52 protein-coding genes and 1 riboswitch (1 of these 53 running past the window's edge) are annotated in these 57,671 nt (G+C 65.7%); of the genes, 23 read left to right on the top strand and 29 right to left on the bottom strand.

The window, feature by feature from the left end:
- The 11 genes from E3T31_RS05975 to E3T31_RS05925 all read right to left on the bottom strand — a co-directional run.
- A protein-coding gene (locus tag E3T31_RS05975) for a putative Ig domain-containing protein (RefSeq protein WP_134467933.1) crosses the window boundary here: on the bottom strand, positions 1-391 show its beginning. It extends 1,067 nt beyond the left edge of the window; 391 of the gene's 1,458 nt are visible here — the first part of the coding sequence; it begins with the start codon at positions 389-391; its stop codon lies off the left edge, out of view.
- 471 nt (positions 392-862) lie between these two features.
- On the bottom strand, positions 863-1,849 hold the full coding sequence (locus E3T31_RS05970) for an aldo/keto reductase (protein WP_134467932.1): 987 nt from the start codon (positions 1,847-1,849) through the stop codon (positions 863-865).
- A gap of 58 nt (positions 1,850-1,907) precedes the next feature.
- Entirely contained in the window at positions 1,908-2,621 is a 714-nt protein-coding gene (locus E3T31_RS05965; protein ID WP_134467931.1) for a DUF559 domain-containing protein, read from the bottom strand.
- A 619-nt stretch (positions 2,622-3,240) separates the two neighbouring features.
- Positions 3,241-4,545 carry a thymidine phosphorylase gene (locus E3T31_RS05960; protein ID WP_134467930.1) on the bottom strand — a complete coding sequence of 435 codons (1,305 nt, stop codon included), beginning with the start codon at positions 4,543-4,545 and terminating at the stop codon, positions 3,241-3,243.
- Positions 4,546-4,612: 67 nt separating this feature from the next.
- Entirely contained in the window at positions 4,613-5,026 is a 414-nt protein-coding gene (locus E3T31_RS05955) for a cytidine deaminase (RefSeq protein ID WP_092448981.1), read from the bottom strand.
- A gap of 5 nt (positions 5,027-5,031) precedes the next feature.
- Entirely contained in the window at positions 5,032-6,324 is a 1,293-nt protein-coding gene (locus E3T31_RS05950) for an ABC transporter permease (RefSeq protein ID WP_134467929.1), read from the bottom strand.
- Positions 6,321-7,592, bottom strand: coding sequence for an ABC transporter permease (locus E3T31_RS05945; RefSeq protein ID WP_241977691.1), 1,272 nt, complete (start codon positions 7,590-7,592; stop codon positions 6,321-6,323). The genes E3T31_RS05950 and E3T31_RS05945 overlap by 4 nt, the downstream gene beginning before the upstream one ends.
- Positions 7,589-9,109, bottom strand: a complete 1,521-nt coding sequence (locus E3T31_RS05940) for an ABC transporter ATP-binding protein (protein WP_134467928.1) — start codon at positions 9,107-9,109, stop codon at positions 7,589-7,591. The genes E3T31_RS05945 and E3T31_RS05940 overlap by 4 nt, the downstream gene beginning before the upstream one ends.
- Before the next feature lie 98 nt (positions 9,110-9,207).
- On the bottom strand, positions 9,208-10,314 hold the full coding sequence (locus tag E3T31_RS05935; RefSeq protein WP_134467927.1) for a BMP family protein: 1,107 nt from the start codon (positions 10,312-10,314) through the stop codon (positions 9,208-9,210).
- 141 nt (positions 10,315-10,455) lie between these two features.
- The gene (locus tag E3T31_RS05930) at positions 10,456-11,517 is read right to left on the bottom strand and encodes a BMP family protein (protein WP_134467926.1); all 1,062 of its coding nucleotides are present in this window, start codon (positions 11,515-11,517) and stop codon (positions 10,456-10,458) included.
- 44 nt (positions 11,518-11,561) lie between these two features.
- A complete protein-coding gene (locus E3T31_RS05925) occupies positions 11,562-12,683 on the bottom strand; it encodes a mannose-1-phosphate guanylyltransferase (RefSeq protein WP_134467925.1) in 1,122 nt (373 codons plus the stop codon).
- 82 nt (positions 12,684-12,765) lie between these two features.
- Between E3T31_RS05925 and E3T31_RS05920 the strand changes: the two genes are divergently transcribed.
- From E3T31_RS05920 to E3T31_RS05875, 10 genes are all read left to right on the top strand, one after another.
- Entirely contained in the window at positions 12,766-13,938 is a 1,173-nt protein-coding gene (locus tag E3T31_RS05920; protein ID WP_134467924.1) for a glycosyltransferase family 1 protein, read from the top strand.
- A gap of 110 nt (positions 13,939-14,048) precedes the next feature.
- On the top strand, positions 14,049-14,462 hold the full coding sequence (gene sdhC / locus E3T31_RS05915) for a succinate dehydrogenase, cytochrome b556 subunit (RefSeq protein ID WP_134467923.1): 414 nt from the start codon (positions 14,049-14,051) through the stop codon (positions 14,460-14,462).
- 12 nt (positions 14,463-14,474) lie between these two features.
- Complete coding sequence (locus tag E3T31_RS05910) at positions 14,475-14,927, top strand: succinate dehydrogenase hydrophobic membrane anchor subunit (protein WP_134467922.1); 453 nt, start codon at positions 14,475-14,477, stop codon at positions 14,925-14,927.
- 17 nt (positions 14,928-14,944) lie between these two features.
- A complete protein-coding gene (gene sdhA, locus E3T31_RS05905) occupies positions 14,945-16,765 on the top strand; it encodes a succinate dehydrogenase flavoprotein subunit (protein ID WP_134467921.1) in 1,821 nt (606 codons plus the stop codon).
- Positions 16,765-17,526, top strand: coding sequence for a succinate dehydrogenase iron-sulfur subunit (locus E3T31_RS05900; RefSeq protein ID WP_092448923.1), 762 nt, complete (start codon positions 16,765-16,767; stop codon positions 17,524-17,526). Before sdhA ends, E3T31_RS05900 begins: the two co-directional genes overlap by 1 nt.
- Positions 17,527-17,591: 65 nt before the next feature.
- The gene (locus E3T31_RS05895; RefSeq protein WP_134467920.1) at positions 17,592-18,665 is read left to right on the top strand and encodes a YihY/virulence factor BrkB family protein; all 1,074 of its coding nucleotides are present in this window, start codon (positions 17,592-17,594) and stop codon (positions 18,663-18,665) included.
- Between the two features lie 9 nt (positions 18,666-18,674).
- Positions 18,675-19,532 (top strand): exodeoxyribonuclease III, encoded by an 858-nt coding sequence (locus E3T31_RS05890; RefSeq protein WP_134467919.1) that lies wholly within the window; start codon positions 18,675-18,677, stop codon positions 19,530-19,532.
- Positions 19,529-20,533 carry a tryptophan--tRNA ligase gene (trpS, locus tag E3T31_RS05885; protein WP_134467918.1) on the top strand — a complete coding sequence of 335 codons (1,005 nt, stop codon included), beginning with the start codon at positions 19,529-19,531 and terminating at the stop codon, positions 20,531-20,533. Before E3T31_RS05890 ends, trpS begins: the two co-directional genes overlap by 4 nt.
- A 32-nt stretch (positions 20,534-20,565) precedes the next feature.
- Positions 20,566-21,138 carry a GNAT family N-acetyltransferase gene (locus tag E3T31_RS05880; protein ID WP_166788398.1) on the top strand — a complete coding sequence of 191 codons (573 nt, stop codon included), beginning with the start codon at positions 20,566-20,568 and terminating at the stop codon, positions 21,136-21,138.
- Positions 21,135-21,986, top strand: coding sequence for an HAD family hydrolase (locus E3T31_RS05875; protein ID WP_241977689.1), 852 nt, complete (start codon positions 21,135-21,137; stop codon positions 21,984-21,986). The genes E3T31_RS05880 and E3T31_RS05875 overlap by 4 nt, the downstream gene beginning before the upstream one ends.
- Before the next feature lie 61 nt (positions 21,987-22,047).
- Here E3T31_RS05875 and E3T31_RS18645 read toward each other — a convergent pair whose 3' ends face one another.
- From E3T31_RS18645 to E3T31_RS05855, 4 genes are all read right to left on the bottom strand, one after another.
- Positions 22,048-22,917 carry an endonuclease domain-containing protein gene (locus E3T31_RS18645; protein ID WP_370304348.1) on the bottom strand — a complete coding sequence of 290 codons (870 nt, stop codon included), beginning with the start codon at positions 22,915-22,917 and terminating at the stop codon, positions 22,048-22,050.
- A 613-nt stretch (positions 22,918-23,530) separates the two neighbouring features.
- Positions 23,531-25,045 carry a glycerol kinase GlpK gene (gene glpK / locus E3T31_RS05865; RefSeq protein ID WP_134467915.1) on the bottom strand — a complete coding sequence of 505 codons (1,515 nt, stop codon included), beginning with the start codon at positions 25,043-25,045 and terminating at the stop codon, positions 23,531-23,533.
- Between the two features lie 71 nt (positions 25,046-25,116).
- The gene (locus E3T31_RS05860; protein ID WP_134468075.1) at positions 25,117-25,851 is read right to left on the bottom strand and encodes an MIP/aquaporin family protein; all 735 of its coding nucleotides are present in this window, start codon (positions 25,849-25,851) and stop codon (positions 25,117-25,119) included.
- A 188-nt stretch (positions 25,852-26,039) separates the two neighbouring features.
- Positions 26,040-27,782 carry a glycerol-3-phosphate dehydrogenase/oxidase gene (locus E3T31_RS05855; protein ID WP_134467914.1) on the bottom strand — a complete coding sequence of 581 codons (1,743 nt, stop codon included), beginning with the start codon at positions 27,780-27,782 and terminating at the stop codon, positions 26,040-26,042.
- A gap of 111 nt (positions 27,783-27,893) precedes the next feature.
- Here E3T31_RS05855 and E3T31_RS05850 point away from each other — a divergent pair, with 111 nt between their 5' ends.
- The 7 genes from E3T31_RS05850 (at position 27,894) to E3T31_RS05820 (ending at position 34,528) form a co-directional block, all read left to right on the top strand.
- A complete protein-coding gene (locus tag E3T31_RS05850) occupies positions 27,894-28,868 on the top strand; it encodes a sugar-binding transcriptional regulator (RefSeq protein ID WP_370304320.1) in 975 nt (324 codons plus the stop codon).
- Between the two features lie 75 nt (positions 28,869-28,943).
- A riboswitch (FMN riboswitch) is annotated at positions 28,944-29,081 on the top strand.
- Positions 29,082-29,167: 86 nt separating this feature from the next.
- Positions 29,168-30,199 (top strand): bifunctional diaminohydroxyphosphoribosylaminopyrimidine deaminase/5-amino-6-(5-phosphoribosylamino)uracil reductase RibD, encoded by a 1,032-nt coding sequence (gene ribD / locus E3T31_RS05845; RefSeq protein WP_241977685.1) that lies wholly within the window; start codon positions 29,168-29,170, stop codon positions 30,197-30,199.
- Positions 30,200-30,206: 7 nt separating this feature from the next.
- The gene (locus E3T31_RS05840; RefSeq protein WP_092448930.1) at positions 30,207-30,857 is read left to right on the top strand and encodes a riboflavin synthase; all 651 of its coding nucleotides are present in this window, start codon (positions 30,207-30,209) and stop codon (positions 30,855-30,857) included.
- Positions 30,854-32,113, top strand: coding sequence for a GTP cyclohydrolase II (gene ribA, locus E3T31_RS05835; RefSeq protein WP_134467913.1), 1,260 nt, complete (start codon positions 30,854-30,856; stop codon positions 32,111-32,113). Before E3T31_RS05840 ends, ribA begins: the two co-directional genes overlap by 4 nt.
- Positions 32,113-32,580, top strand: a complete 468-nt coding sequence (gene ribH / locus E3T31_RS05830) for a 6,7-dimethyl-8-ribityllumazine synthase (RefSeq protein WP_092448932.1) — start codon at positions 32,113-32,115, stop codon at positions 32,578-32,580. Before ribA ends, ribH begins: the two co-directional genes overlap by 1 nt.
- Positions 32,581-32,614: 34 nt before the next feature.
- On the top strand, positions 32,615-32,971 hold the full coding sequence (locus E3T31_RS05825) for a hypothetical protein (RefSeq protein ID WP_134467912.1): 357 nt from the start codon (positions 32,615-32,617) through the stop codon (positions 32,969-32,971).
- 204 nt (positions 32,972-33,175) lie between these two features.
- Positions 33,176-34,528: an MFS transporter gene (locus tag E3T31_RS05820; RefSeq protein WP_134467911.1), complete on the top strand. Its 1,353-nt coding sequence runs from the start codon at positions 33,176-33,178 to the stop codon at positions 34,526-34,528.
- Positions 34,529-34,582: 54 nt separating this feature from the next.
- On the opposite strand, the gene E3T31_RS05815 is transcribed toward E3T31_RS05820, so the two are convergent.
- From E3T31_RS05815 to E3T31_RS05805, 3 genes are read right to left on the bottom strand one after another with little or no spacing between them, the layout of a single operon-like run.
- Positions 34,583-35,425, bottom strand: coding sequence for an ABC transporter permease (locus E3T31_RS05815; protein WP_134467910.1), 843 nt, complete (start codon positions 35,423-35,425; stop codon positions 34,583-34,585).
- Positions 35,422-36,306, bottom strand: a complete 885-nt coding sequence (locus E3T31_RS05810; protein WP_134467909.1) for an ABC transporter permease — start codon at positions 36,304-36,306, stop codon at positions 35,422-35,424. Before E3T31_RS05810 ends, E3T31_RS05815 begins: the two co-directional genes overlap by 4 nt.
- The gene (locus E3T31_RS05805) at positions 36,303-37,259 is read right to left on the bottom strand and encodes an ABC transporter ATP-binding protein (protein WP_134467908.1); all 957 of its coding nucleotides are present in this window, start codon (positions 37,257-37,259) and stop codon (positions 36,303-36,305) included. Before E3T31_RS05805 ends, E3T31_RS05810 begins: the two co-directional genes overlap by 4 nt.
- Positions 37,260-37,327: 68 nt before the next feature.
- Between E3T31_RS05805 and E3T31_RS05800 the strand changes: the two genes are divergently transcribed.
- Positions 37,328-39,283, top strand: coding sequence for an ABC transporter ATP-binding protein (locus E3T31_RS05800; protein WP_134467907.1), 1,956 nt, complete (start codon positions 37,328-37,330; stop codon positions 39,281-39,283).
- 67 nt (positions 39,284-39,350) lie between these two features.
- Here the strand turns inward: E3T31_RS05800 and E3T31_RS18220 are convergent, their stop codons facing one another.
- Complete coding sequence (locus tag E3T31_RS18220) at positions 39,351-42,767, bottom strand: glycoside hydrolase family 38 C-terminal domain-containing protein (RefSeq protein WP_241977683.1); 3,417 nt, start codon at positions 42,765-42,767, stop codon at positions 39,351-39,353.
- 219 nt (positions 42,768-42,986) lie between these two features.
- A complete protein-coding gene (locus E3T31_RS05785; RefSeq protein ID WP_134467906.1) occupies positions 42,987-44,837 on the bottom strand; it encodes a phosphoenolpyruvate carboxykinase (GTP) in 1,851 nt (616 codons plus the stop codon).
- A 189-nt stretch (positions 44,838-45,026) separates the two neighbouring features.
- Between E3T31_RS05785 and E3T31_RS05780 the strand changes: the two genes are divergently transcribed.
- The 3 genes from E3T31_RS05780 to E3T31_RS05770 are packed head-to-tail and all read left to right on the top strand — an operon-like array spanning position 45,027 to position 48,527.
- A complete protein-coding gene (locus E3T31_RS05780; protein ID WP_134467905.1) occupies positions 45,027-46,469 on the top strand; it encodes an XRE family transcriptional regulator in 1,443 nt (480 codons plus the stop codon).
- 55 nt (positions 46,470-46,524) lie between these two features.
- Positions 46,525-47,496 (top strand): nitrilase-related carbon-nitrogen hydrolase, encoded by a 972-nt coding sequence (locus tag E3T31_RS05775; RefSeq protein WP_134467904.1) that lies wholly within the window; start codon positions 46,525-46,527, stop codon positions 47,494-47,496.
- Positions 47,493-48,527, top strand: a complete 1,035-nt coding sequence (locus E3T31_RS05770) for an agmatine/peptidylarginine deiminase (RefSeq protein WP_134467903.1) — start codon at positions 47,493-47,495, stop codon at positions 48,525-48,527. Before E3T31_RS05775 ends, E3T31_RS05770 begins: the two co-directional genes overlap by 4 nt.
- A gap of 7 nt (positions 48,528-48,534) precedes the next feature.
- Here the strand turns inward: E3T31_RS05770 and E3T31_RS05765 are convergent, their stop codons facing one another.
- Entirely contained in the window at positions 48,535-48,834 is a 300-nt protein-coding gene (locus E3T31_RS05765; protein ID WP_134467902.1) for a hypothetical protein, read from the bottom strand.
- A 144-nt stretch (positions 48,835-48,978) separates the two neighbouring features.
- Between E3T31_RS05765 and E3T31_RS05760 the strand changes: the two genes are divergently transcribed.
- Positions 48,979-49,827, top strand: coding sequence for a hypothetical protein (locus E3T31_RS05760; RefSeq protein WP_134467901.1), 849 nt, complete (start codon positions 48,979-48,981; stop codon positions 49,825-49,827).
- Positions 49,824-50,150 carry a transcriptional regulator gene (locus E3T31_RS05755; protein WP_134467900.1) on the top strand — a complete coding sequence of 109 codons (327 nt, stop codon included), beginning with the start codon at positions 49,824-49,826 and terminating at the stop codon, positions 50,148-50,150. Before E3T31_RS05760 ends, E3T31_RS05755 begins: the two co-directional genes overlap by 4 nt.
- Here E3T31_RS05755 and E3T31_RS05750 read toward each other — a convergent pair.
- The 8 genes from E3T31_RS05750 to E3T31_RS05715 all read right to left on the bottom strand — a co-directional run bounded on the left by E3T31_RS05750 (position 50,128) and on the right by E3T31_RS05715 (position 57,584).
- Positions 50,128-50,910, bottom strand: a complete 783-nt coding sequence (locus E3T31_RS05750) for an SDR family NAD(P)-dependent oxidoreductase (protein WP_134467899.1) — start codon at positions 50,908-50,910, stop codon at positions 50,128-50,130. The genes E3T31_RS05755 and E3T31_RS05750 overlap by 23 nt on opposite strands.
- Entirely contained in the window at positions 50,910-52,094 is a 1,185-nt protein-coding gene (locus E3T31_RS05745; protein ID WP_134467898.1) for a thiolase family protein, read from the bottom strand. The genes E3T31_RS05750 and E3T31_RS05745 overlap by 1 nt, the downstream gene beginning before the upstream one ends.
- A gap of 41 nt (positions 52,095-52,135) precedes the next feature.
- Positions 52,136-52,942 (bottom strand): RNA methyltransferase, encoded by an 807-nt coding sequence (locus tag E3T31_RS05740; protein WP_134467897.1) that lies wholly within the window; start codon positions 52,940-52,942, stop codon positions 52,136-52,138.
- A gap of 143 nt (positions 52,943-53,085) precedes the next feature.
- On the bottom strand, positions 53,086-54,396 hold the full coding sequence (locus E3T31_RS18215; protein ID WP_241977681.1) for a DUF4397 domain-containing protein: 1,311 nt from the start codon (positions 54,394-54,396) through the stop codon (positions 53,086-53,088).
- A gap of 109 nt (positions 54,397-54,505) precedes the next feature.
- Positions 54,506-55,066, bottom strand: coding sequence for an anti-sigma factor domain-containing protein (locus E3T31_RS05730; RefSeq protein WP_166788397.1), 561 nt, complete (start codon positions 55,064-55,066; stop codon positions 54,506-54,508).
- 24 nt (positions 55,067-55,090) lie between these two features.
- Positions 55,091-55,306 carry a hypothetical protein gene (locus E3T31_RS05725; protein WP_134467895.1) on the bottom strand — a complete coding sequence of 72 codons (216 nt, stop codon included), beginning with the start codon at positions 55,304-55,306 and terminating at the stop codon, positions 55,091-55,093.
- Complete coding sequence (locus tag E3T31_RS05720; RefSeq protein WP_241977679.1) at positions 55,293-55,847, bottom strand: RNA polymerase sigma factor; 555 nt, start codon at positions 55,845-55,847, stop codon at positions 55,293-55,295. The genes E3T31_RS05725 and E3T31_RS05720 overlap by 14 nt, the downstream gene beginning before the upstream one ends.
- A 255-nt stretch (positions 55,848-56,102) precedes the next feature.
- Complete coding sequence (locus E3T31_RS05715) at positions 56,103-57,584, bottom strand: NAD-dependent succinate-semialdehyde dehydrogenase (RefSeq protein WP_134467893.1); 1,482 nt, start codon at positions 57,582-57,584, stop codon at positions 56,103-56,105.
- Between the last annotated feature and the right edge of the window lie 87 nt (positions 57,585-57,671).

Genomic DNA, 57,671 nt, shown 5'->3' with positions numbered 1-57,671 from the left:
CCGTAGCGCCGGAGAGTGCTGCGGTGAAGTTGGTAGGCGTGCTGGGAACGGTGGTGTCCGACGTCGGCGGCTGCGTCACGACGCACCCAGACAGAGTCCTGGTGGTCACTGCCGTTGAACCGTCCCGCATGTCTACCGTGCAGTCTGCGGGCGCTGCATACGGGTCGCGCTCGATGCGGAACGTACCCGAACTGTCGCTGCGGCCCATCACTACGTTATCCACACTGATGTCGCGGGAGGCAATGGCGGTCCCCTCGATCCGCAGAGCTGAACCACTGACCTCCGCCCTAGAAACGGATACGACAGCTGCCGCTGGCGTTGCGATAATCAAGCCGGGCAGTACGGCAGCCAGCAGAATAGGCGCGAAAACCAAATATTTTCTGTTGAGCATGATCCTGTCCTCATTCCGAGGTTCCGAGGTTCCGAGGTTCCGAGGTTCCGAGGTTCCGAGGTTCCGATGGAGGATGCCGTTCCGTGTCGCGTCTTCCTAGCGGCGGCATCCCCTGATTCCAGAGACCAATCCATACCTCAACCGGTATCGAACCTGCGACGGAGTTCCCGGTCTGGCCAACGGGCTCAAGACGAACGAGACACGCATTGAAACAAAACCCGTACGGGAAAATGTACTCCGTTCATATTGAATTGCAAGGTTTGGTCATCACGGATTGTGGTACTTCCGCGGCTCTGCCGAATCACGTCATTCGCGGTGACAGCGGCCATAATCCTGATAGCCAACTAGGTGACTCCGAGGCTTGCGAGCTGCGTGCCCGCAGTCGCGATCGGCGCGAAGCCGGCACGTCCGCGGCTGTCGACAGTGGCGAGATCCTGATGATTTGGAGTCCTCGGCCGGGGCCCGTCAGGTTTACCAGCGCGGGTGGATCTGCTCCCGCAGGAGCCGGTCATAGATGTCCTGAACGCCCTCGTTGAAGGCGAGGTCAAGCGGTTCGGCTACACCGGCAGTCGCGTTTCCCTGCGCCTGGGCGACCGAGCGGGCTCCCGGAATGACGGCGCTCACCCCGTCGATCTGGGCTACCCAGGCCAGGGCTGCCTGGGCCGGCGTGAGGCCGACCGGGGCGAGGGCGGCAAACTCGGTCGCGGCCTGCAGGCCGACCTCGAAGTCGACGCCGGAGAAGGTCTCACCGACGTCGAAGTGGCTGCCGTCCCGGTTGAAGTTGCGGTGGTCACTCTCGGCGAAGATCGTGTCGGCGGTGTATTTGCCGGTCAGCAGCCCGCTGGCCAGCGGAACCCGGGCGATGACGCCCACCCCGGCGGCGCGTGCGGCCGGCAGCACCTCGTCGAGCGGCTTGAGGCGAAAAGCGTTCAGGATGATCTGCACCGTGGCGACGCCGGGGTGGCTGATCGCGGCGAGGGCCTGGTCGCAGGTCTCCACGCTCACCCCGTAATTGGCGATGACGCCCTCGTCGACGAGGGTGTCGAGCGCGTCGTAGACCTCGCCGGAGTCGAAGACAGCGCTCGGCGGGCAGTGCAACTGCACCAGGTCGAGAGTGTCCATGCCGAGGTTCGTGCGGGAGCGGTCGGTCCAGGCGCGAAAATTGGCGAGCACGAAATTCTCGGCCAGCTGTTCGACTCGGCGGCCCATCTTGGTGGCCACCGTGATTTCCGCGCCGAGGGCCTCATTGGCGAGAAATTGGCCAATCAGCCGCTCGCTGCGGCCGTCGCCGTAGACATCCGCTGTGTCAAAGAAGGTGACACCGGCATCAGCGGATGCGGCGAGCACGCCGGTCGCGTCGGCGTCGGACACCGCTCCCCAGTCCGCTCCGAGTTGCCAGGTACCCAGGCCGATCACGGAAACAGTGCGGCCGGTACGTCCGAGGGTGCGTTTTTGCATATCCCTAGCTTAGGCACCCGCCGCACATCGCTGCCGCACCATTTGGCCGCCGGCCCGGCTACGGGCGCCACCCCCGCGACCGGAGCGCAGCATCGACGGCGCCCTGCACCCACTCCTTCGTCGAGCCCTCGCGCACGGTGATGACCAGCCACCCGGCCTCGCGCAGGTCATGCAGGCGTTCGGCATCGCGGTTGAATTGCGCCGTATCAGTGCGGTGCTGCTCGCCGTCGTACTCCACGAGCACTTTGTAGCGAAAATAGACCAGGTCGCCGCGAACGCGTCGTTTGCCGCGCGGCAGGGGAATGTCCCGGTTCGTTTCGGGTTCAGGAAAGCCGCACACGACGAGGAACAGACGCAGGAACGTTTCCCTTCGGGATTCCACCCGCGGCCGAATCATCGCCTCGGCCGCCCGCAGACGCAGAGCGCCACGATTCCCCGCATACTGCACCACCCGCGCGGCAATCTCGGGGGCGGTCGCCAGTCCAAGCTCCGGTCGCAGCAGGTGATCTCCGGCCGCTACCAAATCATTCAATTCCAGAACGGATGCCAGTTGGCACCACGCCGAAATCGGCTCGAGCACCGGCAGCCCCGCCACGCTGCGCACTCCCGGGGACGTCGCCACACGATGTCCGTTGACCCCGGCAAGTCGCAGAGTCAGATCCGGGTCGATCACCGATACGTGAAGAAGCGGGTCGGCCTCCAGGTCGGCCGGCAGGGGCATGCCGTGCAGGCGGGCAGCTGTGGCGTGGCTGAAGAAGGCACCCGCAGGCATCCGTTTGTGAAGTGCCCGACAGCGGTCATTCAGGTTGTGAACGGTGCCAGCGGCAACACACACACCCCAAAACGGATGCTCTACATCGCGTGACCGCAGGCGCTTGGCCGAGACACCTGCCGCCCGGGCCGCTCCAAAGGTGAACGCGCCGGAATCGAAGCCGGGAGGAAGAGGAGTTTGGATGTGCATGGCCTGAGAGTGCCACGAACGGTGACCCACCCGACGGTTATCCACAGGGTGCAATGGGTCGGGCGCCACTCCACAGGGTCGCCCGGGGAAGCGCGCCACTCCACAGGTCAATCTCGGCCGAGCACACGCGAGGTGCCACCTTTTGCCCCCTGACCACGGCCCAGCACACCCGAGGTGCCACCTTTTGCCCCATCAACGCTCGCCATGGGGTAAAAGTTGGCGCCTCACGAGAACCATGGGGCAGAAGTTGGCACCTCGAATCCGCATTGACGGCGAGAGCGCGCACTCCAGAGTTGGCGCTCCTACTCAGGGTAACAACCACGGCCACTCAACCAGGAGAACTGCGAAATGGCCGCCCACGATGACCCAGACGAATGTGCGCCCGGGAATCGCGTCGAGAGCAGCCCGCACGTTGTGGCGGGCCTCGCTGCTAGCGACTCCCGATCCGCTCCGCGATCAGCGGACCGCCATCCTGCACGGGCTCCCCCACATCGCCGATGCGCCAGGCACCCTCAACGACTTCGAGCGCACGGGCGAACCGGGCCGGCTCGTCGGCGCTCAGCGTGAACAGCGGCTGGCCCTTCACCACGGTGTCGCCGGGCTTGGCGTGCAGGTCGATTCCGGCTGCATGCTGCACCGGATCCTGCTTGCGGGCGCGCCCGGCACCGAGTCGCCAGGCACCGATACCAAAAGGCAGCGCCTGCTGTTCCACCAGCACGCCGCTCCGCTCCGCGAGCACAACGTGAGTCTCGCGCGCGACCGGCAACGCGGCATCCGGGTCGCCACCCTGCGCGCGAATCACGGCCCGCCATTTGTCCATGGCTCGGCCATCCTTCAGAGCCGCGCCCACATCGACACCGGTGATTCCGGCGAGCGAGAGCATCTCCTCGGCCAGGGCCACGGTGAGTTCAACCACGTCGGCGGGCCCGCCGCCGGCGAGCACCTCCACCGACTCGCGCACCTCGTTGGCATTGCCGATGGCAAACCCGAGCGGAACGTTCATATTGGTCAGCAAAGCGGATGTCGCCACCCCGGCATCCTCGCCCAGCTCGACCATCGTGCGGGCCAACTCCCGCGACCGCTCGATGTCCTGGAGAAAGGCGCCGGAGCCGAACTTCACATCGAGCACTAGGGCCTGAGTGCCCTCGGCGATCTTCTTCGACATGATCGATGACGCGATCAGCGGGATCGCCTCGACCGTTCCGGTGATGTCACGCAGTGCGTAGAGCTTACCGTCGGCCGGGGCCAGGCCGCTGCCGGCCGCACAGACCACACCCCCGAGCTCCTGCAGCTGCTTGAGCATCTCGGCGTTACTCAGGTTGGCGCGCCAGCCCGGAATCGACTCGAGCTTGTCGAGCGTTCCGCCCGTGTGACCGAGGCCACGGCCGGACAACTGCGGCACGGCCGCGCCGAAGACGGCGACGAGCGGCATCAGCGGCAGCGTGATCTTGTCGCCGACGCCTCCGGTGGAGTGCTTGTCGGTGGTCGGCTTGCCGAGCCCGTCGAAGCTCATCCGCTCACCGCTCGCGAGCATTGCCATGGTCAGAGCCCGAATCTCGCTGCGGCTCATGCCGTTCAGAAAGATCGCCATGGTCATGGCGGCCATCTGCTCATCGCCGACGTAGCCACGGGTGTACGCGTCGATCAGCCAGTCAATTTGCGGTGTGGTCAGCTCGCCGCGGTCGCGCTTGGTGTGAATTAGGTCGACGGCGTCAAACGCTTCGATGGTGCTCATGGTGCGCTCCTTCAGAGCCGATTACACAATGGAAAATCCTCACGACCGGGCTGAACGAGCCCAACGGCTAAGACGAAGCTGCGCTGGCGCGATAGTCGGCGAGTTGGCGCGGCCCGAAGGCATCCGGCAGCACCTCGTCGATGGTTTTGACGCCGGAGACCGTTTCGAGCAGCATGCCCGGCGCGGAGTGTTCGTAGAGCAACTGGCGGCAGCGGCCGCACGGCATGAGGATGCCGCCATTTCCGTCGACACAGGTGAACGCCACGAGCTGGCCGCCACCACTGAGGTGCAGCGCGGAGACCAGGCCGCACTCCGCGCAGAGGGTGAGGCCGTAGGAGGCATTCTCCACGTTGCATCCGCTGATCACTCGCCCGTCATCGACGAGCGCCGCGACGCCGACCGGAAACTTCGAGTACGGCACATAAGCTGTGGCCATAGCGGCGAGGGCTTGCGCGCGCAGCAGCGGCCAGTCGATGCTCACACCACTCACTTGATGTACGGCTTTCCGTCAGCGGCGGGTGCCCTTGAGCGGCCGACGAACCCGGCAACGGCGAAGATCGTCACGACGTAGGGCAGCATGAGCATGAATTCGCTCGGTACCGGTGAGCCGATGATGCCCAGTACGTTCTGCAGGTTCGTCGCGAATCCGAACAGAAGCGCTGCGAGGGTCGCCTTGATCGGATGCCACTCGCCGAAGATCACCGCGGCGAGGGCGATGAAGCCCATGCCGTTGGTCATCTCCTTGTTGAACGCACCGACCGCGCCGAGGGTGAAGTACGCCCCGCCGAAGCCCGAGATGACACCGCCGAGGGTGACGGCAACGAAGCGAGTGCGGTTGACGTTGATGCCAACCGTATCGGCGGCCTGCGGATGTTCACCCACGGCGCGCACGCGCAGGCCCCACTTGGTGCGAAACAGGGCAAAGAACACGAGCGCTACCGCAACGTACATGGCATAGACGATGATGGTCTGGCGAAACAGCACCGGGCCAATGATGGGGATTTCGCTGAGCAACGGAATATTCAGCCGGGGAAAGACGGCCGGTGAGTTGAGGGTGGCGCTGGGTGCGAGCACCTGCGAGTACAAAAAGCTGGTGAGCCCGATCACGAGAACGTTGAGCACGACACCGACGATGACCTGGTCGACGAGGTACTTGAGTGCGAACACGGCCAGCACCATGGAGACGAGCGCCCCAGCCACCATCGCCGCAAGCAGGCCGAGGTAGGGGTTCCCCGTGGCGGAGGCGACGACCGCGGAGCTGAAGGCTCCGGCCAGGAGCTGCGCCTCGATGGCCACATTGACGACGCCGGCGCGTTCGGACAGCACACCGCCGAGGGCACCGAAGATGAGTGGGGCGCTCAGGGTGACCGTTCCGATCAGCAGTCCGGGCACCGGAATGGTCGAACCCGATGCCGCCCAGGCCAGAAAGCCCACCAGGAATAGCAACGCGAACAGGATGGTCAAGACGATCGGGATCTTGGTGTGACGATAGACCAGCCAGGCCGACGCCGCAGCCATGAGCACGAGCGCGATGGCCACGAACACTCCGGTAGCCAAGGTTGGCAGGGCCACCTCTGGCAGTTGGATCAGGTCGCGCTCTTCCGAGAGGCGGAAGGTGCTCAGCTCACCGCGCTGGCCGCGTCCGAGGAACACGAACAGGATCAGCGACAGCGCGGCAAATCCGCCGAAGGTGATCGGAATCTTCCAGCTGCGAATCTGCGCCGTCAGCTTCACGATCGGGGCCGAAGCCGGAGCGGGGCTCTGTGTGATCGTGCTCATTTCGCCACCACCTCGTTGGTCTTGCGAATCCTGGGTTTCTTGGTGGTGCCCGGTGTCGGAAGGTGGAACATGGCACGCACCAGCGGCGGCGCGGCGATGAACAGCACGATCAGCGCCTGCACGACGACGACGATGTCGATTGGCACACCCTCAGCCGCCTGCATGGCGAACCCGCCGGCTTTGAACGCACCAAAGAGAATGCCGGCGGCAAAGATACCCCAGGGCTTTGAACGACCGAGCAGGGCGACGGTGATGGCGTCGAAGCCGATGCCGGCGTCGATTCCGGAACTGAAGCCCGTGGTCAGGGTCCCCAGCACCTGGTTGACGCCGGCCAGGCCGACAAGCGCTCCCGAGATGGCCATGGCGTAGAAGTAGACGTTCTTCACGTTGATGCCGGCGACCCGGGCTGCGCTGGGGTTCTGCCCGACGGCACGAAACTGAAACCCGAGGTTCGAGCGGCTGAGTAGCCACCAGACGAAGATGGTGGCCGCGATGACGGTGAGAAAACCGGCGTGCAGGTTGTAGCGCGGCCCGAACAGATCGGGGAACACCGCGGTCGCTGCCATGGCCGGTGTCTTCGGGTTGTTACTGCCAGGCGCCTGCAGCGCACCGGGGGTGCGCAGCAGGAACTGAATCAGGTACAGCGCGACGAAGTTGAGCATGATCGTGACGATCACCTCGTGGGCACCGGTACGAGCCTTGAGCAAGCCCACGATGCCGCCCCAGATAGCCCCACCAAGCAGGCCGGCCAGAACGGCGACGATCAAGTGGATGCCGGCTGGCAGGTCAACCGCGAAAGCGACCCAGCCAGCGGCCCCGGCGGCGATGAGCATCTGCCCACGACCACCGATGTTGAACATGCCCACGCGAAAAGCGAGCCCCACACCGAGCCCGGCCGCGATCAGCGGCGTCGCAAAGGTGAGTGTCTCGGTCAGAGGGCGAATCGCGGTGAGAAAGCTGTTCGCCCGGAAGTTGTAGATTGCCCCCTGGAACAGCGCGGAATAGGCGCCCGCGACGGAGTCCCAGACAGCCTGCAGCAGGTCGGTCGGTCGGGAGAAGAAATATCCGGCCGTCTCCTGCACGCGTTCGTTGGTGAACGCGATCAGAATCGCCCCAACCACGAGAGCGACGAGGACGGCCAGTACAGAGATCATGGCGCTGCCGCCGGTGATGTCGCGCAGGGTTTGGTTCCAGCGCTCGGACCCATCCTTCCTTCCCTGGCCGGACCCGGGAGCGACCGGAGCCGCCGGTGCGGTGGCGTCGCTCACAGCGCGCCCTCCATTTCCGGAGCGTGCTCGCCGGCCATCATGAGGCCGAGCGTGGCGCGGGGGGTGTTGCCTGGCACGATTCCAACGATCTCTCCTCGATACATCACCGCGATGCGATCGGCGAGAGCGACGACCTCGTCGAGCTCGGTGGATACCACGATGACCGGAATTCCGGAGTCGCGAGTTTCGATAATGCGGGTGTGCACGAATTCGATCGAACCCACGTCAAGACCGCGGGTCGGCTGGGCCGCAACGAACAAACGCAGATCACGGCTCAGTTCACGAGCGAGCACGACCTTCTGCTGGTTACCACCCGAGAGCCGTCCGGCCTCCATATCGCTGCCCTGCGATCGAATGTCGAACTCCGCAATTTTCTCGGCGGCGAACTTCGCTCTAAACCCCAGCTGCAGGTTGCCCGCCTTCACGAACGGCGCTCCGGAGCTGCGGTCGAGCATGAGGTTCTCGGCGATGCTGAAGTCGGCGATGAGGCCGTCTTCGGTGCGGTCTTCGGGAACGAAACCGACTCCGGAATCGAGGATGTGCCGCACGCTGTAGCCGCGCAACGGCTTGCCGTCGAGTTCGATCGACCCGGTGACGTGCTGCTGTAGTCCGAGCAGCGCTTCGGTGAGTTCGGTTTGGCCGTTGCCTTGGACGCCGGCGATGGCAAGTACTTCACCGGCCTGCACGTCGAAGCTCACGCTGTTGACGACGATCTGGTTGCGGGCATCGATCACCGAGAGGTTTTTCACCGACAGGGCGGTTCCACGCAACTCTGGCGCATTCTTGTGCACGGTCAGTTCAACGGCCCGCCCGACCATGAGTGAGGCCAACTCCGCGTTGGTCGCAGCCGGCGACGCCTCACCGACGACCGTTCCCAAGCGGATGACCGTGATGCGGTCCGCGACGGCGCGCACCTCCCGCAGTTTGTGCGTGATGAACACGATCGAGGTTCCGGACTCGGCGAGCTGGCGCATGATGGTCATGAGCTCATCGGTCTCCTGCGGGGTGAGCACCGCCGTCGGTTCGTCGAACACCAGTACCTTGGCGTCCTGGGACAGTGCCTTGATGATCTCGACGCGCTGCTGCACGCCGACCGGCAGGTCTTCAATGACGGCATCCGGGTCGATGTCGAAGCCGAACCGGTCAGAGATCTCCCGCACCTTGGCTCGGGCCGCACTGAGGTCGAGGCGGCCACCGAAGGTGGTCTGTTCGTGGCCGAGAACGACATTCTCAGCAACGGTGAACACCGGAACGAGCATGAAATGCTGGTGCACCATACCGATCCCGGCTTTCATGGCGTCGCCCGGCCCGGCGAATTTCTGCACCACGTTATCGAGCAGGACCTCGCCCTCTTCGGCGATGTACAGGCCATACAGCACGTTCATGAGCGTGGACTTACCAGCGCCGTTCTCGCCCAGGAGGGCATGAATTTCACCCGACTCGACGACGAGCGAAATGTTGTTGTTGGCGACCAGCGCACCAAAGCGCTTTGTGATGCCTCGAAGTTCGAGCTTCATTGATCCTGAATTCCTGGGTCGAGCGCGACGGGGGAAAAGCGCGGGGGAACTGAAATGGGGAGGCCGACAATCCGGCCTCCCCAGGTCACTACAGCGTATTACTGCTTCGGCGAGGAAGGCGATTCGACCGTGATCGAACCGTCGATGATTCCTGCTCTGATGGCGTCGAGCTCGTCGGCCAGGGTCGTGGGGACCTTGGATTCGAAGTCGTGGAACGAGGCAATGCCCACGCCGTCGTTGTCCAGAGTTCCGATGTACGGGGTGGCGTCGAAGGTGTCGTCGCCAGCGCCGGAAACGACGTCGGAGACGCTGACCTTGATCCCCTTGAGGATGCTGGTGAGGAACAGGCTCTTGTTCGTCGCGTCGGTCTCGTAGAGGTCAGCGTCAACGCCCACCATGGCGATGTCCTTGCCCGAGCTCTTGATCGCTTCAATCGCGCTCAGAAAGATCGGTCCACCAACGGGCAGTAGCACGTCGGCATTCTGGTCGATGAGGCCTTGCGCATTGGCGAGCGATTCGACGCCGGCGGCGAAGCCACCCGTGAACGAACCGGTCTGCGAGGCGACGTCCCAGCCGATGGTCTTGACGGAGGTGCCGTTCTGCTCGTTGTAGTACGCGACGCCGTCAGCGAAGCCATCCATGAAGATGGTGACGGTCGGAAATTGCATTCCGCCGTAGGTTCCAACGACGCCGGTCTTGCTGTAGCCGGCTGCCGCATAGCCGGCCATGAAGGCGGCCGGGGCGGTGTCGAAGATGATCGGCTTGATGTTCGGGGCGTCGACCTTGCCGTCGAAGTCGAGGTCGGCATCATTGTCAATGATGGCGAAGTTGACTTCGGGGTTGGCCAGGGCAGACTCAACGGTCGCCGCGGCGAGGTTGAATCCGACGGTCACGATGAGGTTGCAGCCCTGGTCGACAAGGTTCTGCACGTTGGACTGGTAGTCGGTCTCGGATGTTGACTCCACGGTTTTCGGCGTCACACTGAGTGCGGCCGCAGCCTCAGTGAGGCCCTCGAAGCCGAGCTGGTTGAACGACTTGTCGTCGAATCCACCGGCGTCGGATACCATGCAGGGCAGGAAGTCGCTCGCGGCGGCGGAGCTGGTGTCGTCGGTCGTTGCGGGCGCCTGAGCACAAGCGGCGAGCATCGCCACGGTACCGAACATTGCAAGACCGGCAAGTACGGTCTTACGGGTCGAAATTGTCAAGATGACCTCCAGGGTGCTGCCCAGCGAGATCGCACGGGCGTGGTGCGATCCACGTTACCCAATGAGACGCTGCGCAGATGAGCATTGTGCGTGCGCGACCGAGTCGTTACCAAGCCGCGACATTGGCGAAACGAATTTCCCCTATTGGGGTGTGCTGGGGCCGGTCACTGTGATGATCCCCGCTATAATCGCGGCGCGAATCTGTTCGAGTTCGTCCACCAATTCGGCTGAGACCAGGGCGGACTGATCGTGGAAATCGGCGATTTCGACGCCGCCGTTCTTGAGCGTGCCGACGAAGGCCTCGTTGTCAAAGCTGCCCTCGAGGTCAGCTCCGATCGTCTCGACGACCGCCGCTGACGTGTTTTTCAGCACGCTGGTGAGCACGACCGACTGAAACTGGGCCGGCAGGGTGATATACCCGTCGTTGTCGACCCAGATGATCGATACGCCCGGGTTCTCGATGGCAGCGGCCGCCGCGCCCTGGCCGACCTGACCGGCCACCGGCAGAATGATGTCCGCGCCCTGATCGATCAGCGTCTGGGTCAACGACTTGCCTTTGTTCACGTCCTCAAAGTCGCCGGTGAAGGAGCCGTCCTGGGCGTCCTTGTTCCAGCCGAGTACCTCAACCGTCGTCTCGTGCTTGTCGTTGTACATGGCGACACCATCGACGAAACCGTCCATGAACAGAGTGACCGGCGGCTGGTTGCCGCCGCCAAATGTTCCCACCTTGCCGGTTTTGGTGACGCCGGCCGCGAGGTACCCGGCCAGGAACGAGGCCTGGGCGGTATCGAACACGATCGGCTTCACGTTCGGCGCGTCCACGAACTCGTCGACGATCGCAAAGTGCACGTCGGGATTTTTGGTGGCTTCGGCGAGGGTCGCATCGGCGAGCTCGAAACCGACGGTGAGCACGAACTGGCATCCGGTCGCCACGGCCTGGCTCACGTTCGGTGCGAGGTCGGTCTCCGCCGTCGACACGATCGCGTCGGTGTCAATGTTGTACTTCGTCGCCGCTTCCTGCAGCCCCTCCCAGGTGGACTGATTGAAGGAGCGGTCGTCGAGACCGCCCGAGTTTGTGACCATGCGCGCGCAGTACTCCGGCTCCGTCGCATCCGGTGTCGCGGTCGGTGTCGGTGCGGGCGCGCAGCCGACCAGCAGCACAGCGGATGCCACGAGGGCAGATACGGCAATCAAGCGGCGCATAGACACTTCCTTAAGCATGAACTGGAATTCTAGTCAGGTTGGGCCTAGAGCACGTCGCTCGAACCGGACAGCTTGAGCGCGTCGACGACCGCCTTGACTTTCTGGGCATTGGCACTCGTCGTCACCAGCAGGGCGTCGGGGGTGTCGACGACGACGATGTCCTCGACGCCGATCAGCGCGATCATGCGCCCGGTGTGGCTGACCACGATGCCGCTCGACGAGTCGGCGAGCACTCGGGCACCCTCACCCAGGATGGCGAGGTTGGCTTTGCGTCCGCCGGAGTGCAGCTTGGCGATCGAGGCGAAGTCGCCCACGTCGTCCCAGTCGAACTGGCCGGGAATGACGACCAGTTTGCCGGCGGCGGCGGCGGGTTCGGCCACCGAGTAGTCGATGGCGATCTTCTTCAGGCGTGGCCAGACCTGGTCGACGACGGCGCCGCGGGCCGGTGTGTCCCAGGCCTCGGCGAGTTGCATGAGGCCGGCGTGCAGTTCCGGCTCTGCCGCTTCGATTTCCGCTAGCAACCGGTCGGCGCGGGCAATGAAGATGCCGGCGTTCCAGAGGTAGTTGCCGTCGGCGAGGTAGCCTTCGGCGATATAGGGGCTGGGCTTCTCCACGAAGGAGTCGACGGCGAGAGCGGTCGACGCACCTTCAATATCGAGCGAGGCTGCGCTCTTGATATAGCCGAAGCCGATTGCAGCCTCGGTCGGCTGAATACCGATGGTGACAATGTAACCGGCGTCCGCCGCGGCGACAGCCTCGGTCACAGCCGACCGGAACTGAGCATCGCCCTTGATGACGTGGTCGGCCGGAAACGACCCGATGATGACGCCGGGTTCGCGCAGCTGCAAAATCGCGGCCGCGAGGCCGATCGCAGCGGTCGAGTCGCGCGGTTCGCTCTCCAGCACAACATTCGGGTCGGCCAGTTCGGGCAGCTGCAGCTCGACGGCGGCGCGGTGGGCGCGCCCGGTGACGACCATGATGCGCTGCTCGGTGGAGAGCGGAACGAGGCGATCCCAGGTATCGCGCAGCAGGGTGTGACCGGAACCGGTGAGGTCATGCAGAAATTTCGGGGCATCCGCTCGTGACAGCGGCCAGAGCCGGGAACCGATGCCGCCGGCGGGAATCACGCTGTACAGGCGGTCGAGGGGCTCACTGGACGTAATCATCGCCCCAGACTATCGCTGAGGTCGCTACGACTGTTCACCCACCGGCCACCCGACGGCAACGCCCGCGGCCTACTTTCGAACCATGCGGATCGCAGTCATCAGCGAAAGTTTCCTCCCCACCGTGAGCGGGGTGACCACGAGCGTCTGCAAGGTGCTCGAGCACCTCGCGGCCACCGGGCACGAGGCCATGGTGATCGCACCCTACGGCGCCCCGGCGGAATACGCGGGCTTTCCCGTGCACACCGTTTCAGCGCTCAACTACCGCCAGTTTCCGGTCGGTATCCCCAGTCCCCAGGTGCAGAAACTGCTCGCCGATTTTCGGCCGGACGTGCTGCACGCGGCCTCCCCGTTTCTGCTCGGAGCACAGGGCATCAGCGCCGCGAATCGGCTCGACATTCCCTCGGTCGCGATTTTTCAAACGGATGTCGCCGGTTACGCCCACCGCAATCACCTCGGCCCGGCCACCGCGCTGGCCTGGCGCTTCGTGAAGTGGGTGCACGAGGGTGCCACTCGAACCCTGGTGCCGTCGTCGTCGTCGATGGCCGCCCTGCTGCGGCTCGGCGTACCACGCCTGGCGATGTGGACCCGTGGCGTTGACCTCAACGGGTTCCACCCGAACGTCAAGAATGACCCGGCCGTCGCTGCGCTGCGAGAACGCATTTCGCCAGCGCACGCCATCGGCGCACCGCGCGACGTGATCGTCGGCTACGTCGGTCGGATGGCTCCGGAGAAACAGGTCGAGCGGTTGCGCGCCCTGCGCGGGCTGCCGGGCATCCGTTTGGCGCTGGTCGGTGACGGGCCGAGCGTGGCGTCTATAGGACGAGCGCTGGCCGGCATATCCGTGACTTGGCTGGGCCGGCTCTCGGGCGCGGAGCTGGCCGTTGCCTACGCGAGCTTCGACCTGTTCGTGCACGCCGGTACCGAAGAGACCTTCGGGCAAACCATCCAGGAGGCCCACGCCACCGGGCTGCCGGTGGTCGCGCCCTACGCCGGTGGGCCGATCGACCTGGTCGCCCACGGAGAGAACGGCTACCTGTTTCGGCCGGACGACGACCGCGACCTACGGCACTGGGTATCTCAGCTGGTCGGCGACCCGGCGCTGCGGGCGCGCATGGGGGAAGCCGGGCGCCGCGCCGTGCTCGGACGCTCCTGGCCGACGGTCTGCGCGGACCTGGTCGACTACTACGAACAGGCCATTGACGAGCGTCGCGCAGTGCGGGCCGACACGCATGTACCCCCATCCATGCAGCGTTAGGTTAACCTAACCGGCACGATGTGGCGGCGCACTTGTAGACTAACGGTATGTGCTCACAGCACATTCTCGGTCTCACTAAAGAGCCATAATTCAGCCAGGGAGGGTTGTTCATGCCACAGAAGGCAGGAACCCTAGATTCTCAGCAGAAGACGACATCACGTCGCCCCGCCGGCACCCTGTATCGGGGTGACACGGGCATGTGGTCTTGGGTCTTACACCGCATCACCGGTGTCGCGATCTTCTTCTTTCTGCTCGTCCATATTCTCGACACGGCACTCGTGCGGGTCAGCCCCGAAGCGTACAACGCGGTCATCGGGCAGTACCAGACGCCGATCATGGGTCTCGGTGAGGTCGCCCTCGTCGGCGCCATCGTGTTCCACGCCTTCAACGGACTGCGCATCATTCTGATCGACTTCTGGAACGCCAAGTACCAGCGCGTACTGTTCTACGTCGTCATCGGCCTGTGGGTCGTCACCATGCTGGGCTTCGTGCCGCGCCACCTCATCAACGTGTTCAGCCACTAGGGGGCGACAGACATGACTTCAACAATCGACGCTCCCCGCAGCCCGTACACTCGCTCCACGAAAAAGAGCGGCGTCAACTGGGAAAAGTGGGGCTGGATCTACATGCGCGTCTCCGGCGTCGTGCTGGTCGTGCTCATCTTCGGCCACCTGTTCGTCAACCTCATGATCGGTGAGGGCGTCAGCGCCCTGAACTTCGCGTTCGTCGCCGGCAAGCTGACCAACCCGTTCTGGATGACCTGGGACATCATCATGCTCTGGCTCGCCCTGATTCACGGCGGCAATGGCATGCGCACCCTGGTCAATGACTACGCGACCTCGCGTATCAGCCGCGGCATCCTGAAGGTCGCGATCCTGGTCAGTGTCGTCGCCCTGATCGTGCTGGGCACCCTCGTGGTGTTCACCTTCGATCCCTGCCCCGCCGGTGCGCCTGCCGACCTCGTGGCCTCGTTCTGTAAGTCCCTATAGGAGCTGCACACAAAAAAATGACATCCCCCACAGCACCCACCGGCGCAAACCCGGAGTCCACCGTCGTAGACGGTGTGCACTACCACCAGCACGACATCGTCATTGTGGGAGCGGGTGGAGCTGGCATGCGCGCCGCCATCGAAGCCGGCCCCCATGCCAGCACGGCTGTCATCTCCAAGCTCTACCCGACGCGTTCGCACACCGGTGCAGCCCAGGGCGGCATGGCCGCGGCGCTGGCCAACGTCGAGGAAGACAACTGGGAATGGCACACCTTCGACACGATCAAGGGTGGCGATTACCTGGTTGACCAGGACGCCGCCGAGATCCTGGCCAAGGAAGCCATCGACGCGGTCATCGACCTCGAGAACATGGGCCTGCCGTTCAATCGCACGCCAGAGGGCAAGATCGACCAGCGGCGTTTCGGTGGCCACACCCGCGACCACGGCAAGAGCCCGGTTCGCCGGGCCTGCTACGCCGCGGACCGCACCGGCCACATGATTCTGCAGACGCTGTACCAGAACTGCGTCAAGCGCGGCATCAACTTCTTCAACGAGTACTACGTGCTGGACCTCGTCATGACCAACGTCGACGGCGTCGACCAGCCGTCGGCCGTGGTCGCCCTCGACCTGTCGAGCGGCGAGCTGCACGTGTTCCAGGGCAAGGCGTTCATTTTCGCCACCGGTGGTTTCGGAAAGATCTACAAAACCACCTCGAACGCCCACACCCTCACCGGTGACGGCGTCGGTATCGTCTGGCGCAAGGGCCTGCCGCTGGAGGACATGGAGTTCTTCCAGTTCCACCCGACCGGCCTGGCCGGGCTGGGCATCCTCCTTACCGAGGGCGCCCGCGGTGAGGGAGCAATCCTCCGCAACGCCTCCGGTGAACGCTTCATGGAACGCTACGCGCCGACCATCAAGGACCTCGCCCCGCGTGACATCGTCTCACGCTGCATGCTCAAGGAGGTTGCGGAGGGTCGCGGTGCCGGTCCGGAGAAGGACTACCTCTACCTGGATTGCACCCACCTCGGCAAGGAACTGCTCGAGACCAAGCTGCCCGACATCACCGAGTTCGCCCGCACGTACCTCGGCGTCGACCCGGTCACCGAGCCTGTCCCGGTCATGCCGACCGCGCACTACGCGATGGGCGGCATCCCGACCAATGTGAAGGCCGAAGTCTGGCGCAACAACGAGGTCGTCGTTCCCGGGCTGTACGCCGCCGGCGAATGCGCCTGCGTCTCGGTGCACGGCTCCAACCGCCTCGGCACCAACTCGCTGCTAGACATCAACGTGTTCGGCAAGCGCGCCGGTATCAATGCGGTCGAGTATGTGAAGACGGCGTCATTCGTTCCGCTGCCGACAGACCCGGCCGGGGAAGTGCGCGAAATGCTGGAAGGCATCCGTTCATCGACCGGAACCGAACGCATCGCCGTGCTGCGCAAGATTCTGCAGGAGGAGATGGACAAGAAGGCTCAGGTGTTCCGCACCGACGAGTCTCTGGCCGAGGTCACCGAGACCATCCACCTGCTGCGTCAGCGCTACAAGAACATCGGTGTGCAGGACAAGGGCCGCCGGTTCAACACCGACCTGCTCGAGGCCGTCGAACTCGGCTTTCTGCTCGACCTGGCCGAAGTTGTCGTCTATTCCGCCCGCAACCGCAAGGAAAGCCGCGGCGGCCACCAGCGTGAAGATTACCTCGTTCGCGATGACGAGAATTATCTGAAGCACACCATGGCGTACCTCAAGGGTGACGCGATGTCGGCGGACGCCGCCGACCACATCAAACTCGACTGGAAACCGGTTGTCATCACCCGTTACCAGCCGATGGAGAGGAAGTACTAGTGAGTACCGCCACGATCGACAACAAGCCCATCGTTCCCGAAGAGATCAAGTCGTTCACCGCCACGATCATCGTGCGTCGGTTCAACCCCGAGGTCGACGACGAACCGCACTGGCAGGACTTCGACGTGCAGCTCTACCCGACCGACCGGGTGCTCGACGCGCTGCATAAGATCAAGTGGGAGCAGGACGGTTCACTGACCTTCCGTCGTTCCTGCGCGCACGGGGTCTGCGGTTCGGATGCGATGCGCATCAACGGCCGCAACCGCCTGGCCTGCAAGACGCTCATGAAGGACCTCGACGTCACGAAGCCGATCTACGTGGAGGCAATCAAGGGCCTTCCGCTGGAGAAGGACCTCATCGTTGACATGGAGCCGTTCTTCGCGTCGTTCAAAGAGGTGCAGCCGTTCCTCATGAACAGCGTCACCCCGGTCAAGGGCAAGGAACGCATTCAAACCGTCGCCCAGCGCGCGCGCTTCGACGACACGACGAAATGTATTCTCTGCGCCGCCTGCACCTCGGCCTGCCCGGTGTTCTGGACCGACGGCCAGTACTTCGGCCCGGCCGCCATCGTGAACGCCCACCGCTTCATCTTCGATTCGCGGGACGATGGCGCCCAGGTGCGCCTCGACATCCTCAATGACAAAGAGGGCGTGTGGCGTTGCCGCACCACGTTCAACTGCACGGATGCCTGCCCCCGCGGCATCCAGGTGACCCAGGCCATCGCCGAGGTCAAGCAGGCCATTATGCGTGGCAAGGCGTAACTGATTTCTTAAAGGAAAGACACCCCCGTCACTTCGATGGGGGTGTCTTTGGTTAAGCTGACACTGTGAAAGAGCTTGTAGCGCGTATTCAGGCGTGGCGACCCGTGCGGGTGGTGAACCACTTCAACAACGTGGGTGGCAGCATCCTCGCCGCTGGAATGTCCTATCAGGCGATCTTCGCCATTTTCGCGGCTGTCTGGGTGGGCTTTTCGATTGCGGGGCTCTTTCTGACCGCGAATCAGGGCCTGCTGAACGCGCTCTACGCGATCATCAACCAGTCGATTCCGGGACTGATCGGCACCGACGGCATCATCGACCCCGAGTTGCTCGCCACCGCCGGCATTCTCACCTGGACCGGAGCAATCGCCCTGATCGGACTGCTGCTGACCGCGCTCGGCTGGCTGTCGGCGACGGCGCAGGCGGTGCGCACCGTCTTTGACATGCCGCAGCAGACGACGTTCTTTTTGCTGGTCAAGCTGCGCGAGCTCGGCCTCGGGCTGGTCTTCGGCCTGGCTCTCGTGTTGTCGGCGATCGTCTCGCTCGCGAGCACCGCGCTGCTCGGCCTGCTCTTTGGCATCTTTCAGATACCGCAGGACTCGTTCTTCTACGAAGCCTCGGCCCGAGCCATCGGCCTGGCCGTCGTGCTCGTCATCGACACTCTCACCCTGGCCGCCCTGTTCCGGGTGTTGTCGCGGGTACGCATTCCGGTACGGCGGTTGTTCGCCGGCGCGCTGCTCGGCGGGTTGGCGCTTGGCCTGCTCAAAATTCTCGGTGGTGCGCTGCTCGGCGGCGCCAGCCGCAACCCGCTGCTGGCGACCTTTGCGGTGATCATCGGGCTGCTGATCTGGTTCAACCTGGTGAGCACGGTCACGTTGATCGCGGCGTCGTGGATTGCGGTGGGGATGGACGATGCGGGGATTCCGCCCCGCACGCTCAGCGCCGATGAGGCGTCGGAAGACCAGGCGCAGCGAATGCACGATGCCCTGAGGCTGACCGCGCAGGGCGAGCTCACCGCCGCCAGAGCGGATCTCGATGCCTCGCCCTGGTATGCCCGGTGGGGTGCCCGGCGGCGGCTCAGGGCTGCCGAAGCTGTCGTCGAAGGTTTTGCCCGGGCAGATGCGGCGGACGCCCCAAACTAGACTTGACCCATGTCTGCAGCCAAACCTCTCCGCATTGCCAGCATCAACACGAACGGGGTACGAGCCGCGTACCGCAAGGGAATGGGCGACTGGCTGAATGCCCGTGACATCGACATTCTGGCCATCCAAGAGGTGCGTGCCTCCACCGAAGACCTCGAGGGGCTGCTCGGTCCGGACTGGAATATTCTGCACGACGCCGCCACCGCCAAGGGCCGCGCCGGGGTTGCCCTGGCAAGCCGCGCGGGGGCATCCATTCATCGCGTTGCCCTCGGTGCTGAGGAATTCGACAGCGCCGGCCGCTGGCTCGAAGCCGACTACGAGGTCAACGGCCAGATCATCACCGTGGTGAGCACGTATGTGCACTCCGGCGAGACGGACACTCCCAAGCAGGTGGAGAAGTACAAGTTTCTGGACGCCATGATCGCTCGGCTGCCGGAGCTGAGCATGCACAGCCCGCTCGCGCTCGTGCTCGGCGACCTCAACGTCGGGCACCGCACGCTCGACATTAAGAACTGGCGCGGCAACAAGAAGCATGCCGGTTTTCTGCCGGAGGAGCGTGAGTATTTCGACCGTATCCTCGGCGCTGAAGGCGACGATTTGTACAACGCGGGCGCCGGACTCGGCTGGGTGGACGTCGGACGCAAGTGGGCCGGCGAGGTTGAGGGTCCATACACCTGGTGGTCTCAGCGCGGCCAGGCATTCGACAACGACACCGGATGGCGGTTGGACTACCACCTGGCCAGCCCGGAGCTGGCGGCATCCGTTGTGTCGTATGCGGTCGACCGGGCCGCAGCGTACGACCAGCGTTGGAGCGACCACTCCCCCGTCGTTGTCGACTATGACCTTTCTGGAGCGTTGAACTCATGACCAAACCCCGCCTCTATTCGGGCATGCAGCCCTCCGCCGAGTCCCTGCAGATCGGCAACTACATTGGCGCGCTGCTGAACTGGAAGTCGCTGCAGCAAACCCACGACGCGTTCTTCAGCATCGTCGACCTGCACGCGATCACCGTCGCGCAAGAGCCTTTGAAGCTGCGGGAGAACACCCGCGGCACGGCGGCGCAATACATTGCGGCCGGGATCGACCCGTCGGCGTCGACGCTGTATGTGCAGTCGCATGTCGCGGCGCACGCGCAGCTGGCCTGGGTGCTGAACACCATCACCGGGTTCGGCGAGGCCAGCCGCATGACCCAGTTCAAGGACAAGTCCGCGCGCCACGGCGCCGACGCGACGACCGTGGGCCTGTTCGCCTACCCGACACTGATGGCGGCGGATATTCTGCTCTACCAGACCACGGTGGTGCCGGTCGGAGAGGACCAGCGCCAGCACGTTGAACTCACCCGCGACCTCGCGCTGCGCTTCAACTCACGGTTCGGCGACACCTTCACGATTCCCGAGGTGGCGATCGTGAAGGAGACCGCGAAGATCTACGACCTGCAGAATCCCACGTCGAAAATGTCGAAGTCGGCCGAGTCGCACGCCGGAGTGATCTGGCTGCTCGACGAGCCCGGGGTCACCAAGAAGAAGATCATGCGGGCCGTGACGGATGCCGATGGCGGCGTGGTCTTCGACCGCGAGAACAAGCCCGGCGTGGCCAACCTGCTGACCATCTACTCCGTGCTGGCTTCACAGTCGATCGAGTCGCTGGAGAACGAGTATGCCGGGCGCGGCTACGGCGATCTGAAGAAGGGACTGGTCGAGGTCGTCCTGGGTACCTTTGACCCCATTCGCGAGCGCGTAGCCGAACTACTCGGCGACCCGGCCGAACTCGACCGGGTACTCGCGTCGAACGCCGCGCGGGCCTCAGCCGTCGCGGACGAAACCCTGGCCATCGTCTACGACCGCGTGGGCTTCCTCCCCCGCCGCTGATGCGTCCGTTCACGTTGTCGTCACCCGGGGTCGTGCTCGATCAGCCGGTGCCCGGCGACGCCGATGGGGTGTTCGAGTATTGCCAAGACCCGGTCTTCGAGCGTTTTCTGACCGTCCCGTGGCCGTACCGCCGGGAGCACGCCGATGGATTCCTCAGTGAGTATGTTCCCTCCGGATGGATGTCCGATCGAGAATATACCTGGGCGCTGCGCGACGCGCCCGGGGCGGACCTGCTGGGCGTGATCGGGCTGCGCCTCACCGGTGATTCCGTCGCGGCCGACGCCTCGGTGCACCGGATGGGATCCATCGGCTTCTGGTTGGGCGCCCCGCATCGGGGCCGCGGTCTCATGCCAGAGGCCCAACGGCTCGTGGCGGATTGGGCGTTCTCATCCGGAATCGTGGATGTTCTGCACTGGGAGTGCCTGATTGGAAACGTCGCCTCGGCGCGTACGGCCTGGAAGTCGGGGTTTCGGTTCTCCGGAGTGGGGCCATCCGTTGCCCCGCACCGGGACGGAACCTCCCCCGATTCCTGGCAGGCGCACCTCGCCGCCGCAGATGACCGCACCCCGCAGCCCGACTGGCCTGCCGAAGCCTTGGCCCGGTGACCGAGCCAGCGCCGGAAGCTGGGGCCGCGAGCGCAGGAGATGTCCGATCGGCCGGGCACACCGTGCACCCTGGGCGACCGGTGACGCCGCCGCAGGTCGTCCTGTTCGACCTCGACGACACCCTGTTCGAGCACCGGGGAGCGGTCGCGGCGGGCATTCTGCTGTACCTCGACCGGATCGGCGGCGTCTTCGCCACCGGCGATCGCACCGCAGCGACCAGTCTGTGGAACGCGCTGGAGGAGGAGCACTATCACTCCTATCTTTCTGGGGCTCTGGACTTTGCCGGCCAGCGGCGCGCCCGAGCCCGTGACTTCGCGGCATCGTTCCACATTTCTCTGACCGACGACGAGGCCGACTCCTGGTTCGACGCCTACTTCTTGAGCTATCGGTCCAGTTGGCGGCTGCACGACGATGCGCTGCCCTGTCTCGACGCGCTGGCCAACGTTCTGCCCGGTGTGCGCTTTGGCCTGATCACGAACGGCGATCCGGTGTTTCAGGGCGAGAAGATTCGTCGGGTCGGCCTGACAGAACGGTGTGAGCACGTCATAACCTCCGGTGCGCTCGGCGTCGCCAAGCCCGACGCGCGCATCTTCCAGCACGCCTGCGCGCTGTTCGACGTGCCGGTGGAGGCGGCGGTGTATGTCGGCGATCGACTTCAAACGGATGCCGTGGGCGCGGCCGCTGCGGGACTGACGGGGGTCTGGCTGGATCGTGCCGGGGCATCCGCTGCCCCGGTTGCGCCAGCCGACAAAATCGATGCCTCACACCGAGGCATCCTTCGGATCGAGACACTGGCCGAGCTGCCCCGTGCGCTCAGCGGGCAGTCAGGGGGATGCCTGCCCGCATAACTCCTGCAAAATTGTCGCCGACCGATTTGAGATGCCCGAGATCACGGGCAATCCGTCACGGCTACCAGGATTTTGCAGGAGTTATGCACGAGGAAGGCCCACCGGTTACAAAGGTCAAAGCGCGTGGGCTGCCCTGGCGGCAAATATGGATGAGTTTTTGCAGAGCGAGGAGCACACCCTGCGGGTCAAACATGATGTCCTGGTAGAGCACTCGGAGCGTCAGGTAGTCGAGCGAGGCCAACAGACGGTCGCGGGTTCGATCGCGAATGTGTTCTTCCCAGGCCTTGTGGTGACTTTGACTGTCCGCCTCGACGACCACACAACCCTCGACGAGCACATCGACGCGGCCGACCCCATCGATGTACACCTGAATATCACAGCGGTACCCGGCGGAGCGGAACAGATCGCGCACGACGGATTCTTGGCCGGCATCTACTCGCGCGTCGATCCGAGCCCGCAAATCGCGGTAGATCTCGGGGACGGAGGCAAAAATCTCACCGAGGTCGGACGCTTCGATCTTGTGCTCGTGCAAGGCCGTGTCGAGCGCCGCCAGAGCGAAACGTGGTTCTTGGCACCGGATGATCTGGGCGACGGCATCGCGCGCTCCGACGCAGTATTCTGTACCGTCGCTCGCATCGATGAGTGGCCACCAGTGCAGCTCGACGCCATACCGCGGGGCCGCCGCGAGGGGAACCTGCCTACGGTGGGGACTGCGCAGACGCGATCCCTCGCGCGGAATATGCACGTGCGTGAACTGCGAATCGAAAGCGAAGAAGCCAATCTCACGTGCTGCCGAGACGCAGGCTTCGCGGCCACCCACTCGTACGGCCTCGAGTGTGTGACGGTCCGTTCCAGGAAGAGCGTAATGATCGCGGCGAACTCGGATTATCGTATTGCTGCGCACGGCTGCCGTGATGTGTTCCGGTCGCATCCCGCTGCTCAATAGATCTTGTCGGCTGACGATGCGGCACTCGCGAGTAGGAGACTTCAAAAATGGATTCATGTCCATGATCGTCGTAAATCTGCAGGCGCTGTGACCGTGCGACGACGAATCTGTGGAAAGGACTTTCAGCACGTTGCATAACTCCCCGTGCCGCATAACTCCTGCAATTTCTCACCCGCCCCAGAAACTGGACCGGAATCACGCGGGCCTGCCAAAACGAGGCAACAGATTGCAGGAGTTATGACGGATTGTGAGGTGTGCGAGTTAGGAAACTCGTATTGGGTACCGTTATTACGGCTTGACCGGTGCCGCATCCGGGTCCGACACCGGTCGCCGGTCGCCGGTCGCCGGTCGGACGGTCGGACGGTCGGACGGCACCATAACTCCTGCAAATTGCGCGGGGTGAGTTTCAGAACCTTGAAAACACGGGCCTCCGAAAGTCCGAGGCCGCAAATTGCAGGAGTTATGCGGCCAAGGCAGGTGGGGAGGGGAGAGAGCGGGCCGGGCTGCAGCAAGCCCGGCAGCGCCTCGGCGGGCGCGGGCTTGCCGAAAGCCCGGCTCCGCGTTGGCGGGGCCGGGCTTTCAACTAGACAGAGGCTAGCTAGCGCACGTCTTCGTCTACCCAGTCGAGGGTCTTCGTTACGGCCTTCTTCCAGTTGCGCAGGAGGCGGTCGGCCTCGTCCTTGTCCATGGACGGCTCCCAGCGGGAGTCTTCCTGCCAGTTGGCGCGGAGGTCGTTGAGGCCACTCCAGAAGCCGACGGCCAGGCCGGCCGCATAGGCAGCGCCCAGGGCCGTAGTCTCGGCAACGACCGGGCGCACGACCGGCACGCCGATAATGTCGGCCTGGAACTGCATGAGCAGGTCGTTGGCCGTGGCACCACCGTCGACCTTGAGTTCGGTCAGCGGAACCCCGGAGTCGGCGTTGACCGCATCGAGCACCTCCCGCGTCTGGTACGCGATGGCCTCGAGCGCGGCGCGGGCGATGTGGCCCTTGTTCACGTAGCGCGTGAGACCGACCAGGGCGCCACGGGCATCCGACCGCCAGTACGGCGCGAACAGACCCGAGAAGGCCGGCACGAAGTAGGCCCCGCCGTTGTCCTTGACCGTCTTGGCGAGGTCTTCGATCTCGGAGGCGTTCTTGATGATGCCAAGCTGGTCGCGCATCCACTGCACGAGCGAACCGGTCACGGCGATCGATCCCTCGAGCGCGTAATGCACGGGGGCATCGCCGAGCTTGTAGCCCACGGTCGTGAGCAGGCCGTTTTTGGAGTGGATGATCTCGGTGCCGGTGTTGAAGATCAGAAAGTTTCCGGTGCCGTAGGTGTTCTTGGCCTCGCCCTGGTCGAACGCGGCCTGGCCGAAGGTCGCAGCCTGCTGGTCACCCAGGATGCCCGCAATCGGCACCTCGCGCAGCAGGCTGTGCCCGCTCGCGATGCCGTAGACCTCGGACGAGCTCTTGATCTCGGGCAGCATCGACTTGGGCACGTCGAAGATTGCCAGGATCTCGTCGTCCCACTGCAGGGTTTCGAGGTCCATGAACATCGTGCGGCTGGCGTTGGTGACGTCGGTCGCGTGCACGCCACCCTCGATGCCGCCGGTCAGGTTCCACAGCACCCAGGAGTCGGTGGTGCCGAACAGGAGATCGCCGGCATCCGCTTTCGCGCGGGCGCCCTCGACGTTCTCGAGAATCCATACGATCTTAGTGCCGGAAAAATAGGTGGCCAGCGGCAAGCCGACCTTCTGCTTGAAACGCTCGACACCGCCGTCGGCCGCGAGGCGGTCGACGATTGCCTGGGTGCGGGTGTCCTGCCAGACGATGGCGTTGTAGACGGGCACGCCGGTGTTCTTGTCCCAGACGACAGCGGTTTCGCGCTGATTGGTAATGCCGACGGCCTCGATGTCGTGCCGGGTGATGTTCGCCTTGGACAGCGCCTGGCCGATGGCCTCACGGGTGTTGTCCCAGATTTCTTTCGGGTCGTGCTCGACCCAGCCGGCCTGCGGCAGAATCTGTTCGTGCTCAAGCTGACCGGTCGAAATGATCGACCCGGCCTTGTCGAAGATGATCGCGCGGGAGCTCGTGGTTCCCTGGTCGATGGCGAGAACGTACTTGGCCATTTGTAACTCCTTTGTTGTTCCAGATGGGATGAATCAGTTTAAAGCGGATGCTGCAGAATGCGTCGGCAGGCTTAGCCCAGGATGGGCAGCAGTACACCAGAGGAGGCGCCGGCGAGCACGCCGCCGATGATCGGGCCGACGACGGGTACCCAGGAATACGACCAGTCGCTTGAGCCCTTGCCCTTGATCGGCAGCAGGAAGTGCGCGATGCGGGGGCCGAGGTCACGCGCCGGGTTGATGGCGTAGCCGGTGGGCCCACCGAGCGAGGCGCCGATCGCGATCACGAGCAGGGCCACCGGCAGTGCACCGAGGGCCGCGAGCCCGCCGCCGTCGCCGTTGCGGCCGAAGCCGATGACGACGAAGACCAGCACGAAGGTGCCGATGATTTCGGTGACCAGGTTCCAACCGTAGGAGCGGATGGCCGGCCCGGTCGAGAAGACACCGAGCTTGTTGGCGCTTTCCGGCTCCTGATCGAAGTGCTGCTTGTAGGCAAGCCAGACCACGACAGCACCGAGGATCCCGCCGATCATCTGGGCGCCGATGTAGGTGACGATCGACACGAAGTTGACCGGAACGCCGGAGCCGAACGTGTCGGCGCCGCTCGCGACGAGGCCGAGCGTGACGGCCGGGTTCAGGTGGGCGCCCGAGTTGTACGCGGCGATGACACCGGCGTAGACCGCAAGGCCCCAGCCGATGGTGACCATGAGAAAGCCGCCGCCGAAGCCCTTGTTCTTGGCGAGCGCGACGTTGGCGACCACGCCACAGCCGAGGAGTACGAGGATGGCCGTTCCCACGACCTCTGACATAAAGACGACACCGAGATTGTCCACATTGACCTTTCAGATGGGGTGCTGCCGACTGACCTAATTGTCGAGTGCGACGGTCGTGCTGTTTGTTACCTGTGTAAAAACGTATCGGCGCCCGGCCCGGCGATGGTCGCTTTGAGCTGCACGTTCGTGCAGATTGTCGGCAATCGCTGGCCAGGCCGAACGCGTCAGGCGACGCGAACGGGAGTCTGGCTGACCGGGGCCAGCGTGACCCCGTGCACGTCGCTCAGGATGCTGCGGGCCAGCTCGACCTCTTCGGCCAGCCGCCCAGCATCCCACCCCAAAACCGGGGCGACGACACCGCTGAGCTCCTCGATCAGCGGCGTGGTGACGGATCCGACGAAGGCCATGCTGGTGCGACGCAGCAGCACGTCGATCAGCCGCACGACACTCTCGGTGGAGGCCAGGAACTCGATCTCGCGCCGGCTGTAGGCGGAGTTGTGTACGAGCGGGGCATCCGCTGGAGCGGTCGGGTCGGTGAGAAAGTCGATGACCTCGCTCGCGCGGGTGCCGTACCGGGCGAGCAGGGCTGCGGCGCGGTCTGCGCCCACCTCGTCACCGTGGGCGGTGACCCAGACCTGGTGGGCGGCATCCGTTGCCGGGAAGTTGCGGCCGCCGCCGATGGCCAGGCCCTCGGTGGAGACGGTGCGCGGCAGGCCGAGCAGCTTCAGGATGTCGGTGCTCAGGTGCTCGGCCAGGGCGCGGAAGGTGGTCCATTTGCCGCCGACCAGGCTGAGCAGGGTGCCGTCTTCGGCACCGGCGCGGGGCAGCGGACGCGACTCGATGCGGTAGTCGCGGGAGACGAATCCGGGGGCTTCTTCGTCGTGGCGCGGGAGCGGGCGTACGCCGGCGAAGCGGAACACGATGTGCGAACGGTCGACCTTCACGGTTGGGAAAACGTGCGCGACCAGGTCGAAGAAGTAGTCGATCTCGTCTTCGGTGCAGCGAATCGGCTTGGTCATGTCGTGTTCGAGGTCGGTCGTGCCGACCAGAACGCGGCCCTTGAGCGGGTAGATCAGCACGATGCGGCCGTCTTCGTGTTCGAAGAAGATCTCGCGGCCACCGGTCGCCGCGAGCAGCTCCGGGTTGTCGAGGACGATATGGGAGCCCTTGGTGCCGCCCATGAACGTGCTCGGCTGCCCGAGAGCGGTGTTGGTCAGGTCGGTCCAGGGCCCGCTCGTGTTGACGACGACATCCGCTGTGAAGGTGGACTCTTCGCCGGTGATGCTGTTGCGCAGCAGCACGCCGTTCTCACTCATGCCCGCGGCTTCGACGTAGTTGGCGGCGCGAGCATGCGGGCCAGCGTCGAGGCCGTCGCGCAGCACGTCGAGGGCAAGGCGCTCAGGGTCGTGCATCGCGGCGTCGTAGTACGTTGCCGTGTACTTGAGGCCGGGGTTCAGCAGCGGCAGAGCGGCCAGCGCCTGACCGCGACCCTTGAACTCGTGACGCGGCACCGAACCGCCGTCGCGAGAGAAGGCGTCGTAGATCATCATGCCGAGTTTGATCAGCAGGGCGCCACGCTCCACATGCTTGGAACCCTGCTTGTGGGTGAGGAAACGCAGCGGCGCGGCCATCACTCCGGAGAAGGTGGAGAAGATGGGGATGGTGGTCTGCAGCGGCTTGACGTAGTGCGGCGCGATCTTGAGCAGGCCGTTGCGCTCGGTCACCGACTCCTTGACCAGGCGAAACTCGCCGTTTTCGAGGTAGCGCACCCCGCCGTGGATCATGTGCGAGCTCGCCGACGAGGCACCGGAGACGAAGTCGTTCTTCTCGACGATGACCACGTCGACGCCCTGCAGGGCCAGATCGCGGAAGGTTGCGATGCCATTGATGCCGGCGCCGATAATGAGCACCTGGGCGTTGGGACGATCGTTGAGTGCTGACGAAGTCTGTGAGTTTAAGAACGACATTGTTGTCACCTCTGTCTCGGGCTTGCATTGCGGCAAACCATGTGGATAGATTCAGTCTGACAGTCCGACACAATTTCTCAACCGGATTGAACATACGTGCAAGGAGCCGTTGTGACCCTCGACATTGATCCCGTGCAGTCCGATCGCAGCCGCGACGCCCTCACCGCGGCGCACCTGTATTACATGCAGGACCTCACCATGGATGCCATCGCTCGGGAGCTGCACACCTCCCGCTCCTCCGTCTCTCGCCTGCTCAGCCATGCTCGGGAGACCGGCCTGGTCGACATCCAAATCAAGTCGCCATTGGATGCCCCGAGTCACCTCGAGCAGCAGCTCGAGGCTCGATTTCGGATCGAAGCGCACGTCGTTCCGGTGCCAGACAGCGCGAGCGACGTCGATCGCCTAGAGCGCGTAGCCCTGTCTGTTGCACGGATTCTCGGTCAATACTTCGACTCGAACATGACCATGGGCATCGCCTGGGGCTCCACCATGAACGCGATCAGCCGACACGTGACGCCCAAACAAACCCACAACTCGCAGATCGTGCAGCTCAACGGTGCCGGAAACATGCGCACGACCGGCCTCGGCTACGCGAGTGAAATTCTCGGACGCTTCGGCACGGCGTTCGGCGCACACATTCAACAGTTTCCGGTGCCGGCGTTCTTCGACGACCCGGCCACCAAGAAGGCGCTGTGGCGGGAGCGCAGCATAAGCCGCCTGATCGACATGCAAGCCACCATGGATATCGCCCTGTTCGGCCTCGGCTCTCCGTTTTCCGGTGTGATCAGCCGTGTCTACGCCGGTGGCTACCTGGAGAAAGCCGAATTCGATGCACTCAGCGCCGCCCAGGTGGTCGGCGACGTGGCCACCGTGTTTTACCGCGCCGACGGTTCGACCGACGGCATTGCTCTGAACGAGCGTTCAACCGGCCCGGACTTCACCGTGTTGCGCCGCACCCCGCGCCGCATCTGCGTCGTGGCCGGCCGCTCCAAGCTCGCGAGCCTGCGCGGGGCCCTCGCCGCCCGGCTGATCACCGACCTGTTCGTCGACGAGAGCACGGCCAGGGCCCTGGTCGAGGCCTCCTGAGCCCCTGACCGGAACAGCGGATGTCGCCGGGAATAGTACCGCGCGCAGACTGTTGCACTATAACTAGAAGTAGTACACGTGCTCCGGGGTCGGTGTAATTCCGAACCGGCGGTTAAAGTCCGCGACCCGTTAGCCCCTCGAGAGAGAGGCGAAACGGTTGAGCTGGTGAAACTCCAGCACCGACGGTCAAAGTCCGGACGGGAGGCGCACGAGTCGGTTGGCCCCTACGGTCGACCGGCGGGTTTGTGCAGGTCTGCACACCCATACCCCCGGAGCTCGTCCAACAGGATGAGGGCGGGATGACCAACAACGCGGCAGTGCACACCCTGCACAGCGCCATGCGTCGCGCGCTCGAACTTGCCGCCCAGGGCCCGTCCAACGGCGTCAACCCCCGGGTCGGCTGCGTCATTGTGAACGCTGAGGGCGACACCCTCGCCGAAGGCTGGCACCGCGGAGCCGGCAGCAAGCACGCCGAGGTCGACGCGCTGTCCCAGCTCGCCCCCGGCGCTGCGCGCGGCAGCACCGTCGTGGTCACCCTGGAACCCTGCAACCATGTCGGCCGCACGGGACCCTGCGCCGAGGCCCTGATCGAGGCCGGCGTCGCTCGCGTCGTTTACTCGGTGACCGACTCCGGCGAACGTTCCTGCGGCGGAGCCGACCGGCTGCGCGCTGCCGGAGTCGACGTGCAGGGCGGCCTGCTCGTGGCGGAGGGCGAAGAATTCCTGGGCGACTGGCTCGTTGCCGCCCGCCTCGGGCGCCCGTTCGTCACGCTCAAGTGGGCGTCGAGCCTCGACGGTCGTGCGGCAGCGGCCGACGGCTCCAGCCTTTGGATCACCGGCGGCGCAGCCCGCGTCGACGTGCACCAACGGCGTGGTACCGCCGCCGCGATCCTGGTCGGCACCGGGACCGTGCTCGCCGACGATCCGGCCCTGACCGCGCGCGACGCCGATGGCGCGCTGCTCAAGCAGCAACCGGTGCCCGTGGTGCTGGGCCGACGTGAGCTGCCGGCATCCACTGCCCTGTTCAACCACCCGCAGTCACCGCTGTTTTTCGACGGACGCGACCTTCCCGGCGTTCTCGCTGACCTGCACGGCCGAGGTCTGCGCAGCGTCTTCATCGAGGGTGGACCGACCGTGGCGAGCGCCTTCGTCGCCGCCGGGCTGGTCGACGAATACCTCATTTACCTGGCTCCGACGCTCATCGGCGGCCCCCGGCTCGCCCTCACCGACATCGGTGTGGCCGCGATCGGTGAGCAGCGCCGCCTCGCCATTCTTTCCCTCGACCGCCTCGGTGACGATGTTCTCATCGTCGCCCGACCGCAGACCAACTAAGGAACCCATGTTCACCGGAATCATCGAGGAGCTCGGCCAAATCGTGCGCATCGAGCAGACAGCGGATGCCGCCCGCCTCACCATCCGCGGCCCGCTCGTGATCGACGGCGCGCTGCGAGGCGACTCCATCGCCGTGCAGGGCGTCTGCCTCACCGTGGTCGAGCGCACCGCCGAAACCTTCACCGCCGACGTGATGGCGCAGACCCTGTCGATGTCGACACTGTCCGCGGCCCTCGTCGGCTCCCCGGTCAACCTCGAACGCGCCGCCCTCGTCGGTGGACGCCTCGGCGGCCACATCGTGCAGGGCCACATTGACGGCACCAGCACGGTGCTTAGCCTCACGCCCGGTGATGCCTGGCGAGTGCTGCGGTTCAGCCTCAGCGCCGAACTCGCGCCGCTCGTCGTCGGCAAGGGTTCGATCGCCATCGACGGCGTCTCCCTCACGGTGAGCAACATCAGCCCCGCCACCGAGACGGATCAGTGGTTTGAGGTGTCGCTCATTCCCGAGACCCTCACGGTGACCACCCTCGGCGAGCGCGCCGTCGGCGACCGAGTCAACATTGAGACGGACATTCTGGCCCGCCACGTTGAACGGATGCTCGCCCTCACGGCGACCCACAATTCCCAGCACGTCACCACCCCAAGGAGCGCATCATGAGCCTCGCCGATATTCCCTCCGCACTCGACGCCCTACGCCTCGGTCGACCGGTCATCGTCGCCGACGACGAGGGCCGCGAAAACGAGGGAGACGTCATCATCTCGGCCCAGCTCGCCACGCAGGAGTGGATCGCCTGGACCGTGCGCTACTCTTCCGGCTTCATCTGCGCCCCGATGACGAATGAGATCGCTGACCAGCTCGACCTGCCGGTGATGGTCTTGAACAACGAAGACCCGCTCGGCACCAACTACACCGTGAGCGTCGACGCGGCCGATCGGCTGTCGACCGGGATCAGCGCCGCCGACCGGGCCCACACCTTGCGAGTTCTGGCCGATCCGGCGTCGGCACCGGCCAGCCTGCACCGCCCCGGCCACATCCTGCCGCTGCGCGCCCGCGACGGCGGTGTGCGCGAGCGCAGCGGCCACACCGAAGCCGGCGTCGACCTGATGAAACTAGCCGGTCTGGTTCCGGTCGCGGCGATCGCTGAGATCGTCGCCGAAGACGGCGAGATGATGCGACTGCCCGGCCTGCTCGAACTCGGCGAGCGCGAGGGGCTGCACGTCATCACGATTAAAGACCTGATCAGCTACCTCGACGAGTTCCACCCCAACGCCGCGCTGCCGACGATCGCGCCACTGATCGAGGCGCCGCGGGTCGACTTCGAGGTGGAGACCACCGTCCCCACCCGGCACGGTCTCTTTCGGGTGCGCGCCTACCGAGACCGTTCCACCGGCGCCGACCACGTCGCCTTCGTCGCCGGCAACCCGGCCAATGGCGCCATCGTGCGGGTTCACTCCGAGTGCCTCACCGGCGAAGCGTTCGGCTCACTCAAGTGCGAGTGCGGACCACAGCTCGACGCCTCACTCGACATCATCCAGGAGGAAGGCGGCGTGGTCGTCTACCTGCGCGGCCAGGAGGGGCGCGGCATCGGCCTTATCAACAAGCTGCGCGCCTACGAGCTGCAGGAAGACGGCCTCGACACCCTCGACGCCAACGTGGCGCTGGGTCTGCCCGTCGATAGCCGCGAGTACGGCGCGGCCACCAGCATCCTGCACGAACTGGGGTTGAGTTCGGTGCGGCTGCTCACCAACAACCCCGAGAAGGTACGTCAACTCGAACTGCACGGCGTCGCTGTGACCGAGCGCGTGCCACTCGTGGTGGGGATCGGCGAATACAACGAGGAATACCTCGCCACCAAGCGCGACCGCATGGGGCACCACATCACCGACACCGAAATCATGAACGGAATCGCCTAATGGCTGGCACAGGACCCACCCTCAGCGTTGACGGCACCGGCTTGCGCGTCGTCATCGTCGCGGGTCTCTGGCACGACGTGATCACCGACGGCCTCATCGCCGGCGCAACCCGCGTGCTCGAAGCGAGCGGAGCCTCCTGGTCGCTCGTGCGTGTGCCGGGCAGCTTCGAACTGCCCGTTGCCTGCAAGGTCGCGCTCGAAAACGGGGCCGACGCGGCCGTCGCCCTCGGCGTGATCATCCGGGGCGGCACTCCACACTTCGAGTTCGTCTCCAATGCGGCAACGGATGGTCTCACTCGCGTTGCGCTCGACACCGGCAAGCCCGTGGGCTTCGGCGTGCTGACCCTCGACGACGAACAGCAGGGCCTCGACCGGGCCGGACTGCCCGGATCGAAGGAAGACAAGGGCGAGGAGGCGGCATCCGCTGCTCTGGCCACCGCAATTCTGCTGCGCGAGCTGCGCAGCTAGCTTGTAGTGCATCGGCGTCACCTAGGCTGAACGCATGGACCTTCTGCGCAATATTCTGCTCATTCTGCACTTCGTCGGCCTCGCCTCGCTACTCGGCGGCTTTCTGGTGCAGATCAAGCCGATCATTGCCGGCAAGGGCACGATCGCCGCCGCCATGTTCCACGGTGCGCTGACCCAGCTGGTCACCGGCCTGCTCCTCGTCGGCGTCATCCAGGTGGGCACCCTCGGCCACATCGACAACACCAAAATCGGCGTCAAGCTGCTCGTGCTCATCGTGATCACCGTGCTGGTCATCGTGAACCGCAAGAAGCCGAGCGTCTCATCGCTCGTGCTCTGGGCCATTGGAGCCCTCACCCTGGTCAACGTGGTCATCGCGGTACTCTGGAAATAGCTTTTTCCCCGCGAAAGTCGGCACACCAGTGCTTCACGCGTAGTAGCCGCTTTCGCGCGTTGAACCAGACCCCCGGGGGTAGGGTAATTGGTGACCTCTACACGCGGCCACACCATCATTCGTGCGTAAACGCTACCGCGGGAAGTCCGATCGACTTGCGGGTTTCGTTGGCGCTCAGCCATCACACCGGAGCGTTCCATCCCCATGTCAACAACCACAGCGTCAATTCCGGCGCCGACCACACCGCTCAATCCGAAGAGCCGCGTCATCATGGCGAGCCTCATTGGCACGACCATTGAGTTCTACGACTTCTACGTTTACGCCACCGCCGCCGTCCTCGTGTTTCCGCACCTATTCTTTCCCACCGGCAACGAGACCACCGCGTTGCTCGCCTCCTTCGCCGTGTTCGGCGCCGCCATGGTCGCCCGCCCGATCGGAGCCCTGTTCTTCGGCCACTTCGGTGACCGCAAGGGACGCAAGGCCACCCTGGTCGGTGCACTGCTCACCATGGGCATCGCGACGTTTTTGATCGGCCTACTGCCGACCTACGACATGATCGGCTGGTGGGCACCGTTCATGCTCGTCATTCTGCGCCTGGCCCAGGGCTTCGCCCTCGGCGGGGAATGGAGCGGCGCTGCGCTCGTGGCAACCGAAAACGCCCCGGTCGGCAAGCGTGCCTGGTACGGCACCTTCCCCCAGGTCGGCGCCCCGCTCGGCTTCATCATCGCCAACAGCCTGTTTCTCGGTCTCGCGCTCGCACTGCCGTCGACCGACCCGACCCGCCCGTCCGAGGCATTCCTCGAATGGGCCTGGCGCATCCCCTTCCTGTTCTCGGCCGTCATGGTCATCGTCGGACTCTGGGTGCGTCTGCGCCTGGTCGAAAGCGAAGTCTTCACGAAGGTCGTCCAGGCCAAGCGTGTCGAGAAGCTGCCGCTCGCCGCGGTATTCAAGTCGAACTGGCGCGAACTCATCCTCGGCACGTTCATCATGCTCGCCACCTACGTGCTGTTCTACCTGATGACCACGTTCACTCTCAGTTACGGCCGTGCCGCAACGGATGCCGCGCTGCCGGGGCTCGGATTCAGCTACAACACCTTCATCCTCATGATGATTCTCGGCGTGGTGTTCTTCGGAATTTTCACCCTCGCCTCCGGCCCGTGGGCCGACAAGCACGGGCGCCGCAAGACGCTCATCATCGTGACCATGTTCATCATCGTGTTCGGGTTTCTCTTCGTGCCCCTGCTCGGTGCCGGCGACCTCAGCGTCATGCTGTTCCTCATCGTCGGATTCTCACTCATGGGCATGACCTTCGGGCCGATGGGCGCGCTGCTGCCCGAGCTGTTCCCGACCAGCGTGCGCTACACCGGCTCCGCGTTCGCCTATAATATGAGCTCCATTCTCGGCGCGGCCGTCGCCCCGTTCATCGCCGTCTGGCTGTGGACAATCGGCGGGGGCAGCCCGTTCTGGGTCGGCATCTACCTCTCGATCATGGGCGCCATCACCCTGATCGCGCTGATCCTGAGCCGCGAGACGAAGGACCTCGACCTGCACCGGTAGGTCCAGCCGCACCAGCATCCGCTCCCCCTTGCCACTGGCGAGGGGGAGCGTTGTCTATGTCAGGAACAGGGCTTTCAGGCGACGGGTGGTCATGACCACGCCGATCAGGATCATGACGGCGTAGTAGAGCACGTGCCAAAGCAGGCCAGCATCCACCTGGCCGGTGGTCAGTCCGCGCACGAGCTCGACACCATGCCAGAGCGGCAGCGCCTGAATCACATACTGAACGCCCGGCGGATACACGCTCAGCGGGTAGAACGTGGCCGAGAACAAAAACATCGGTAGCAGCACGAAGGTGATCCAGTCCATCTGCTGGAACGTCTTCATATAACTGGTCACCGCCATGCCGACGGATGCGAATCCAAACGCGATCAGCAGCACCGCCGGCAGCGCGAGCAGCGCCCACCAGGACAGGTTCAGGCCGAGCACCTGCATCACGAGCAGGAATCCGGTCGCGTAGAGCAGCCCCCGCGCCAGGGCGAGCGAGATCTCGCCGAGGGCCACGTCGAGCGGGCCAAGCGAGGTGGCCAGCATCCCCTCGTAGAGTTTGGCGAATTGCATCTTGAAGAAGACGTTCCAGGTCGAATCGTAGATGGCACCGTTCATCGCGGCGACGGCGAGCAGCGCCGGGGCGATGAAAGCGGCGTACGGCACGCTCTGGCCGTCGTCGGTCTGTACCTGGCCGATCAGCGCCCCCAGGCCGAGGCCCATCGACAGCAGGTAGAAGATCGGCTCGACCATTCCGCTGAGCACAACGAGCGAGTTGGTGCTGCGCGTCGCGCGCCAGCCGCGCGCCATCACGCTGCGCGCATTACCGGCGTAATACTTACCGACACCACGGCTTCCGAACAGCCGTGGCGGGCGAGCAGCAGTGACGAGCGTCGACGAAAACCTCATTTGTTCAACCTCGCGGCCGTGAGGCGACGCGCCCAAATCCAGCCGACAGCGAGCAGGGCGGCCAGATAGAGCGCGTGCAGGACGCTCAGCCAGATCGGTTCCGGTAGGCCATAGACGAAGACGCGGGACAGTTCGGTGCCGTGCCAGAGCGGTGAGATCCAGCCGAGCCACTGCAGGTAGGTCGGCAGCACGCCGAGCGGAAAGAACGTGCCGGAGAACAGCGTCATCGGCAGAATCACGAAGCGCTGCACCATGGCGAGCTGGCCGGTGTCGTCCTTGAGGGTGGCCGTGTACGCCATCAGGAGCGCGCCGAACGAGAGGCCGGTGAGTAGCGCCACGAGCACCGCCACGGCACCGAGCGGGCCAGGAACCGCACCAAAAATGAGCATGAAGACATAGAAGATGGCGCAGGTGAGCAGCATGCGTGCCGCTACCGAGATGACGATGCCGTTGATGATCTGACCGGGTTGAATCGAACTCGCGTTCATACCGAAGAAGGTCGGGTTCCATTTGAAGCCGAGCATGATCGGGTAGCTGAACTCCTCGGAGGCGACTGCAATCGCGCTGCTCGCGAGCAGCGCCGGTGCGAGAAATTCGAGGTAGCTGACCCCGTTGACGGCGTTGTCACCGAGATTGCCGTCTACCAGGCTGGCCAGGCCAACGCCCATCGCGTAGAGGTAGACGAGCGGGCTGCCGATCGCGGTGAACAGCACCGTCTGCGCGTACGACCGCATGACCCGAAACCGGTGCTCGGCCACATACCAGGAGCCGTAGCGGCGGGTGCGGGCGGCCGAGACGACAGCCGCCGCGACTGCCTGCGAACGGATGCTGTCGCTCGCCGCGCCGGCGTCCCGAGCGTTGTCGAAATCGCTCGCGCTCATTCGATCAGGTTTCGGCCGGTGAGACGGAGGAACACGTCCTCGAGGCTGGAACGGCGTACGAGGCTCGTGATCGGGTGCAGGCCGGCCGCGGTCATCCGCTCTAATTCTCGCTCGCCGCTATCGCTGTAGACCAGAATGCGGTCGGGCAGCACGTCGACCCGTTCGCCGAAACCGCTGCCGCCGAAGCCTTGAAGGCGGTCGGCGACCTCGGCGTTCTGGGCTGAGCCGAAGCGCACCTCGAGGACCTCGCGGGAGGAATACCGGCGGATCAGGTCGGCCGGAGAACCCTCGGCCATGATGCGGCCCTTGTCGACGACGATGAGGCGGTCGCAGAGCTGCTCGGCTTCGTCCATGTAGTGGGTGGTGACGAGCAGCGTCGTGCCCTGCTCCTTGAGTCGAAACAGTCGGTCCCAGAGAATGTGACGTGCCTGCGGGTCGAGTCCGGTGGTCGGCTCGTCGAGCAGCAGGATGCGCGGGTCGTTGATGAGCGCCCGGGCGATGGTGAGGCGCCGTTTCATGCCACCGGAGAGGTCGTCGACCTTGGCTGTGGCCTTGTCCTGGAGCTGGGCGAACTCGAGCAGTTCGTCGGCCCGGCGGGCGACTCGGGCGCGCGGCAGCCCGAAGTAGCGGCCGTAGACCAGCAGATTTTCCCGCACCTTCAGCTCGAGGTCGAGGTTGTTCTCCTGCGGCACCACGCCGAGTTGGGAACGAATCTCGGGACCGTACCGGTTCGGGTCGAGGCCGAGCACCGTGAGGTCGCCACTCGTGCGGGTGGACACCGCGCCGATCATGCGCATCGTCGTGGATTTTCCGGCGCCGTTGGGGCCGAGCAACCCGAAGGACTCCCCCGGGGCCACCTCGAAACTGATCCCGTCGACGGCGACGAAGTTTTTCGAGCCGTTGACGGAATAGCTCTTGACGAGATTTCGGGTGGCAATGACAGGCTCCGGCACAGTGCCCCACTGTAGACCGATGGCGGGATTGCGGGGAGGCTCGGACGCCGAACGGTTAAGATGAATCAGTGACCACCGCAACCCGCACGCCCGATTCATCCGCTGCCCAGAAGGCCGTCAAGCCGCCGCACGGCCGACGCGGCCGGCCAGCCCCGACCGGTCCGCGCGCAAAGTTCAGCCAACTGCTGCCCTACCTGTTCGAGCACAAGAAGGTGCTCGGCGTCGTCATCGTCCTGAGCGTGCTCGGTGCGGCCGCGAGCCTGGCCCAGCCGCTGCTGGTGAGTCAGGTCATCACGATCGTGCAGGCCGGCGACCCGCTCGGTTCGCTCGTTGGAGTACTCATTGCGCTCGTGGTAATTTCGGGCCTGATCAGCGGGTACCAGCACTACCTGCTGCAGCGCACCGGTGAGGGAGTCGTGCTCTCCAGCCGCCGCAAGCTGGTCGGACGCCTGCTGCGCCTGCCGATCAGCGAGTTCGATGCGCGCCGCACCGGCGACCTCGTCTCCCGCGTCGGCAGCGATACCACCCTGCTGCGCGCGGTGCTCACGCAGGGGCTGGTCGAAGCGATCGGCGGCTCGCTCACCTTCATCGGCGCGCTCGTGGCCATGCTCATTATCGACCCGGTTCTGCTCGGGCTGACCGTGCTCGTGATCGCGGTGTCGGTGGTCACCGTCACCCTGTTGTCCCGGCGCATCCGCACCGCGAGCCAGGCCGCGCAGGCGAAGGTCGGTGACCTCGCCGCGAGCGTCGAGCGTGCCATCAGTGCCATTCGCACCGTGCGCGCCGCGAACGCGACCGAGCGTGAGACGTCCGTGATCGAAGAAGATGCCCGCGGCGCCTGGCGCATGGGTATCAAGGTCGCCAAGATCAGTGCCCTCGTCGTGCCGATCGCCGGCATCGCCATGCAGGTGTCTTTCCTGGTCGTGCTGGGCGTCGGCGGTTTCCGCGTTGCGAGCGACGCCATCACCGTGGCCAACCTGGTCGCGTTCATTCTGTTCCTGTTCATGATGATCATGCCGCTCGGCCAGTTCTTCGGCGCGATCACCTCGGTCAACTCGGCTCTCGGAGCGCTCGGCCGTATCCAGGAGATCATCGACCTGCCCGCCGAGGATCAATTCGACCGCGACATCGCGCCGCTCGCCATAACCGTCGGCGCCGCCAACGACAAAGTCAACCCTGAAGCCGCCGCGATCAGCTTCGAGAACGTGCACTTCGGCTACGCGGTGGCTCCGGCTGAGGTCGCCGCTGGTTCAGACGCTGCGCCGACAACGGATACTGCCGGCTCGGCCGAAACGGACGCTGATCTCGACGCTGATTCCGTCGGGGAGTCTTCCCTGGACTCGCGCCCGGTGCTCAAGGGAGTCTCGTTCAGCGCTCCGCGCGGGCTGCGCACCGCGCTCGTCGGGCCCAGCGGGGCTGGCAAGAGCACCATCCTCGCCCTGATCGAGCGGTTCTACGATGTCTCGGACGGCACCGTGCGGCTCGGTGGGCTGGATATTCGTTCGCTGGATCGCACCGCGCTGCGCGCGCAGATCGGCTACGTCGAGCAGGACGCCCCGGTCCTGGCCGGTTCGCTGCGCGACAATCTCACGCTCGCCACCCCCGATGCCACCGACGAGGACTGCATCAAGGTGCTGCAGGCGGTCAATCTGGGTGAAGTGCTCGACCGCGACCCAGCCGGGCTCGGCGCGGCGGTCGGCGAATCGGGCGTGAAACTCTCCGGCGGAGAACGCCAGCGGCTCGCGATCGCCCGGGCACTGCTCGCGGCGCCGCCGATTCTTCTGCTCGATGAATCTACTTCCAGCCTCGACGGCAAGAACGAGCAGATGATGCGCGAAGCCATCGACGCCGTCGCGGCTGACCGCACGCTCATCGTGATCGCGCACCGCCTCTCGACCGTGGTCGACAGCGACCAAATCGTGGTGCTCGACCACGGCGAGGTCGTGGGCGTCGGCACCCACTCCGAACTCGTCGTCTCCACCCCGCTGTACCGCGACCTGGCCAAGCACCAGCTGCTGGTCTAACACCCCGCGAGAGCGCAAAAAGTGCCCGATTGGAACTCTCAATCGGGCACTTTTTGCGCTCTCGCGTTCAATGGATGGAAGGGTAGCGCAGCGTCACGAGCTGGAAGGGGCGCAATTCCAGGGTCAGGACGGCGTCATCCGTCGCAATCACGGCGGCCGGGGGGACGCGGCGCTCGAGCAGGTCCGTCTCGTGTGCTTCGGCTGCGGCGAATGAGCGGATGACCCGTGCCCGGGGCCGGGTCCCGTGCGCCTCGTAGAGCCGCACGATCACGTCGCCACTGCCGTCTTCGGCGAGCTTGACCGCCTCGATGACCACGGCCGGGTTGTCGACCGTGAAGAGCGGCTCGACCGGCGTAGAGCCGATGCCCGCGACGGTGCGCAGCGGTAGGTTCAGCCGGTAGCCCTCATATACCGCGTCGGGAATACTCGCGCCGACGCGGAGGGCGACGCGGAATTCGTGCTCGCCCTGATCGGCGGTCGGGTCGGGATAGACGGCGGCCCGGAGCAGAGTCAGTGCAACGGCCGTGCCGATGCGGGCCGCCGCTACGGGCGGGGCCGTATCCGTCACCCGGTCGGGGCTGGCGCTGCTGCCGACGCGGACTTCTCCGTCACGGCTGGAACCCTGGCTGACGCTGGCATCTTCGCCGGGGCTGGAATACCCAGCTGCGTTCGCGTCCTGCCCGGTGCCGGGGTCACGCCGCGGAGCATCCGTTTCGCCTGGAGCAAACGCGGTGCGGATGATCGCGTGGCCATAGATGGAGTCGTTGGCAACCGCGGTGCGGATGATCGCGTGGCCATAGATGGAGTCGTTGGCAACCGCGACGCCGAAACCCGGTTCGCCGACGTGGACCCAGCGGTGGGCGACGGTTTCGAAACGGGCAGCATCCCAGGAGGTGTTCGCATGCGTCGGGCGGAATATGTGCCCGAACTGGATCTCGGAGGAGGCCCGGTCGGCCTTGACGTCGAGCGGAAAGTTCAGTCGCAGCAGCTTCTGCCGCTCATGCCAGTCGATTTTGACGTGCAGGTCGATCGCGCTTGAATCCGACGCGAGAGTCACATCTTCGACGACCGAAGACTCGCCAAATCGTCGTGTGACGCGCACGCCGACCTGACCGACCGGGAGCTGGTCGAGCTGCTCAACCGAGTCGGCATCGGTGAGTGCCTCGAACAGGCGCGCGTGCGGGGTGTCGATGTCCCAGGCATCCCACTGGGTGGGGGTGTCCCGGTGCAGGGTGAGCAGGTTGGCTCGCGCTCCGGCCGGCACGACCTGCCGGTCAACGTGCCGGTCGTACACCGAGGTGAACAGTCCGTCGTCGTCGATCGTGACGGAGACGTGCTCGTTCGTCAGGACCCAGCCGGCCGGAGTGCGTGAGATTATGGCCCCGGCGTGCGCGGCGGCAGCGTCCCCCACCGCAGTCGCGGAAGCGCGCACGGGAGCAGTCTCCCCAGCATCCCGGCCCGTACCCTCCGCGCGCGTCGCCTCGTCACCCGCAGCACCGGCGCCGAGAGTATCGGCGCCCTGAGTATCGGCGCCCCGAGTATCGGCGCCCCGAGCATCGGCGCTCGCGCTGCCGCCGAGCGCCGGCACGCCCGCCCGGGCATACGGCCCCGCGTTCAGCACGACCGCGTCGTCGCCCGGCCCAACGAGCGCACGAACGGATGCCTCGATCACCCCCTCCAGAACCCTCGCGACCCGCGCATACTCGCGCTCGGCCTGGTGGTGCACCCAGGCGATCGATGACCCCGGAAGGATGTCGTGAAATTGTTGCAGCAACACCGTCTGCCACGCGTTCTCGAGTGCCGCGCGTGGATACTGCGCCCCCACGCGCACGGCGGCCGTCGTCGCCCACAGTTCCGCCTCCCGCAGCAGGTGCTCGCAACGCCGATTCCCCTGCTTGGTGCGAGCCTGGGAGGTGAGCGTGCCGCGGTGAAACTCCAGATACAACTCGCCCGACCACACCGGCGGCGCGGCATACTCGGCCTCTGCCGCTTCAAAGAACCGCCGCGGGCTGGACAGTTCGACCGTCGGCGATCCCTCAAGCGACGCGGCACGGTGGGCGGCGGCGATCATCTCCTCGGTCGGACCGCCGCCACCGTCGCCCCAACCGAACGGTACGAGCGAGGTATTGGCCACGCCCTTCTCCGCGAACAACCGCTCGGCCCTGGCCAGTTCCAGACCGGAGAGCTGCGCGTTGTAGTCGGCAACCGGTGGAAAGTGCGTGAAGACGCGGCTGCCGTCGAGCCCTTCCCAGAGAAAGCTGTGGTGCGGAAACAGATTCGTGTCGTTCCAGGACAGCTTCTGGGTGAGAAACCAGCGACTGCCGGCGGCACGCACGATTTGAGGAAGTGCCGCGGAGTAGCCGAAGGAGTCGGGCAGCCAGACTTCGAGCGGTTCTACCCCGAACTCGCGCAGAAAGAACCCCTTGCCGGCCACGAATTGCCGGGCCAGGGCCTCGCCGCCGGGCATGTTCGTGTCGGATTCAACCCACATCCCTCCGACCGGAACGAAGTTGCCGGCCGCGACGGCTTTACGCACGCGCTCGAACAGCTCCGGGTAGAACTGCTGGAGCCAGGCATACTGCTGCGCCGACGAGGCCGCAAACACAAAATCGGGGTGACGGTCGATCAGGTCGAGCACGTTGGACCAGGTGCGTGCGACCTTGCGCACGGTCTCACGTACCGGCCAGAGCCAGGCGCTGTCGATGTGCGCGTGGCCAACCGCGTGCACCCGGTGCGCGCTGGCGTTGGCCGGGCTCGCGAGCACCTCGGCCAGGGCGGCGCGTCCGGCTTCCGCGGTGCCGCCCACATCGTCGGGGTCGAGCAGATCGAGGCAGCGTTCCAGGGCGCGCAGAATGTTCGCCCGCCGCGGCGATGTGGCCGAAAGCTCGCGGCGCAGTCCGTCGAGTGTGAACACGTCCTGGGCGAGCTGCCAGACCTGCGTATCGCGCTGGGCGACATCCGCTTGGCGCAGTGCATACAGCGGCGTGCTGCCGGCGGTGCCAAGATCGCCGAGCAGGGTGGGAGTGAAGCTGAAGTCGGCGGCGATATTAGGGTTGGCGGCGGCCTCGATATAGAGGTCAATGGTGTCGCCGACCACCGTCACGGTGCGATTTAACGATTCCACGCCCTTGAGCACCCGGCCAACCGAGCTGTAGGCGGTGCCCTCGGCCTGGAAGCCCGGCACAGCGACGGTGAACCCGAGGTCAACGACGACCTCGATGCGGGTATCGGCCAGGCCGGCCCATTTGGGCGGTACCAGTCCGGTGAGATGAAACCAGACAGTGCCCCACGGCCTTCCCCACGACTCGCCGACGACGAATGGTTCAAACGGATGCGAGATCGCCTCGGCAAACGAGACCGGCTCCCCCGGCACCGTCCACGCAGTCACCGTGAGCGGGGCGGTGGCCCGGTAGATCGCCGGCTGCAACCGTTCGCGAACAAAACGGTTCAGCCGCGCTTCGACCAGTGCACTGTCGTCATGCATGCTGGCATCCTACGACCGCCGCGCGCGGGCAGTTCGGCCGGTTCCCGGCGGGTTCCTGCGCGATGCCGGTCTATGCGGCCCTGGGCCCACCTTGTGACACCCGGCCCACGATAGATCATGGGCCCGCTTTCCGGGCCCGGGCCCGGAAAGTAATGCACGCACGGGAGGTACACGAACGGCCCCGCCACCTGCGTGACGGGGCCGTTCGCACTGCAAGAACTAGTCCTTGAGGTGGTAGCGCACGCTCGCGAGTTCAGCGCGGAGTGCCGGCGGCACCTTGTCGCCGAACTTGTCGAAGTATTCCTCGGTCAGGTCGCACTCGGCGAGCCAGCTGGTCTGGTCGATCGCAAACAGCTGGTCAACGGATTCCTTGGACAGTTCGAGACCGTCCAGGTTCAGCGCACCTTCGGCCGGCAGCAGGCCGATCGGGGTGTCGACGGCGTCGGCGCTGCCCTCGATGCGGCGAATCATCCATTCGAGAACCCGCGAGTTCTCGCCGAATCCGGGCCAGATGAAGTCGCCGTCCGGGCCCTTGCGGAACCAGTTCACCTGGAAGATCGCGGGGGCGTTGGTGCCGAGTTCCTTGCCGACCTTGAGCCAGTGGCCCCAGTAGTCGGCCATGTTGTAGCCGCAGAACGGCAGCATCGCGAACGGGTCGCGACGCAGCTCGCCGACGATGCCGTCAGCGGCCGCGGTCTTCTCGGAGGAGATCGTCGCTCCCATGAAGACGCCGTGCTTCCAACTGCGGGCCTGGGCGACCAGCGGAACGTTGGTCGCGCGACGGCCGCCGAAGACGATGGCGTCGATCGGCACGCCGCCGGTCGCTTCCCAGTCGTCGGCGATCGACGGGCACTGGGCAGCCGCAACGGTGAAGCGCGAGTTCGGATGAGCTGCTGTACGGCCGGAGTCGGGCGTCCAGTCCTTACCCTGCCAGTCGATCAGGTGGTCGGGAGCCTTGCTGGTGAGACCTTCCCACCAGACGTCTCCGTCGTCACGCAGGGCGACGTTGGTAAAGATGGTGTTGCCCCACATGGTGGAGACGGCGGTCGGGTTGGTAGTTTCACCGGTTCCGGGGGCGACTCCGAAGAAGCCGGCTTCCGGGTTGATCGCCCAGAGGCGTCCGTCTTCGCCCTGGCGCAGCCACGCGATGTCATCGCCGATGGTCTCGACCTTCCAGCCGGGAATGGTCGGGCGCAGCATCGACAGGTTCGTCTTGCCACAGGCGGAGGGGAAAGCGGCGGCCACGTGGAACACGCCACCCTCGGGTGAGATCAGCTTGATCAGCAGCATGTGTTCGGCCAGCCAGCCCTGATCGCGGCCCATCACCGACGCGATGCGCAGCGCAAAGGACTTCTTGGAGAGCAGGGCGTTTCCGCCGTAGCCGGAGCCGTAGGACCAGACCTCGCGGGTGTCGGGGAACTGCACGATGTACTTGTCATCGTTGCAGGGCCATTCCACGTCGGGACGGGTGATTCCCGATGCGTCGACGAGCGGGTACCCGACGCTGTGCACGGTGTGCACCCACGGGTCGCCGGCTTCGATCATGGTCAGCACGGTCTCGCCCATCCGCGTCATAATGCCCATGTTGAGCACGACATAGGGGGAATCGGTGATCTCAACGCCCAGCTGCGAGATGGGTCCGCCGAGCGGGCCCATCGAGAACGGCACGATGTACATTGTGCGACCGCGCATGCTGCCGGCGAAGACACCACGCAGTTCGGCGCGCATCTTGACCGGTTCGGCCCAGTTATTGGTGGGGCCGGCATCCGCTTCGTCGTTGGAGCAGATGAAGGTGCGGTTTTCGACGCGGGCAACGTCTTTCGGGTTGGTGCGGGCGAGAAAGCTGTTGGGGCGCCATTCCGGGTTTAGGCGGATGAGCTGGCCGGAGGCGACGAGCAGTTTGGAGAGCTCGTTGGCCTCGCGCTTGGAGCCGTCGCACCAGACGATCGCGTCGGGCTCGGTCAGGCGGGCAATCTCATCGACCCAGGCCTGCAGGTTGGGGTCGGTGCTGCCCGTGCGCGTCGGGTACGAATCCCCGTTGGTCTGGAGGGAAGATTTGGTGAGGGTCATATGCTGGCCTTTCCGGTCGCCGGGTCTCGAGAAAAAGTTGCGAAGTGGTCAAAAACGTCGGGCCCCGTTGCTGTCAGACGCTGTGCGAAACCATAATTTCGTCTTACACTCCAACAATGGCCCTGCTTTGAGCTTCAAACCCGCAATATTGCTACTTAAAAAATGCAGTTCTTTAGATATCGTTAAGGAATGTCGCCTCAAGCCTCCGATCTGATCCTGCTCGGCCATCACATCCGTCACTTTCGGGGGGAGCGCGGTCTCACCCTCGACCAACTGGGTGCGCTCGTTCACCTCGCCGGCAGTCAGCTGTCGCTGATCGAGAACGGCCGCCGCGAGCCGAAGCTGTCGACCCTGCAGGATCTCGCGACGGCCCTCGCTGTGGACCTGGCCGAGCTGCTGCGCCGGGAAGCTCCAAACAATCGGGCGGCGCTCGAGATCGAACTGGACCGTGCCCAGAAAAATCCGCTCTACGGGGCGCTCGGCCTGCCCGTCGTAAAAGTCACTAAGGGGATGCCGCTGCCCGCCATCGAATCGCTGCTCGGCCTGCACCGGGAGCTCTCCCGCCGGGCCAGCGAAGCCATCGCGACGCCGGAAGAGGCGCGCCGAGCCAACACCGAACTGCGCGAGCGGATGCGGGAACAGGGCAACTATCTGCCGGCCATCGAGGAACTGGTCGAGGAACGGGTGCGTGCGAGCGGCCACGTCTCGGGCGCGCTCACCCACCGCGAGGTCAGCGTCATGGCCGATCAGCTCGGATTCAGCCTGATCTACGTGAACGATCTGCCCAACTCCACCCGCTCGGTGACCGACCTGGCCAATGGGCGCATCTACCTGCCGCCCGCGTCGATTCCCGGCGGGCACGGCCTGCGGTCGATGGCCCTGCAGGCGATGGGGCACCGGCTGCTCGGGCACGAACGGCCGGGCAGCTACGCGGAGTTCCTCTGGCAGCGGCTCGAGATCAACTACTTCGCGGCGGCCTGTTTGATGCCGCGCGAGGCATCCGTCGCCTTTCTGTCGAATGCCAAGCAGGAGCGCGAGCTGTCGGTGGAGGACTTTCGCGACACCTTCGGCGTGACACACGAGGCTGCAGCGTTGCGACTGACCAACCTCGCCACCTCGCACCTCGATATGACCCTGCACTTTCTGCGCGTCAACGGCGACGGCGCTCTGCAAAAGGGGTACGAGAACGACGATCTGCCGTTTCCGGTGGACGTGACCGGGTCGATCGAGGGCCAGTACGTCTGCAAGCAGTGGAGCGCCCGCAGCGCCTTCACCCACACCAACCGCACCACCGAGTACTACCAGTACACCGATACCCCGGCCGGTACGTTTTGGTCGGCGACGCAGACCGGGTCAACGGATGCCGGTGAGTTTTCGATCAGCGTCGGCGTTCCGTTTGCGCAGGCGAAGTGGTTTCGCGGGCGGGAGACCACGCAGCGTACGGTGTCGCGCTGTCCCGATGAGTCGTGCTGTCGTCGGCCGAACTCGGATGCGGCCGCGCGCTGGGCCGGTCGGGCCTGGCCGAGCGCCCGGCTGCACGCGCACGTGCTGTCGCCGCTGCCGTCCGGCACGTTTCCCGGGGTCGACGATTCCGAGGTGTATGCGTTTTTGGAGGCGCACGCGGCGGAGTAGCCGGGTTATGTAGATTGAGATCAGGTTTGATCGCCAATAGTACCCAGGAGACCGCATGAGACTGATCGAGGCCCCGATTAGCCCCGCCTCGCCCACCCGGGTGCGCGAGCCTGACCGGACTCCCCTGCGCGTCGGTCTCGTGCAGCATCGCTGGCACGCGGACGACGCGACGCTCGAGGCGGAGCTGGCCGAGGGCATCCGTTTGGCGGCTGATGCTGGCGCCCGCATCGTGTTTCTGCCGGAACTGACCCTCCGCAAATACCCCGGCAATGTGCGAGCCACCGGCATTCCCAAAGCGGATGCCGAGCAGCTCCTGGGCGGCCCCACCTTCGCTTTCGCGGCCGAACAGGCGCGGCTGCACAGCGTTATCGTGCACGCCTCGCTGTTCGAGCAGCCGGCTGAAACCGACGAACCGAACGACCCGCGCGGTTACAACACGGCCATTCTGGTGTCGCCGGCCGGCGAACTCCTCGGTCGCACGCGCAAAATGCACATCCCGGTCACGGCCGGGTATTACGAGGACACCTACTTTCGGCCGGGGCCAGCCGAGGACGCGTACCCGGTCTACGACGTGGCCGGTGCGCGCCTGGGGCTACCCACCTGCTGGGACGAGTGGTTTCCCGAGGTCTCCCGGCTGTACGGGCTTGGCGGCGCCGAAATTCTCGCCTACCCGACCGCGATCGGATCGGAACCGCTCTTTCCGGACTTCGACACCCAGCCGATCTGGCAGCAGGTCATCGTGGCCAACGGCATCACGAGCGGACTGTTCGTGGTCGTGCCGAACCGGCACGGCGACGAGGGCGACCTCACCTTTTACGGCTCGTCGTTCATCTCCGACCCGTTCGGACGGGTGCTCGTGCAGGCGCCTCGCGGCGAGTCGGTGGCGCTCGTGGCCGACCTGGACCTGACCCAGCGCGAGGAGTGGCTCGCCCTGTTTCCCTTCCTGATGACTCGACGCCCGGACAGTTATGCCGGGCTGGTCGCGCCGGTCGACCCGGCGCATCCGTTTGGATCGGCGACCGAATGACCTGGCGTATGCCGGCCGAAACCGCGCCGCAGGACCGCGTGTGGATGGCCTTTCCGGTGGGCGGCTACACCCTCGGCGACACTGCGGCTGAAGCCCACGAAGCTCGGCGCACCTGGGCCGCGGTCGCCCACGCCGTGGCCGAATTCGAACCCGTGCGCATGGTCGTCGCCCCCGCCGAGCGCGCCGTAGCCCGGCGCTATCTGTCGGCCGAGATCGAGGTGCTCGAGGCTCCGCTGAACGACAGCTGGATGCGCGACATCGGCCCGAGTTTCGTGCACGACGACACCGGCCGGCTCGGCGCCGTCGACTGGACCTTCAATGGTTGGGGCGGCCAGGACTGGGCCACCTGGGATCACGATTCGAAGATCGGCCGATTCGTAGCAAATGCCGCCGGTGCGGCAGTCGTGTCGCCCGCGCTCGTGAACGAGGGCGGCGGAATCCACGTCGACGGCGCAGGAACCGTGCTGGCGACGGAGAGCGTGCAACTCGATTCGGGTCGCAACCCCGGCGCCACGCGCGCCTCGGTCGAGGCGGAGCTTCGCCGCACGATCGGCGCGGAGCACGTCGTCTGGCTGCCACGCGGCCTCACCCGCGACCACGAGCGATTCGGCACCCGTGGGCACATCGATATGGTCGCCGCGCTGCCATCGCTGGGCACGATTTTGCTGCACGCCCAGAACGATCAGGGTCACCCCGACTACCCGCTCACCCGCGAATTTCGCGGCCTGTTGGCCGACGCGCACGACGCGGCCGGGCGGTCGTTCACAATCATCGACCTGCCGGCGCCCGCTGTGCTGCGCGACGACGAGGGGTTCGTGGACTACAACTACGTCAATCATCTCGTCGTCAACGGCGGCGTCATTGCCTGCAGCTTCGGCGAGGAGCGGGCCGATTCCCTGGCCCGCGACGTGCTCGCGGCCGCCTATCCCGGGCGCCGCTTGGTGTCGGTCGACGCGCGGCCGCTGTTTGCGCGGGGCGGCGGCATCCACTGCATTACGCAGCAGCAGCCGACTGCGCCGCTGCCTGCCTGATCAGGCGTCAGCCGGCCGCGCCGACCCGAGCATTATGCCAGAACCGAATGACGTTGAACGGCGCCAGAACGGCGATGATGAGCAGCACGAATGCCCAGGGGCCGACGTCGGCCGTCATGAGGTTGGCCCCCCAGATCACCAGGGCGACGGCGCCGATATTCAGCAGAGTGGCTGCCCGCGGCTGGCTCGTTGCCGAGCGCAGCAGTGGAATCTGCGCCGCGGGGTTAGCCCGGGCGAGCCACACGGCGTAGACGATGCCGCAGGCGAACCCGGCCAGAATGAGGATCGTGCCGAATATCACTGCCATGCGGTGGATCCCCTCAAGAGTTGATACTTCGACCCTAACCTGCTCGACCTGCGCGAGCGCCCGACAACTTTCTAATTGGAAAGTGCCTGCTAGCCTGACAGCATCCGCTTGCCGAACCGGCTCAACCTGCAGTGAGGAACCCCGATGGACCCGACTCACAGCATCCCGCTCGACGCTGCGGGCGCCGCACAGTTGCTCAAGGCCGCGGATACCGCACGCGCTCGGGCCGCTGCTGCGGTTGACCATCGCACCCTCGCCCGCGCCCGGTTCGGCCTGGCCGGGGCTTTGTTCATCTATCTCAGCGCCTTCCTGCTTGTCTTCGGCAATCAGACTCAGGACGCAGTGTCCGGCGCGGGGGCCAACGGATATGCCTATACGAACGTTTTGCTCATTCCCTTTCTCGTGTTCACCCAACTGATGCAGGGTGTGCAGAACCGGGCGCGCGTGCTGCGTACCCACCGGCGAGTGCTCCGGTTTGTTCTGCTCGGCATGATTCCTTTCGGTATCGCCGGCGCGCTCAGCATCCTGGATATCCGCTACCCCTGGGGGCTCAACCTGCTCGTCGCCGCGGCCCCAGCAGCCCCGCTGCTCTGGCTGGCCGGTAAATCGGCACGGCGGGCGGGCCCTCCCACACCGGCGGTGCGCACCGCGCTCAGCCGTCCGGCCGCAACCATGACCGGCGCGCTCGGCTTGTTTTTCGGCGTCACCGGCCTGCTCGCTGCCTTCAGCTGGTTTCCCGTCGCTGGGCTCGGCCTCGCCCTCGTGCTGGTCGCCCTGCTGACCCTGTGGTCATCCCGGTGGGGGCTGCCGAGCGTCGGATCGGAATGGTCCGCGCCGCAGTGGACCGGTTTCGCCGTCTCGTTCATGCTGCTGGTCACCCTCGCCGTCGTGCTCGCCCGCACTCCCTGGAACACCCCGCTGGTCGGCGTACTCGGCGGCGTGCTCGTAGCGCTCCCGCTTGTGGTCGCGGCCGTTCGCGGCCCCCGGTCATGACCGAGCGGCGACATCCGCGCCACGGGCTCGATGACGCGCTGCTCACTCCGCTGCGCTTCTCGCTCATGGCCGCGCTCGGAACGGATGCCGAGATCGACTTCGCGACGCTGCGCGAGTTGCTTGAGACCGAGGATTCAGCGCTCAGCAAGGCCATCGCCACGCTCAGCGCGGCCGACTATGTGCTCGTGCGCAAGGGCTACGTCGCCAATCGTCCGCGCACCTGGCTCAAAGCCACTCCCGGCGGCCAGACGGCCATGCGCGTTCACGTTGCCGCCCTACAGGCGATTGCGACCGGGTCGACTACTTCGGCTGCATCCGAATAGCGCCGTCGAGGCGGATAGTTTCCCCATTGAGCATGGGATTCTCAATGATATGCCGCGCCAGGAATGCGAACTCCTGAGGGTCACCGAGCCGGGACGGATGCGGCACCTGGGCTCCGAGAGAATCCCGCACCGGCTGCGGCAGCCCCTGCAGCATGGGCGTGTCGAAGATGCCGGGCGCGATCGACATCACGCGAATCAGGCTCTGCGCGAATTCGCGGGCGAGCGGAAGCGTCATCGCGGCGACGCCGCCCTTGGACGCGGCATAGGCGGCCTGCCCGATTTGCCCGTCGAAGGCAGCGACCGAGGCGGTGTTGACGATGACGCCGCGTTCGGCGCCGCCCTGGCGGCCCGGGTCACCGACGGGTTCGGTGAGCTGCATCGCGGCGGCAGCCAGCCGCACGACGTTGAAGGTTCCGATCAGGTTGATGCGAATCGCCCGCTCAAAATCTTCAAGCGGCAGCGGGCCGTCGCGGCCGACCGTGCGGGCGCCGGGCGCGATGCCGGCGCAATTGATCACGATCCGAAGCGGCGCTTGGGCCACCGCCGCGTCGACGGCGGCCTGCACGTCGCCGGCGCTCGTCACGTCGCCCGCCACGAAGCGGGCCCGGTCGCCGAGCTCGGCGGTAATTGCGTCGCCGGGAGCGCCGGGGAGATCCAGCAATACGACGGATGCGCCGGCTTCGTGCAGGGTGCGAACGCAGGCCAGGCCGAGGCCGGAGGCGCCTCCGGTAATGAGGGCGGAGCATCCGTCAATCTGCATTAGAGCCTCTCAATCAAGGTGGCGTTGGCCATGCCGCCGCCCTCGCACATGGCCTGCAGGCCCCAGCGACCGCCGGTCATTTCGAGGTGATTGAGCAGCGTGCCGAGCAGGCGCGTGCCCGAGGAACCGAGCGCGTGGCCGAGGGCGATGGCGCCGCCGCGCGGGTTGAGGCAATCGGGGTCGGCGTGAAGTTCGCGCAGCCAGGCCAGCGGCACGCTCGCGAAGGCCTCGTTGATCTCGTAGGCGTCGATATCGTCGATGCCAAGGCCGGCCCGCGAGAGGATGCGCTGGGTCGCCGGGATCACGCCGGTCAGCATGAGCATGGGGTCGCTTCCCACCACGGTGAAGCTGTGAAACCGGGCGCGCGGGTTCAGGCCGAGCTGCGCGGCCCTCTTGGCGCTCATGATCAGGGTCGCCGAGGCGCCATCGGTGAGCGGCGAGGAGTTGCCGGCCGTGACGTGCCAGCCGAGCTTCGGAAAGCGTTCCGCGAGCGCGTCGGTACGAAATGCGGGGCGCAGTCCGGCGAGTGAAGCATGCGAGGTGCCCGGGCGAATGGTTTCGTCCTCCCGCACGACGCTGCCATCGGCCCGGGTCACGGCCACGATTTCGCCGCCGAAATCACCCCGGTCAGCCGCCGCTGCGGCGAGCCGGTGCGAGCGGGCCGCGTAGTTGTCGAGGGCGTCGCGGCCCAGGTTCCACTTCTGATTGATGAGCTCGGCCGACACCCCCTGATTGACCAGGCCGTCGGGGTAACGCTCGTGCATGAGAGTGCCGAACGGGTCCTGCCCGCCGGCCGTAGACCCGAGGGGTACCCGACTCATCGACTCGACGCCGCAGGCGATGACCACGTCGGCGTTGCCGCTCATCACGGCCTGGGCGGCGAACGCTGCAGCCTGCTGGCTGGAGCCGCACTGCCGGTCGATGGTGGTGCCGGGCACTGTGTGCGGAAAGCCGGCACTCAGCAGCGCGGTGCGGGTCACGTTATTGCCCTGCTCGCCGGCCTGGCTGACACAGCCGCCGATCACGTCATCGATCAGTGCCGGGTCGAGGTTGTTGCGGCTGACCAACTCACGCAGCACCGTGGCCAGGAGGTCGGCCGGATGGATGCCGTCCAGGGCTCCACCGGGTTTGCCCCGGCCCGACGGGGTGCGCAGAACGTCGATGATGACAGCTTCATTGCTCATGCCCCCAGCCTAGGCCCGCCGGGCTCGGGTGGCAGAAGGGGTTACCCGGACAGCGCCCACATCGCGACGGCACTCGCGGCGGCGACGTTGAGGGAGTCGATGCCGTGCTTCATCGGAATCTGCACGACGGTGTCCGAGGCGGCGAGTGCCTCGGGGGTGAGTCCCTCGCCCTCGGCGCCGAGCAACAGGGCCAGACGTTCGTGAGCGGTACCGTCAAAATCGCGCAGGCTGACCGCATCCGGCGTCAGCGCGAGGGCCGCCACATGAAAGCCGTGCCGGGTGAGTAGGGCGCGGGTCTCGGTCCAGTCGCCGGCGCGGGTCCACGGCACCTGCAGCACCGTACCCATCGAGACCCGGATGGCGCGACGATAGAACGGGTCGGAACAGCGCGGCGTGACCAGAATGGCATCCGCTCCGATGGCGCCGGCCGAGCGAAAGATGGCGCCGACGTTGGTCGGGTCGGCCACGTTTTCGAGGATGACGATTCGACACGCATCGGCCAGCAGGGTGTCTGCGCTCGGCAGTTCGGGCCGATGCATCGCGGCGATCAAGCCACGGTGCAAAATGTAGCCGGTGAGGTCGGCGAGCAGCTCGCCGGGGCCGACGAACACCGGAACCTCCGCTGCGTAGTCACCAAGCACGGCGAGCGCTTCGTCGGCCGTGTTGCCGAGCGCGAGCACGGAACGTGGAATGTGCCCGGCGCGCAGGGCACGCTCGAGAACGAGGGCCGATTCGGCGATGTACAGCCCGTGCTCGGTGCCGCGCGCCTTCTTCAGGGCCACGTCGGTGAGGTGGGCGTAGTCGACCAGTCGCGGGTCGCTCAGGTCGTCGATCGCGATCATGGGCATCCGCAAAGTCTAGCCAGCGGCGCGGTGCACCCGGCTCGAGCGGCATAACTCCTGCAATTTCACGGACCCGGCCGCGCGGGCCGCGGAAATTCGGGGCCCGCGCCGGGTCGACGCTCAGATTGCAGGAGTTACGCCGGACGAAGCTACTTCGTGGACACCGTCTGCACAGCCAGGGCGAGCGTGCCGTCGGCGAGGCTGCCCCAGGCGCAGACGATGGTGTTCGTGCTCGCGGCAATGGCCACGTCGGCCGGCCCAATGAGTGCCGCGGTGGTTCCGGCAGCCGCAACCGCGGCCGAGATGGTGCCGACCGGCAGCACCAGCACGGACTCGTTCGGGTTGGTCAGGCCGGTAATGGCCGGAGCGCCGTTCGCGAGTACGTCCACCGCGGGAGCAGCGGCGACATGACGCACGGTCAGGCGGCCTTGGCCGGCGCCGGGCGCGGAGGTATCGTTGGCGAACAAGGCCGCGGTCGGAACTCCGGCCTCGGTCAGGTGGGCGACAGCCGTGTAGTTGACGCCCGAGGCAACCGCGAGGTCGACCGGGCCGATCACGGGAGCGCTCGCGTCAACGGCATCTGCTGCGGTGATGGCGAGGGTGTAACTGCCGGCCGGAAGGCGGAACATCTTCGTGAGGGTGCCGGTTTCGAAGTCGTCAATGACCTTGCGGTGGTCGACGTACACGTCGACCACGACGCCCGGAATAGCGTGCAGCACCGAAACGGATGCCGGCGCTGCGGCTCGCGTGCCCACCGTCTGCACGTAGAGGGCCAGGTTGCCGTCGGCGAGACTGCCCCAGGCATAGACGATGGTGTTGGTGCGCGGGGCGATCGTGACTTCCGCCGGGCCGAGCAGCGGCGCGGTCGTTCCGGCGGCGGCCACGACGGCGCTGATCGTGCCGACCGGCAGATCGAGCACGGCCTGCGACGGATTGGTCAGGCCGGCGACGGCAACGGCGCCGTTGGCGAGAACGTCAACGGCCGGAGCGGCCGCAACGTGGCGCACGGTGAGGCGGCCCTGCCCGGCGGCCGGCGGCTTGGTGTCATCGTTGTACAGGGTGGCGGTGGGAAGGCCGGCATCCGTGAGGTGGGCAACCGCCGTGAAGCTACGATTAGCCGTGACCGTGACTGTCGTCGAGCCGCTCACGGCGATCGACGGAAGCGGCGAGCCGTTGGCGCTGCCGCCGACTTCGAGGGAATCTGCCGCGGAGATTCCGACGGTGTGGGTGCCGGCCGTGAGCTTCAGCGGGCCGAGCAGGGTTCCAGGCATGAAATCGGCGACGACGACGCGACCGTCGACCGAGATGTCGAGGGTCAGTCCGGGAATGGCGTGCAGCACCGACACGGATGCCATACCCGGTGAAGCGGATGCCGCGGGAACGGCCGCCTGCGCCGGCGCGAGCCCGGCGAGTGCGACGAGAAGGCCGGCGGAAATTCCGACGGCGATGGACTTGCGCATTGCTACCTCCAGGTTGGTCGTTACGAAAGGCGGCTGTGCCTCCCTGGTAACAACTTCTCCGGTCGGGCGCGTTTCGGATGCACCACGGCGACTTATTTAGAGAAACGACTCAGAGCGCGTGTAATTCGCCGCGCACGATTGAGTCGCCGGAGTGTGCCGGGTCGCCGTCGGCGGGTTCGGCGGACACGTCCACCAGTGGGTATTGGGCGAGGTCGACGCTCGCGGGGATAGTGAAACGACCGGTGGAACCGTCGAGGAATCCGATGCTGACCAGGCCGGACGCATCCGCTTTGAGCAGCCAGACCTCGCGCAGGCCGGTGCCCGGCGGATTCGGCGCGTCGAGGTCGACGACGACCGAGCGGCGGCCGTCGGCGGCTTGCTCGACCCGGACGGACCCGCTCGCGGCCCATCCCGGCAGGGCGTCGAGGGCGCCTTCGGCCACGACTTGCTCGGGTGGCGGGCCGGCGGTGCTCGCCACGCCGATGGCGATGCCGCCGATCAAGCCGATCATGCCGGCGGCTGCCGCGAACGGGACCCAGCGGCGGAGGGACAGCAGACGCACGGGTGCTGGTTCGACCGCCGGGTCGGCGACCGGCGAAACAGGTGCCTGGGGCGGGGCCGCAGCATCCGTCGCGTCAGCGGTTTTCGTGAAGGGGAGTGGTGTGTGCACCGCGTTGCTCAGCCCGAGTTCGACCTAGATGCCTGCCCAGACGCCCGCCGGCGGGGTGAGCAGCGAATCGAACCCGACGGCACGACCGAGTTGCACGACCTGCCACAGGGCGAGGTATTCCCCGGGGCACTCGACGCAGGCGGCGAGGTGGGCGCGTTCCGCCGCGCTCGCGTCGACCTCGGCCAGCGCGAGCAGGTGCAGGTCGTCCGCAGCGATGTGGGTGCCATCAAGAGGAGTCATCGGACACCTCCAACCGGGTGCGGAGGCGGGTCAGGCTGCGCCGCATGTGGCTCCTTACCGTGCCGAGCGGCAGCCCCAGGCTGTCGGCGATCTGCACCTGGGTGAGATCATCGAAGAAGGCGAGGCGCATCACCTGCCGGGGCACGGGTTCGAGCCGGTCGATTTTGTCGCCGACCAGCACCCGGTTGACGACACTCAGGCTGTCATCGACGCGGTGTGCCGGGATGGTCGCGGCGAGTGAGTCTTCGAGCCGCCGCTGGCGACTGCGTGCCTCGTGGGTGTCGGCAATCACGTGCCTCGTAATGCCGATCAGCCACGCCGGCAGCCGGGAACGGGCCGGGTCGAACCCACCGCGCCCCCGCCAGGCGGCAATGAATACCTTCTGGGTGACGTCTTCGGCGTCGGACGCATTGGCGAGGGAGCGCACGGCGATCGTAAATACCAACGGTGACCAGCGGTCATACGCCGCGGCCAGAGCGCGCTCATCACCGTCCTGAAAGGCGCGGGCGAGGGACGCGTCATCGTCGGTAGGTGCGCTCACCTGCGGGTGGGTCCTTCGGGCCGAAACACGTACCGGGCAGGGGTACGGCGATCGCACTGTGAGAGTGACAACCTCCGCGCGCACCAGCATAGTGAGTTTCCTCCGACTCGGTTGCAGTTCCCCCTGCTAGCAGAAGGGGCCACAGCAGCAAACCCGACGTCGTGTGCTGTGGCCCTCCCCGGGGCGGGAAACCACTTACTCCTCTATTTCTCTCCTCGAGGGCGAAACGGATGCACCCTGCGGCAATTTACCGCTTTAGGGCGTCGGCGTGAGGGTGTACTTCGTCGAGAGGTACTCGTGGATGCCCTCGAGCCCGCCCTCGCGGCCGAGGCCGGACTGCTTGACGCCGCCGAACGGTGCGGCCGCGTTGGAGACAACGCCGGTGTTCAGGCCCATCATGCCGGTCTGCAGCTTGTCGATCATGCGCTGGCCACGGGCCAGATCGGTCGTGAACACGTAGCTGATCAGGCCGAACTCGGTGTCGTTGGCGAGACGAACGGCATCCGCTTCGTCGGTGAAGGTGCTGATCGCGAGCACCGGGCCGAAGATTTCGTCGCGCAGAATATCGCTGCCCGGCTTGACGTCGGTGAGCACGGTGGGTGCGTAGAAGGTGCCCTCGCGCTCGATCGCGGCGCCGCCGGTGAGCAGGGTCGCGCCGCGGGTGAGCGCATCTTGTACGAGCGAGTCAGCCTTGGCGACGGCCTTGCCGTCGATCAGCGGGCCGATGGTGATGCCGGCCTCGGTGCCGCGGCCGATCTGGAACGCTTCGACCCGCTCGGTGACCCGGCGGGCGAATTCGGCAGCGATGGACTCGTGCACAATGAAGCGGTTGGCGGCGGTGCAGGCCTGGCCGATATTGCGGAACTTGGCGATGAGCGCGCCGTCGACAGCCTTGTCGAGGTCGGCGTCGGCGAACACGACGAACGGGGCGTTGCCACCGAGTTCCATCGAGGTGCGCAGCACGTTCTCGGCGGAGAGCTTGATGAGCGACTTGCCGACCGCGGTCGACCCGGTGAAGCTGAGCTTGCGGAGGCGTCGGTCGGCGATGATCGGCTCGGAGACCGCGCCGGACTGCGACGTCGTGATGACGTTGACGACGCCGGCGGGCAGGCCGGCCTCTTCGAGCAGCGCCACGAAGTACAGGGTGGTCAGCGGGGTGAGCGCGGCCGGCTTGACGACGACGGTGCAGCCCGCGGCGAGCGCCGGGGCGATCTTGCGGGTCGCCATGGCGAGTGGAAAGTTCCACGGGGTGATCAGAAAGCAGGGTCCGACCGGCTGCTGGGTCACGATCATGCGGCCGGTGCCTTCGGGGTTAGCGCCGTAGCGGCCGTTGATGCGCACGGCTTCTTCGCTGAACCAGCGCAGGAATTCGCCGCCGTAGGCGACTTCGCCGAGCGCCTCGGGCAGCGGCTTGCCCATTTCGATGGTCATCAACAGGGCAAACTCCTGCTTGCGTTCCTGCAGCAGATCGAATGCGCGGCGCAGAATTTCGCCCCGCACGCGGGCCGGGGTCGCCGCCCAGTCGGCCTGCGCGGAGTCGGCGGCCGCGAGGGCGGCGATGCCGTCGGCCACACTCGCGTCGGCGATGGTCTTGATGACGTGGCCGGTGGCCGGGTCGGTGACATCGAGGGTGCGCCCGCCGGTGGCGGCGACCCACTTGCCATTGATGTAGAGCTGGTTCGGCACGCGAGCGAGCAGCTCGGATTCGTTCGTGTTCGTGTCTGTAACAACCGTCATTGGTTCTCCCCTACTTTGCCTGCCCGTCGATCTGACAGTATTAGCCTAGCTGCGCCCGCCGACACGGTGGATGCTGAACCTCCCCCC

The sequence above is a fragment of the Cryobacterium sp. TMS1-13-1 genome (assembly GCF_004403125.1).
Taxonomy (GTDB): domain Bacteria; phylum Actinomycetota; class Actinomycetes; order Actinomycetales; family Microbacteriaceae; genus Cryobacterium; species Cryobacterium levicorallinum.
This window is presented reverse-complemented; position numbering and strand designations above follow the sequence as displayed.

Excerpts from the sequence above, each read along its gene's own strand:
- E3T31_RS18645 (WP_370304348.1), bottom strand. The coding sequence starts at position 22,917 with ATGCGACCGGAACACATCACGGCAGCCGTGCGCAGCAATACGATAATC.
- ribH (WP_092448932.1), top strand. The coding sequence starts at position 32,113 with ATGGCTGGCACAGGACCCACCCTCAGCGTTGACGGCACCGGCTTGCGC.
- E3T31_RS05855 (WP_134467914.1), bottom strand. The coding sequence starts at position 27,782 with ATGTCGTTCTTAAACTCACAGACTTCGTCAGCACTCAACGATCGTCCC.
- E3T31_RS05745 (WP_134467898.1), bottom strand. The coding sequence starts at position 52,094 with ATGAGCAATGAAGCTGTCATCATCGACGTTCTGCGCACCCCGTCGGGC.
- E3T31_RS05840 (WP_092448930.1), top strand. The coding sequence starts at position 30,207 with ATGTTCACCGGAATCATCGAGGAGCTCGGCCAAATCGTGCGCATCGAG.
- E3T31_RS05740 (WP_134467897.1), bottom strand. The coding sequence starts at position 52,942 with ATGCCCATGATCGCGATCGACGACCTGAGCGACCCGCGACTGGTCGAC.
- E3T31_RS05825 (WP_134467912.1), top strand. The coding sequence starts at position 32,615 with ATGGACCTTCTGCGCAATATTCTGCTCATTCTGCACTTCGTCGGCCTC.
- ribA (WP_134467913.1), top strand. The coding sequence starts at position 30,854 with ATGAGCCTCGCCGATATTCCCTCCGCACTCGACGCCCTACGCCTCGGT.
- E3T31_RS05910 (WP_134467922.1), top strand. The coding sequence starts at position 14,475 with ATGACTTCAACAATCGACGCTCCCCGCAGCCCGTACACTCGCTCCACG.
- E3T31_RS05715 (WP_134467893.1), bottom strand. The coding sequence starts at position 57,584 with ATGACGGTTGTTACAGACACGAACACGAACGAATCCGAGCTGCTCGCT.
- E3T31_RS05930 (WP_134467926.1), bottom strand. The coding sequence starts at position 11,517 with ATGCGCCGCTTGATTGCCGTATCTGCCCTCGTGGCATCCGCTGTGCTG.
- E3T31_RS05750 (WP_134467899.1), bottom strand. The coding sequence starts at position 50,910 with ATGCAGATTGACGGATGCTCCGCCCTCATTACCGGAGGCGCCTCCGGC.
- E3T31_RS05785 (WP_134467906.1), bottom strand. The coding sequence starts at position 44,837 with ATGACCCTCACCAAATCTTCCCTCCAGACCAACGGGGATTCGTACCCG.
- E3T31_RS05755 (WP_134467900.1), top strand. The coding sequence starts at position 49,824 with ATGACCGAGCGGCGACATCCGCGCCACGGGCTCGATGACGCGCTGCTC.
- E3T31_RS05950 (WP_134467929.1), bottom strand. The coding sequence starts at position 6,324 with ATGAGCACGATCACACAGAGCCCCGCTCCGGCTTCGGCCCCGATCGTG.
- E3T31_RS18220 (WP_241977683.1), bottom strand. The coding sequence starts at position 42,767 with ATGCATGACGACAGTGCACTGGTCGAAGCGCGGCTGAACCGTTTTGTT.
- sdhA (WP_134467921.1), top strand. The coding sequence starts at position 14,945 with ATGACATCCCCCACAGCACCCACCGGCGCAAACCCGGAGTCCACCGTC.
- E3T31_RS05725 (WP_134467895.1), bottom strand. The coding sequence starts at position 55,306 with ATGACTCCTCTTGATGGCACCCACATCGCTGCGGACGACCTGCACCTG.
- glpK (WP_134467915.1), bottom strand. The coding sequence starts at position 25,045 with ATGGCCAAGTACGTTCTCGCCATCGACCAGGGAACCACGAGCTCCCGC.
- E3T31_RS18215 (WP_241977681.1), bottom strand. The coding sequence starts at position 54,396 with ATGCGCAAGTCCATCGCCGTCGGAATTTCCGCCGGCCTTCTCGTCGCA.
- E3T31_RS05815 (WP_134467910.1), bottom strand. The coding sequence starts at position 35,425 with ATGAGGTTTTCGTCGACGCTCGTCACTGCTGCTCGCCCGCCACGGCTG.
- ribD (WP_241977685.1), top strand. The coding sequence starts at position 29,168 with ATGACCAACAACGCGGCAGTGCACACCCTGCACAGCGCCATGCGTCGC.
- E3T31_RS05860 (WP_134468075.1), bottom strand. The coding sequence starts at position 25,851 with ATGTCAGAGGTCGTGGGAACGGCCATCCTCGTACTCCTCGGCTGTGGC.
- E3T31_RS05960 (WP_134467930.1), bottom strand. The coding sequence starts at position 4,545 with ATGAGCACCATCGAAGCGTTTGACGCCGTCGACCTAATTCACACCAAG.
- E3T31_RS05940 (WP_134467928.1), bottom strand. The coding sequence starts at position 9,109 with ATGAAGCTCGAACTTCGAGGCATCACAAAGCGCTTTGGTGCGCTGGTC.
- E3T31_RS05810 (WP_134467909.1), bottom strand. The coding sequence starts at position 36,306 with ATGAGCGCGAGCGATTTCGACAACGCTCGGGACGCCGGCGCGGCGAGC.
- E3T31_RS05770 (WP_134467903.1), top strand. The coding sequence starts at position 47,493 with ATGACCTGGCGTATGCCGGCCGAAACCGCGCCGCAGGACCGCGTGTGG.
- trpS (WP_134467918.1), top strand. The coding sequence starts at position 19,529 with ATGACCAAACCCCGCCTCTATTCGGGCATGCAGCCCTCCGCCGAGTCC.
- E3T31_RS05765 (WP_134467902.1), bottom strand. The coding sequence starts at position 48,834 with ATGGCAGTGATATTCGGCACGATCCTCATTCTGGCCGGGTTCGCCTGC.
- E3T31_RS05760 (WP_134467901.1), top strand. The coding sequence starts at position 48,979 with ATGGACCCGACTCACAGCATCCCGCTCGACGCTGCGGGCGCCGCACAG.
- E3T31_RS05820 (WP_134467911.1), top strand. The coding sequence starts at position 33,176 with ATGTCAACAACCACAGCGTCAATTCCGGCGCCGACCACACCGCTCAAT.
- E3T31_RS05780 (WP_134467905.1), top strand. The coding sequence starts at position 45,027 with ATGTCGCCTCAAGCCTCCGATCTGATCCTGCTCGGCCATCACATCCGT.
- sdhC (WP_134467923.1), top strand. The coding sequence starts at position 14,049 with ATGCCACAGAAGGCAGGAACCCTAGATTCTCAGCAGAAGACGACATCA.
- E3T31_RS05970 (WP_134467932.1), bottom strand. The coding sequence starts at position 1,849 with ATGCAAAAACGCACCCTCGGACGTACCGGCCGCACTGTTTCCGTGATC.
- E3T31_RS05920 (WP_134467924.1), top strand. The coding sequence starts at position 12,766 with ATGCGGATCGCAGTCATCAGCGAAAGTTTCCTCCCCACCGTGAGCGGG.
- E3T31_RS05925 (WP_134467925.1), bottom strand. The coding sequence starts at position 12,683 with ATGATTACGTCCAGTGAGCCCCTCGACCGCCTGTACAGCGTGATTCCC.
- E3T31_RS05965 (WP_134467931.1), bottom strand. The coding sequence starts at position 2,621 with ATGCCTGCGGGTGCCTTCTTCAGCCACGCCACAGCTGCCCGCCTGCAC.
- E3T31_RS05775 (WP_134467904.1), top strand. The coding sequence starts at position 46,525 with ATGAGACTGATCGAGGCCCCGATTAGCCCCGCCTCGCCCACCCGGGTG.
- E3T31_RS05890 (WP_134467919.1), top strand. The coding sequence starts at position 18,675 with ATGTCTGCAGCCAAACCTCTCCGCATTGCCAGCATCAACACGAACGGG.